The sequence below is a fragment of the Nakamurella multipartita DSM 44233 genome (genome assembly GCF_000024365.1).
Lineage (GTDB): Bacteria > Actinomycetota > Actinomycetes > Mycobacteriales > Nakamurellaceae > Nakamurella > Nakamurella multipartita.
Map to the genome: position 1 here is coordinate 1773343 of NC_013235.1, position 55530 is coordinate 1828872.

Genomic DNA, 55530 nt, shown 5'->3' on the forward strand with positions numbered 1-55530 from the left:
AGGTCGATCTGCCCCTCCGAGTAGGCCGCGGCCGGTTCGGGCAACGCCTCCACCGCCGCCTCGAGGGCCTCGATCGAGCCGTACGCGGTGATCAGAGCGGAGAGCGCGCCGGGGGCCGCGGCCGCGGCGCCGCCCGTCGCCACTCCGGTGAGCCCCTTGACCAGGACGTCCTTCATCCCGGCGTCGAAGCCCTGGGCCCACGTGGCGTCCCGCGTGGCGGCGTCGACCGCGCTGGAGATGCCCCCGCTGAGCGCGCCTTCCGTCATCTTCTTGCCGGTGCCCGCCGCGAACGCGCCGAACGACTTCGGCGCGGCCGCCCGGGCCAGTGCCGATGCCGTCTTCTCCATCGCCGCCTCGGCGGCCAGCGGGGCGACCGCGTTCAGCACGCCGTCGACCGCGCCGGAGATGAACGCCTGGGCCCCGTCCGCGCCGATGACGTCGAAACGATCGCCCTTGACCAGCTTGTTGGCCACCACCTTGGCGATCGCACTGGCCATGGCGGCGCGGGCGAGGCCGGCCAGCACGAGTTCGGGTGCGGCGGCTCCGCCGGAGGCCACGGTGGCCACCAGCGCCGCCACCATCTCCACGGCCTGGGTGACCAGCGCCTCCAGCTCGTCGCGGTACTTCACGAACGCCTGCAGGGCGGCTTCCGTCTTGCCGGCCAGCTTGTCGATCTCGGCCTGGTCCTCGGGCGAGGGGTTCTTGCCGGCCCGCTTGATCGCCGCCTGCAGCTCGCGGTTCTCGTCGGTCAGGGCGTCCGCGTTGGCGCTGAGTGATCCGGCGCCCGAGGCGGTTTCCCGTTTCACCGCGGCATCGAGCCAGACGGCCCGCTCGGTCGGGGTCATCGTGTCCGGCCGCAGCGCCAGCAGGATCTTGTTCTGCATCGCCGTCGACTGGTTGGTGAACCGGGTGCCGAACGCCGCGTCGCTGCCCAGCTTGCGCCGTTGTTGGCCGTCGGCGAACTCGTTGAGCAGGAAGAGCACGTACTCGTCGTTGCCGGGGTTGTCCATGGCGAAATTCAGCCGCGGCCCGAAATCGGCGAACACCATGCTGGCCAGCCATCCCTTTTCCGGTGGGCTGGTGTAGCGGTCCACGAAAGCCCGGAACTTGCTCCCGCTTTCGTGGTAGGCCGTGCGGAACCGGTCGTGGGCGGGACCGGTGCTCATCTTGAGCGTCAGGAACACCGACCCGTCCCCGGTTCCGCCGGCCCGCCGCAGCGCCACCACCGTGGGATCGCCGAGCTCGCCGGTGTTCTCGCCCGCGCCCACCAGGGCGTCGAAGCGGCTGGCGTCTTCCTTGGTGAGGCTGCCCAGGCCGCTGTAGAGGTTCTTGACCCGCGGATCCTTGGACGCGATGGCCACCTTGAGATACTCCAGCTGCTCGGCCGTGGCGTGCTGCACCGCGTCGAAGATGAAGTCGGCATCGGCCGTGGTGTACCCGGAGGTGGCGATCTCGACGGTCCTGACCAGCCGTTGGCGGGGCGTGACGGTCTCGTCCAGGAGCATGAGCGCGCGCTGCTCGGTGTGCAGGGAGGTCTTGTCGGTGATCCACTGGGCGAGGTCCCCGCCGGCCAGATGCGCGTAGGAGGACTTGAACTGCTCCTTGAGGAGCTTGGGTTCCTCGCTCTGCAACCCGTCGAACAGCAAGGGCGCGTTGGTGCTCGTCCGTGGCGCGGCGGCGATCACCACGTTGTCGATCGGCCGGACCTTCCCGAAGGCCAGGATCGCCGCGATCTTGTAACCGAGATCCTCGGACAGGCCGATGCGGGTGGCGAAGATGGCGGCCGCGATCGAACTGTCCTGGCCGTTGGGCAACTTGTGGACCACCGGTCCGAACTGCGAGCCGTAGGCCGTCTTGAACTCCTCCTCGGCATTCGCGTCCTCGGACCCGAGCCGGCGGACGTCGCCGACCACGCGCAGCACGGTCGCCTCGTCGGCCATCGGCTGCTTGACCGCGATGTAGATCTTGTCGGCGACCCGCAGCCGCCCGTACTCCAGGTACGCGCACGCCCGCGTGGCGTCGTCCCACGACAGCTTGGCCTTCAGATCGTTGGTCAGGTCCCGCTGGTGGCTCGACGTGTACTCGTCCTTCACTTGTTGCTGGTGGCCCTTGACCAGCAGTAACTGTTCCAGGACGACGGGGACATTGGCGTTGTTCTTCAGGACGAGGTTCTCGTGCAGTTCGGCGACGGCTTTGCCGACCACGGAGGCGATCTCGCCCGGCGGGTAACGTTGAACGGCGGCGGCCGCACCGGCCGTCAACCGCTGCATGACGGACGGTCCGGCGCCGCCGGCGAGTCCGGCCCGGGCGGACAGTCGCGCCACCAGGGCCGTGGCGGCCGCGTTGCCGGCGTGCCGTTGGATGCCGAGGAGGCCGAAATCAGGGCCGCTCCTGACCGCCGGGCGGGCACGGAGCGGTGGCTCGATGGGGAGGGGGTCGGCGCGAGCACGTTCGTCCACCGCGGACTCCTCTCGCCCGAACCGGCGACGCCGGGGCCATCCCGCACCTCGCCCGTCGACCGTCCGACACGATCGGATCGCGTGGCCCCGGCGCGGTCCGTCGCCCAGCGCACACGATCCGGATCAGTGTCACGGCCCGCCCCCGCGGCCGGTAGGCACTTTCGGGCAACTCTTCGGGCACAGCTTCGGCCGTGCAACCGGACCGCCCCGGCGTCCCGTCCTGTGGCCATGAGAACTCTTCGGGTGTGGTGGGTGACCGGCGTGGCGACGTTTGTCGTCCTGGTGCTGACCGCCTGCGGCCAGGCGGTGGCCGGGGTGCCGCAGGCCGGTGACGAGGGCTGCGTCCCGGCGGCCGACGATCCCTCGGGTCCCACGACGCCCACCGAGGCACCGGTCATCACCGTGGACGACCGGGTCAGCTTCGGGGTCCCGAACAGTCATACCGCACCGCTGGGGCTGACCGTCTATGCCGACGGCACGGTGATTCGGGCCGAGGGCAACGGCTCTCACGCCGAACCGCTGGCGGAGCTGACGATCGGGCTGGTCGACCGCTGCCGGGTGCAGCAGACGGTCGACGCCCTGGTCGCGCTCGCCGACGCCGACTTCGGGATGCCCGGGATCACCGACCAAGCCGTCACGACGGTCACGGTCACGCGGCCCGGGTCCGACCCGGTGATCCTGTCCGCCTACGCGTTGGGCACCGGCGACGAGTACGTCGACGCCAGGCAGGCCGCGGCCCGGACCGAGCTGACCTCCACCCTGCGCGCCCTCGAGGCAGCCAGGTCGGCCGAGCAACCGTGGACGCCGAATCGGTTGCAGCTCACTCGGTACGAGTACGAGGTGTCCGGCCCGGTGCAGACCTGGCCGCTGGCTCGCTCCATCGCCGACGTCCTGCACCAGCGGACCTACGGGGACCTGTCGTGCGGCGTCGTGGACGGGGCCGACGCCGCCGCGATCGCCACCGCCTTGGGCGATCACCCCGCCTTGTCACGGTGGACCGACGGTCAGGACACGACGGCTCTGGCCATTGGCGTGCTGGTCCCGGGCCAATCGGCCTGCGGCGGCTGACGCCGACTGCCCGATGTCGCCCAGGTTCACTCGTCTTCGTACCGGAGGAAGAACCAGCGCTCGCCCTCGCGATTGATCAGGTCCTGATCCATCGGGACGTACTCGGCGTGGAAGTCGACGTCGTAGTCGTCCGGCACATCGATGGCCAGGTAGAACTCACACAGGCTGACGAGTTCGTTCTCCAGCTCACCTGGCGGCTTCTCGTAGAGGAACCGGCCGGTCACGCCAGTCTCTCCGATCAGGAGCGCGACACCGCGCAGTTCCTTGGTGGGTATCTGCCACATCGCTCGAATCATCGGAAGCTCGACCCTGTCGAGCAGCGCCGCACGACGGTCGATCTCGTCGCTGTCACTCATCACGGGTCCCTCGTCTGCTGGGTCCCGGGACCCAGCACCGCCCGGTGGTCCGGGCCGGGGCCGCATCATTGCACCGGAACGGGGTCCTTCGCCTCTGCTTTCCGGGCATCTGAGTCCCTAGTAGTACTTTGTTAAGTTGGGTACTGAGCGTGGCATGTGGGGCAGACTCCGATCCAGTACGCGAGGAACCGCTGGAGTCTGTCCAGCAGGGCGTAGAGGGTCAGGCCTGCCCAGATGCTTTTGGGTTGGTCATTCGGAGCCGGGTCAGGAACACGTGCGCGGCGGTGACCAGGGTGGCGTGGTGGTGCCAGCCGGTCCAGCTTCGGCCTTCGAAATGGTCAAGGCCCACACCGGTTTTCAGTTCGCGGTAGTCGTGCTCGATCCGCCAGCGGATCTTGGCCAGACGGACCATGGTGGAGATCGGGGTGTCGGCGGGCAGGCTGGCGAGCCAGTAGTCGGTGGGCTCGGGCGCGCCCGCCGGCCATTCCGCGATGAGCCACTGTTCGGGCAGGGTGCCGTCGTCTGCGCGGGGGATGTCTCGGTTGGCCGGTCGGATCCGTAGAGCGGTGAACTCCGACCGCATCGCGGCGGTGCGGTTGGTCGGACCGGTCCTGGTTCCGCGCCGCCAGGTGACTTTGCGGCGGGCGCTGCGGCCAGCAGCCATGATCAGGTCCTTGCAGTTGCTGGGCGGGTCCGGGTAGGACGGTCCGGGTGGCCGGCCCCGCCCGGGCGTGCGGGCAGGGGTGACCGGTACGGCGTCGGCGGGATGGGCGCTGGTGGTGCCCTTGATCGCGAGGACGTAGTCCAGGTCCCGCTCGGTCAGGGCAAGCCGGAACGCGGTGGTGTCCCCGTAGCCGGCGTCCGCGACCACCACCGGGGGGCGGTGGCCCAGGGCCAGCAGGTCGTCGATCATCTCCAGCGCGAGCTGCCACTTCGGGCGGTGGTGCTGGGTGTCCGGGATCTGGCATCGACGCCGCCGGCGCCGCACCTCGGCGGCTGACTCTTCGGTCGATGCGGACCTATCGTCCCAGCTCACGGGCATGAACAGGCGCCAGTCCAGGGGCGCGGACGCCTTGTCGGTGACCGCGTGCACGCTGACCGCGACCTGGCAGTTCCCGATCTTGCCCAGGGTCCCCGAGTACTGCCGGGCCACGCACGCCGACTCGGTGCCCTCCTTGGCCTGACCGGTGTCGTCGACCACCCACGCCTGCGGCTCGATGGCCTGGATCGCCAGCCGGGCCAGCGTCCTGCGCACGGGAACCACGTCCCACGGCGAGTTCGTGATGAACTGCTGCAACCGCTGGTGGTCCACTCCCAGCCGCGCCGCCATCGGCTGCATCGACTTGCGTCGACCGTCCAGCATCAGCCCCCGCAGATACACCCCGGCGGTGGCCCGCTGATCCGATCGCAACAACGACGAGAACACCTGCCCGGCAAAGGCGTCCAGTTCCTCACCCACAGCAGCGAAACCAGCAGCATCCACACCCCAATTCTCTCCGAAAACCGGTGCAGCACAACGTAGACACGCCGACCTAACAAAGTACTACTAGGACGCTCCTGAATTATCCGTATGTCGGCCCCTGTTGATCTTGTGGGTTCGGGATGATCTTGGTGTGCAGGGTCGGTCGCGGGATCAGCGTGAGTTGTTGGATGCCGAGTCGGTAGTCGGTGGGCTGCTCAAGCCGGGCAGCGTGTTCGCGTTTCTGGCCGCGCACCGTCGGGAGGTGTTCCCGGACGGCATGTTCGCGGATCTGTTTCCGTCGGGTCGGGGCCGCCCGTCAGTGCCGGCCGACGTGATGGCGTCGGTGATTGTGCTGCAGGCTCTGCACGGCCTGTCCGACGCGGACACGGTGGACTCGGTGACGTTCGATCTGCGGTGGAAGGCAGCGTGCGGGTTACCGGTGACCGCTGCGGCGTTCCATGCCACGACATTGACGTACTGGCGGCGTCGGCTGGCCGCTTCGCAGTCGCCGAACCGGATCTTCGACGCGGTCCGCCAGGTCGTGGACCAGACCGGGGTGCTGGCTGGAAAGAGCAGGCGAGCGTTGGATTCCACGATCCTGGACGACGCGGTCGCCACCCAGGACACGGTCACCCAGTTGATCGCGGCGATCCGCCGGGTCCGCCGCGAGGTACCCGGCGCCGCCGAGGTCGTCGGCGAGCACTGCTCGGCTCACGACTATGACGACCCGGGCAAACCGGCGATCGCCTGGAACGATCAGCAGGCCCGCGAGGCCCTTGTCGATGCGCTGGTCACCGACGCGCATCGGGTGCTGGGACACCTGCCCGACCAGGAGCTCGGACCGAAGGCGGCGGACGCGGTCGCCCTCTTGGCGTTGGTCGCCGGGCAGGACGTGGAACCGGTCGAGGGCTCGGACGGCACCGACGGACGGTGGCGGATCGCGCAGCGGGTCGCCCCGGACCGGGTGATCTCCACCGTGGACCCGGAGGCGCGGCACGCCCACAAGACCGTCCACCGGCGGCAGGACGGGTTCAAGGCACACATCGCGGTCGAACCCGACACCGGTCTGGTCACCGCCTGCGCGGTGACCATGGCCAGCGGACGCGGCAACAGCGACGCCGAGGTTGGACCCACCTTGCTGGCACAGGAGACCGAAAAGCTGCACGTGCTGGCCGATTCGGCGTACGGATCGGGATCCGCGCGGGCCGAACTGGACCATGCCGGGCACATCGCGTTGATCAAGCCGTTCCCGCTGCGGTCGGCCGTGCCGGGCGGGTTCACCCTGGACGACTTCACCGTCGACCCCGAGGCCAGGACGGCCACCTGCCCGAACGGGGTGACCCGGTCGATCACCGCGCAATGGTCCGTCACCTTCGGAGCGGCTTGCCGCGGCTGCCCGCTCCGGGCCCAATGCACGACCAGCGACGCCGGTCGATCGCTGAAGCTGACCGAGTACGAAAGCCTGCTCAGGGCGGCCCGTCGACAAGCGGAAACCGAGGACTTCCAACAGGTCTACCGACGGCACCGGCCGATGGTCGAACGATCGATCTCCTGGCTGGTCCGCGGCAACCGCAAAGTCCGCTACCGCGGCGTCGCCAAGAACGACCACTGGTGGCACCACCGCGCCGCTGCGATCAACCTCAGGCGAATGCTCACCCTCGGGCTGACGCGGGTGAGCGGGACGTGGACCATTGCACCGGCCTGACCGGCCGGCACGAGACCTCACCGGGCCGTGAGCAACGGCCCGTCCCTCCGATCAGTCAGGAGAATCATCCAGGGCCGGGCGACGACTCAGGACCACCCCTGACAGCCCGATCACGCGCGAACGCTCCCACTGTCCCAAAGCGAACTCCCGAACCCACAAGTGACCGCTATTCAGGAGCGTCCTAGCCTCGATCTTTCTTCCGGTGGTCGGGCGGCCTCGTAGCCGTTCCTCATGATCATTTTTGTCCTCCTCTGTTGATCATGGGTTGGCTGCTGAACCCGTGGTCGCCTGGGTGGGCGCCGGGTTCCACTGCCCGGTTCGGGTCCTTGGTCGGAGATGGTGGTCGGGTCGGTGGGTCAGGTCAGTTGCGGCAGGTTCCGCAGCCGGGCCAGGCCGTGCAGGAGGAGGTCGCGGTGGGGTGCGTGCGCGGACAGGCGGAGCCAGGTACGGCGGGCTTTGCGGCCGATCCGGGCGGCGACGCTGAACAGTCGGTGCCGCAGCTTCTTGGGCTCCCAGGTCCGCGCCGGGGTGCCGGTGAAGGCGAGCATCTGCATCCATGCGGTCAGTTCGGTGGCCAGTTGCACGACCGCGATCCACACTTGATTCTGGGCAAAGTCGTTGAGGGGCAGGTTGTTCAGGCCGGTGTCCTTCGAGTTGCGGATCCGGTCCTCGCAGCGGGCGCGGCGCCGATGCCGCAGTTCCAGATCCGCGAGCTGTCCGCCTTTGGTGTTCGTGGCGAACGCGGTGAGCCGGTTGCCGTTCGAGTCGGTGAACTTCAGCTGGGCACCGGGATGGGGTCGTTCGGCGCGGACGATGACCCGCATGTCCTTGGGCCAGCCCTTGAGCTTGAGGACCCCGGTCAGTTCGGCCACCCAGGCCCCGTCCCGGGGCTCCTGGTCGGCGTTGTACGCGGGTGTCCACGCCGCCTCCGGCAGGGCGTCGACCTTGGCGGTGATGTCGGTGGTCAGGGTGAACCCGACCGAGTACTGGACCCGTTGCCGGGCCATCCAGTCCACGAACTCGTGGGTTCCGCCGGCCCCGTCGGTGCGGACCAGCACACCGCGGCCGGGCCGTCGGTCCGCCGTGGTGCAGGGCAGTTGCGCGAGCGCGGCCTTGACCACGCTGATGTGGTCGGCTGCGGTGTTGGAGCCGGCGTTGCCCGGCCTCAGCAGCATCGCCAGGGGTTCACCGGTGCCGTCCGGGCCGTGGTCGGCCCACGCGCCGATCGGGTGGAACCCGAAGCCCTTCTTGAATGTTGCTGCTGCCAGCTGCTTTTCGGAGTGCGCGGTGACCAGGGTGGCGTCCACGTCGACGACCAGCGGCGCCTTCGCCGACCGGTCATGGTTCGGTGCGGCGGGTCCGGCCAGCTTCCACGCCCGGGCGCGGGCTGCCGCCCGCGCGGTGTCGATCGCCTTCAGCGCTGCCGTCGCGTCCGAGGCGAGGGTGTCGATCAGCCGGGACACAGTCGGGTCGGACGCCACATGACCGAACACGGCGGGCTCGGCCCGCAGTTGGGCGATGTCGGCCAGGCAGTCACCGCCGATCGCCAGCGAGATCGCCAGGTCGAGCAGGATCTTGCCCGGGTCGTGCACCGCCATCGGCTTGCGCCACGGCCTCAACGCCGCCGACAACCCACGACCCAAACCGACCCTGTCCGCGGCCAAGGCCAGCAGCACCGACCCGCCGTGGGACACCACCCGCTTGCCGGTGGCATCGACTCGGAGCGACGGGTACAGCCCGGTAGACTTCCGCATCGGAAAGGTGCTCCTGGTTCTGGTTCGATTGGTCCCTCAGCAAGACCTATCTTCCCAGGTCAGAGCACCTTTCCTCATGATCAACACTCTGCCGATCAGAATTACGATGAAAGCGGCAGGCTAGGTTCACATCGGGCCGCAACCGTCGGGTTCTGCCTGCCGGCCGCGTGGGGGGACGGTCCTGCAGGCCACCACCGAGGAGAGGGGCTTTCATGACCGAGAGCACAGTCCAGTACGCCGCCCGGTTCGACGTCGACTACCCGGAGAAGCTGGACCGGGTCACCAGCGCATTTCGGTTCCTGTGGATCATCCCGATCGCGATCGTGGTGAGCGTGCTCTCGGGCACGGCCGTCTCGACCACCACCGTCGTCACCGCGACCGGCGAGGTGGTCAGCCAGGTTTCGCGATCGGCCGGCGGCATTGCCGGTGGGCTGTTCGGTGCCACCCTGCTGATGATCTTGTTCCGGCGCCGGTATCCACGTTGGTGGTTCGACTTCGCGTTGCAGTTCAACCGCTTCACCGCGCGGGTCGCGGCCTACGGCGCGTTGCTGACCGACCGCTATCCCTCCACCGTGGAGGAACAGGCCATTCACTTGGATCTGGACTACCCCGACGTCGAGAAGCAACTCAACCGGTGGCTACCGCTGGTCAAATGGTTCCTGGTGATCCCGCACCTGATCGTGCTGTTCTTCCTGTTCATCGGCGCCGCGTTCGCGGTGATCATCGCCTGGTTCGCCATCCTGTTCACCGGGCGGTATCCACGCGGCCTGTTCGATTTCGTCGTCGGCGTCGGGCGGTGGGCGCTGCGAGTCTCCGCCTACGCCACCTTGCTGCTCACCGACCGCTACCCGCCGTTCAGCCTGCACTGAGCCACGAGCGCTCAGCCGGTTCGCGCCAGGTAGGCGCCCAACGTGTCGAGCAGGCCCCGGCTGCCGGTCTCCCGGTTCGGCCCGTCGGCCCAGAACTGGTCGAAGAAGACCCCGTGTTCGACATGCGTGAACCGGGTGCCGCCCGCGATCGGCTCGAACTCGAACGAGGCCACTGAGGTCGACATGTGGATCCCGTCGATCCACATGTCGTAGGTGGTGACGATGCGGACGGGCTCGACGATGTCGGTATAGGTGGCCACGTACCGGGTGACCGGGCCCCGGTGGAACTTTCCCTCGGCCACGTCGCGGCCACCGACCCGGAAGTCGAACGACCACTCCCGGGGCTCGATGGCCGCGCCGCCACCGAACCACTGCAGTTTCTGGTCCTCCTGGGCGAAGGCGGTCCAGATCCGGTCGACGGCCACCGGATAGTCGCGGGTGAGGGTGAAACCGGAACGGGCCAGCCGCCGTTCGATCGTCATGGACAGGTCCTATCGGGTGAAGGTGACGTGGATGGTGCCGCTTTCGGCCACTTCCGAGCGCACCTGATGGGTGATTTCCAGGCCGCGCAGGTCGTCCCACAGCCGGGTGCCCCGGTCCAGCAGGATCGGCGCGATCGAGACGTGCAGGTCGTCGACCAGGCCCGCGAGCAGGAAGGCGCGAGCGGTGCCGACGCCGCCGCCGACCCGCACGTCCAGGCCGCCGGCCGCCGCCGTCGCCTCGGCGAGCACCTCCTCGATGGCGGCGGGGGAGCGGAAGTGGAAGGTCGTCCCACCCTGCATCGGCATGGACGGCCGCGGCGCGGTGTGGGTCAGCACGTAGACCGGGGCGTGGAACGGCGGCTCGTCCCCCCACCAACCCTTCCAGTCCGGGTCGTCGGGGAACGAATGCAGGCCGAACATAGCCGCCCCCATGATCTCCGCCCCGATACCCTCGAAGTACCCGGTGGCGTAGGCATCGTCGACCCCGGTGGTGCCGGCGCCGCTGGTGTCGCCCAGGACGCGCCGGCGGAACGTCCGGGTCGCGGTGTAGGCGCCGACCAGGCGGCCCCAGTCCTCGCCCATCGGATTCTCCGGGGTGGGGTTCGCCGAGGAGGCGTAGCCGTCCAGCGAGATGTTCAGATCGATGCGCACACGGGTCATCTCAGGTTTCCTTTCCGGTGGTGCGGGTCAGATGCAGGCCGAGCCGGTCGGCCTGGTGTTCGGCGGGGGTTCGCTGCTCGCCGAGCCACAGGTGCAGCACGTCCAGGGCGCCCGGCCGCAGGCTCACCGTGCGCACCCGCCCGTGTTTCTCGGACGTGATCAGTCCGGCGTTCTCCAGCACCCGCAGGTGCTGCAGGAGCGAGGGCAACGCCATCGAGAACGGCGCCGCCAGTTCGGACACGACGGCGGGGGACTTGGCCAACCGCTCCACGACGGCCCGGCGCGTCGGATCCGCGAGCGCGCGGAGCACGGCGTCCAGCTCGTCGTGATAGTTAGGCACATGCCTAACTATCACCGCCGGACGGCCGTTCGTCAAACCCGTCGGCGGGCTGGCGATGAATTCGGTGCGGCCACGCCGTCTGACCGGGGGAAGGCACCCACCGACCAAGGAGCACACCATGGGCAAGCTGATCGTCACCGAGTTCATGACGTTGGACGGCGTCGCGCAGGCCCCGGGCGGACCGGACGAGGACCGCGAGAGCAGCTTCGAGCACGGGGGCTGGCAATGGCCGGTCTCGGACCCGGAGTCCGGCGAGGTGATGTACCAGGAGGCCAGCAGCATGAAAGCGCTGCTGCTGGGCCGCAAGACCTACGACATCTTCGCCCAGTACTGGCCCCAGGCGCCGGCCGAGATGCCGTTCACCGCACTGCTGAACAGTGTTCCCAAGTACGTGGCCAGCCGCACCCTGGCCGAGCCGCTCAACTGGTCCGGATCGACCTTGCTCAGCGGTGATTTCGGCGAGAGCATCACCGCCCTGAAGCAGCGCTACGACGAGGTGCAGGTGATCGGCAGCCTGGACATGGTGCAGTCCCTGCTGCGGCTGGGCCTGGTCGACACGATGAATCTGTGGGTGTACCCGTTGGTCTTGGGCACCGGCAAGAAGGTCTTCGACGGCGGGACCGTGCCCACCGCGCTGCGTCTGACCGCCTCGCAGATCTACCCGGGCGGGGCCGCGCACCTGACGTACGAGACGGCCGGCGCACCCACCTACGCCACGATGCCCGACGAGTAGATCCGATGGATGCCCATCAGCCGGCGAGGAGGGTCACGGTGAAGATCGCCCAGTCGACGAGCAGGTGCGCTCCGAACGCGACCAGGATGTTCTTGGTCCGGATGTAGGCCAGGGTCAGCACAATCCGGGCCAACCGATGACCAGGAAGCACTGCAGCACGTTCCAGTCGTAGGTGGGCAGATGCGCGGCGCCGAACCAGATGGCGGTCACCACCCAGGCGATGAGCACCGAGGCGGTGCGGGACAGACCGGCCTTCGAATAGGCGAAGTACAGCACCGCCAGGAACGGGATGAGGCTGAACAATTCCTCACCGAAGAGCTGGATGAAGGTCCCGACATAGAAGAAGGCCAGGTCGCCAGCCGTCGTGAGGCCGTCGGCCGCCTGGTTCGCGACGAGATGACCGGGGTACAGGCCATTGATGACCGCCGCCACCAGGCCGGTGAGCGCCAGATTGATCAGCCAGAACGCGAGGATGGTCAGCAGGTCCCGGCCGTGCAGGGGCCGGAAGATGCAGCGCCACCACTTCCCGGTGAAGGCGATGAAGGCGGCCAACGGGATGGCGACGAACAGGATGCGAACGCCGAGCTGGGCGAGATTGCTTCCGGCCGGGATCAATGACAACGCCAGGAATCCGGCGGCGGCGGCCAGGATCATCACGATCCATTTCCACGCCGCGATCTCGATCGGTTGGCCGGCGTAGAACGGAAAGTCGGCGCCGTCGTCGCGTTCGAAGAACTTGCCGAGCCGGCGCTGGGCCGTGAACTCCGGGTTCGAAGTGGTCATGACGGGCTCACTCTCTGGTCGGCGGCTTGGAGCAGCGCGTACCCACGACCAGTGCCGGGTAATCACCGCAGCAGCGTCGCACCCGGGACCGTCGGCAGCGGGGTGGCGGTGGCGACGGCGGTGATCCAGGCCCCGATCAGCGCGGCGATGGCGGACCGGGCGGCGTCCGGGTCGGGCCCGCCGCCGCAGAGCCGGCGGCCCAGGTCACGGCCCCGGCCGTCGAGCAGGTCGGCGTGACCCAGGCCCGGCACCAGCATGTGCCGGGCGGCCGGCGTCGCCCGGGCGAACTGCCGGTGGTTGATCCCCTCGGGCGCGCACCGCCCGCCGACCCCGGCGCCGACGATGAGCGCGGGCACCGTGAAGGCCGCTTCCTGCGCAGTGGCGGTCGGGCCGCTCGGGCGCCGGCCCTGGCCGTCGACCGGGTCCAGCAGCACCACCGACGCCGGCCGATCGTCGTCGCGGAGCTGCCCGGCGGCCCGCCAGGCCGCCTGGCCGCCGCGGGAATGGCCACCCAGATGAATCCGGGCGCCCGGCCGGTCGGCCGCCACCGAACGCACGAGATCGGCCGCGGCGGCGGCCTCGGTGGCCACCGGCACCCGCCCGGTCAGCGCGCCGAGCCCGCGGCGGTAGAGCTGCGGGACGATCACCGTCGAGCCGGAGCCGGCCACCGCCTGGGCCAGCACCGTGTACGACGCCGCGGCGATCATGAAGCCGGGCAACAGGATCAGGACGTCGGGCCCCGACGCCGGGATGATGAGCAGCTGGTCTCCGCGAGTGGGCACCCGCCCAATCTAGGAGGGCCCCGGGGCCGGTTGCCTACGAGGCGCGAGAGGCCAGCCGCAGGGCCCACACCGGGCAGGCCGCGGCGGCCGCCTTGGCCCGCCGCACCAGATGGCGCGGCACCGGTCCGGACGGCAGGATCGGGTAGCCCCACTCGTCCAGCGTGATCGCCTCGGGCAGTTCGTCGGCGCACAGGCCGTGGGCCCGGCAGGCGATCGGGTCCACCGTGAGCGTGCGCGGGGCCGTCATGACCGCACCCCGCTCATCGCGCCCAGCGGCACGGTCGCGCTGGCCCGGCACGGCACCCCGGCCAGATGGCGTTGCAGGTGACCGGGTTCGTCGGCGTTCATCGACCCGAGCGCGCTGGCGGTCAGCGCGACCGTCCCGTCGGGATGACCGCAGGCGCCGCGACCGTCGATCACCGGCAGCCGGCGATGCAGCCGGGCCAGCGCGTCGTGATCGCCCGCGGCCAGCGCGGCCAGATCGGCGGCGATCGCCGGCAGGCCGAACATGCACGGCCCGCACTGCCGGGCACCGGCCTGCGCCTGGTGCGTGACGATCCGGGTCGTCTCCTGCAGCAGGCAGGCGCCGGGCGGCAGCACGGTGAGGGAGCCGACCCCGCGGGTCATCCCGATCTCCTTGAGCTCCGGGGTGCTCAGGCCGATCCCGGCGGACCGGTCCAGGTTCATCCAGCGTCCGGCCAGCCCGCCGATCAACGCCCAGCCGGTCGGGCGAGATCCGGCGCAGGCCAGCACATCCCGGACGGAGGCGCCGGTGGGCACCTCGATCACGCCGGGCCGGGGAACGGCGCCGCCGAGGGTGAGCAGCATCGTGCCCGGCTCGGCCGGGTGGCCGACGGCGCCGAACCAGCCGGCGCCGAAGCGGGCGATCAGCGCGAGATGGGCGAACGTCTCGGCATTGTCGACCAACGTCGGCCGGCCCTCGACGCCCTTCTCCCAGATCGGCAGCCGGCCCGCCGGGCGGGCATCCCCGGTGTCCAGGAACCGCAGCAGGGCCGTCGCCTCCGAGGCCAGGTAGCGCGCCGGCACGGCGACCACCTCGATGCGGACACGCTCGTCCGGTCGCTCGGTCAGCGCGACCGCAAGGGTCTGCCGGGCCGGCGAGCCGTGATGCACGGCCAGGACCACCCGGTCGGCCCGCACCGCGCGCGCGGCGGCCACGGCGCCGTCGATCACCAGGTGCGGCGACCGGTCGATCAGGACCCGGTCCTTGGCCGCGGTCGGGTCGCCCTCGCAGCAGTTGGCCACCACCACGGCGGGCCGACGCGTCTTGCCGACCGCGGCGGCGACCGCCGCGATCTTGCGGGCGGTGGGGAACCCGGCGCCGCCCCGGCCCTGCAGTCCGGCGGCGTCCACCATGGCCGCCAGTTCGGTCGCGGACCGGTGGGGGAGCGCGCCCACCCGGCGGTGGTGGACGGTCAGGCCGATGCCCGGTCGGGCCGGCAGCAACCGGTCGCCGGCGGTCGGGGGCAACAGCTCGCTCGGGTGCGTCATCACGGCAGTCACCGGTTGGCCTCCACTCGAGTCGGGGGGTGCACGACCGCGGCCGCCGCGCGGGCGACGCTGTCGGGGTGCCGGTCCGGCCGGAGCCGGAACGCGACGGCGGCGAGAACCGCGACGATGCAGACGATGTCGATGACGATCATCCACAGCTGGTGACCGTCCCCGCCGGAGACGCCCCAACCGTGGGCCAGCGCCAGCGGCCACATCGCATAGGCCGTCAGGTGAACCGCCCGCCAGATGCGCAGCGGCAACCTCCGCCGCAGCGCGCTGGTGATGCCGATCGCCAGCAGCAGATCGACCGCGACGGTGGCCAGCCCGATCCAGAACGGGTCGTACCCGGCGCCGAACGGCAGGATGACGTCCCAGTAGTCCAGATCGACGTAGCCGTCGGCGATCGCGGTCACGATGTGCACGGCCAGGAACGCGACCGAGACCATCGACAGTGTCCGGTGCAGCCGCTGCACCCCGGCCCGGGGGAGGGCGGCGAGTTCGGCTCGGCCCGCGGTGAGGATGCCCAGCACCATCACCGCGGTGAACAGCACCAGCGAGACGGCGCCGGTGGCGCGACTGGCGAACCAGAGAAGTTGGGTGTCCATCAGTGCTCCGCAGCTGCGGGCCAGCCCGCGACAGTGGTGATCCGGCCGTCGATGTCGACCAGCAGGGCCGGCAAGCCGCGCTCGGCCAGCCAGGTCGGGGCAGCGGCGCCGAGGATGATGGCCGCGGTCGCCGCGGCGTTGGCATCCACGCAGGTGGCGGCGGCGACCGACGCGGTTCGCCAGTACGGGTCCGGGTTGTCGCCGGTCCGCGGGTCGATGAGGTGGTGCCGCCAGCCCCGGGCGGTCGGCCACCGGCGCGTCATGATCGACGAGGTGGCCAGCCCGCCGGACTCGATCGCCACCGTCTGGTAGGCGGTGCCGGGAAGCCGGTGATCGTCGGCGACCGAGATGCGCCAACCGCCGACGGGAGCCGTTCCGGCCACGGCGATGTCGCCGCCCAGCCCGACCAGCACACCGCCGCCGACCCGGTTGGCGATGGCGGTGGCGGCCCGGTCGGCGGCGAACGCCTTGGCCGTCGCCCCGAGGTCGAGGCCGACGCCGGCCGGCACGATGACGGTGGCCGCGTGCTGGTCGTGGTGCACGCACCCGGCGCCGGGCGCGGCCGGGCCCAGGTCGCTGCCGAGCGGCAGGGTCCCGGTCAGCGCGCGGTCCAGCACATCGGCGATGTCCCGGTCGTACCCGACGGCGACGACGGCGGCGGCGACCGTGGGATCGACCAGGCCGCCGGTGGCCGAGGCGGCCCGCAGGGCGTGCCCGAGGGCGTCGTTCAGGGTGGGGGACAGGCCGACCGGGTGCCCGGGCCGCCGCAGCAGCCGGTTGATCTCCGAGTCGTCGCGAAACCGGCTGCAGGTGGCGTCGACCTCGGCCAGGACCTCGCGCAGCCGGGCGCCGGCGGTCGCCAGGGCGGCGGCGTCGGTGACCACCAGTGTCGCGGTGGTCGACCACACCTCGAAGTCCAGCCGGGCGGTGGTCTCCACCTCCAGATCGGCGGCGCTCATCACGAGCCTCCCGAGCTGGCGTGACCGTTGCCGGCCGCGCTGGTGGTGGGGGTCGGCGCGGCCACCGTCGAGGAACTGGTCGACGAGCTGGTGGTGGAACCGGCCGACGAGGAATTGGCCGAGGGAGTGGACGACGAGGGAGTGGACGTCCCGGCCGACGACGTGGAGGTCGGGGCGGCGGACGACGATGACGTGGTCGACCCGGTGGCCGTGGACGCGGCCGACGAGTCGGCGTCGGCGGCGTACTCCTGCGCGCTCTGCGCGTGCGCGATGCCGGCGGTGATGCCGGCGCTGGCGACCACGGCCGCGCCCACCACACCAAAGGTCAGCGCCCGGACGCGACGCCGCAGGCCGGCGCCCGTCGGTGCGGGTATCTGTGAGTTGTTCATCGGTGGTCTCGCCTCTCCGGGTCGGTCTGGACGATCGGCCCACCTTGACCATCGGGGCCCGACCTGTGGGCCTGCTGTATGCATTCCCGGCGGTATCTGAGAGTTCAAGAACCTCCGGACTGCGCGTGGGAGCGGCCCTGACTCTGGTTCGGCGACCGGGTGGGCGCGGCCGGGACCGTGGGCGCGGCCGTGGTCGGTGGCACGGTGAGGTGGGTCGGCGCACTGGCCGACGACGGGGCCGACGGTGCCGCCGAGGGGGCGGCGGATTGGGTCGAGGGCGCCGTGACCGTGGTGGGTGTCGTCGGATCGGCCTCGACGGTGCTCGTGGTCGCGACCGAGGCGGCACTGTGCGCGGCCTCGGCCAGGCTGACGGTCAGCACCGCCGACCCGACGCCGGCCACACCGGCCACCCACATGGTGATCCGGCGCACACGTCGCCGCAGGTACGGCCCGGTGGTGGGGTGGTCGAAGGAGTTCCGGGCAGCCACGATGTGCTCGCCTCCCTGGCTCGGGTGGTTCGGTCAGAGCCGAGCATGCGGGCGGCGAGTCAGAGTCTTCTCAGAATCACGGGTGCCGCGGCTGCGGTCACCCGCCCCGCTCACGGTCGCGCGGTGGCCGAGTGCCCGGCCGGCCGGCTCGTCCACGGGGAGGTGGACGGCACCAGCAGGGTGGCCGCAGCGACCCCGACCACCAGGGCGAGCACGATGCTCAGATAGCGCCAGCGCCGTCGCCGGGCGGCCGCGCCGGACAGCGAGGCCCGCAGCTCGCGCCAGGACACCACGATCGCGTCCCACAGATGCCCGAGCAGGTGCACGGCCAGGAACGCCACGAAGAACCAGAAGCTCGTCTGGTGGGCGGTGAGCAGCAGGCCGGAGCCGCTCGGCCCGACCAGGATGAGCGCGACGCCGGTCCCCAGCACGGCCAGGGCAGCCACGATGATCAGCGGTCCGAGCAAGCGCAACGGCAGCGGCGGTGGACCCTTGCGCCGGTAGGTGGGGGCGCCGGAGTAGTACCGGGTGAAGCGGTAGGCCGTGCTGGCCGACTTGAGCACCACCGGTCCGATGAGCAGGGCGCCGACGATCACGTGCAGGGTGAGCAACTGCCGCACGCTGAGCAGGGTGACGGCCTCCACGGCCAGCAGGGCGACCAGCACGATCCCGGTCGCCGCGGTCAACCGGGTGTTGCCCCGGGTCGGGTCGACGGGTTCCTCGGGCCGATCCAGGATGGCCAGATCGGCGGTCGATCGGGGCAATGACACCCATCCGGGGATCTTCACCGGGCGCTCCCTTCGCGCCGCCGAGCAGGGGCGGCGCGATCCAGCCTGCGGCGGCGGTCTCAGAAAGCTCTCAGAAAATCCATCGGTGTGACGCGCGCGGCTCACCCTGGTCGGTTGATGCTGTTGATGCAGGAGTGACCGATACTGATCGGGCGCCGGACCAGGCGCCCACTGCCATACCGAGAGGCTCATCGATGTTCAACGACAACGGGTCGTTCCTGCTTGCCCTGCTGGAATTCTTTCTCTTCTTCGCCTGGATCATGTGCTTGTTCTGGATCTTCGGCGACATTTTCCGCAGCCGGGACATCGGTGGGGTGGCCAAGACCTTCTGGGTGCTGTTCGTGATCCTCATCCCGTGGCTCGGCATCCTGGTCTACCTGCTGGCCCGCGGCAAGGGCATGCACGAGCGGCAGCTCGAGCAGATGAAGGCCGTGCAGGAAGCGCAGAACGAGTACATCAAGTCGGTGGCCGGAGCGAGCACCAACCCGGCCGACCAGATCGCCTCGGCCAAGTCCCTGCTGGACAGCGGCGCGATCAACCAGGCCGAGTTCGACAAGCTCAAGGCCAAGGCGCTCGCGGCCTGACCTGCTCCTTCTCTGGTGGCCGGCGCGCACCGTGGTGCGTGCCGGCCGTCAGAGGTCGGCGTTGCCGATGCCGTCGTCCAACGGCGGGCCGCCCCGCTCACCCTTCATCTTCATCGGGATGAACATGTTCGGCTTGATGTCCTGCATCTGGTAGGACGTGTCGACCACGCAGTCCACCGGGCCCCGAATCTGCAACTCCCCGACGTTGAAGAACGCCACCGCATCCCCGCGGGCGCGGCTCACCGTCGCCTTCACGATCACCCCGACCTGCTGGTCCGGGCTGTCCTCGTCGAATCCCGGCACGCTGTCCCACCCGGCCTGCTGGCCCGGATTGCTCGACCCCTGGCGCGAGATCGCGGCGACTCGGGCCTCGCCCTTGGCGTCGGCGAACGGTACGTACGCCGACGCGGCCGTCGTGAAATCCGGGGGTCCGTCTCCCATGGCCCGCACGGTGCCCTGGACCGCCTGCCGGTAGAACCGGTGCCAGATCGGGATGCCGCGGTAGGCGTCCAGGGTGGACGTCAGGAACCTGTTCAGCGACGGGATGATCGCCGGGTCGCGCACGGCCTTCTCATACAGCAGGACGTTGGCCCCGACGATCTCGGTGAACCCCAGTCCGTTGAGCACGACGTTGCGCAGCGTGAAGTCGGTGTTCTCCACCACCCAGGCCCGCACCGGATAGGCCTTGCGATAGGCCGAGATGTCCCGCAGTTCGACGTCGCGGCGAACGGCCCGCCCCTCGGCGCGCGACCCGGTGAGCAGCCCGGGCACGGGGACCGGAGCGACCAGGGCCGGGCGGACCGGTTCCTCGTCCGCCGCCGTCGGGCCTGATCGGCCGGGTCCGCTCCGGGTGCGCTGAGCCGGATGGGTTGCCACTGGCGCGGTCCGTCCCATCGACCCACTGTAGTCCGGCGATGGCTATCCGTCCCGGGTCCGTGACACCCTGACCGCGCCGCACCCGAGGCACGCGACCCACCCAGGGCAGAGGAGAACTTAGGTGACCGCACCGGTGAACGACTTCCGGCAACGACTGCAGCGCCGGGAGCAGCTGATCGGCATCTTCGCCACGCTGGGCTCGCCGGCGCTGACCGAACAACTGGCCGGGGCCGGCTTCGACTGGATCCTGCTGGACACCGAGCATTCGCCCAACGACGTGCCCGAGCTGATCACCCAGCTGCAGGTGCTGGCCGCGTTCGACGTGGCCGCCCTGGTCCGTCCGGCGTGGTCGGATCCGGTGTTGATCAAGCGGGTGCTCGACGCCGGCGCCCAGTCCCTGCTCATCCCTTACATCGAGACCGCCGAGGCGGCCGCCGACGCGGTACGGGCGACCCGCTACCCGCCGGCCGGCATCCGCGGGGTGTCCAGCGGCAGCCGGGCCGCCGGGTACGGCCAGCGGGCCGACTACCTGCGGACCGCCGACGACCAGATCTGCGTCCTCGTGCAGATCGAAACCCGGCTCGGCCTGGACAATCTGGAGGCGATCGCGGCCGTGCCTGGGGTGGACGGGGTGTTCATCGGACCCAACGACCTGGCCGCGTCCATGGGCCATCTGGGCCGGGCCACCCACCCGGACGTGCTCGCCGCGGTGGACGACGCGTTCGCCCGGCTGGCCGCGCTGGACGTGGCCAGCGGCTACCTGACCGCAGACCCCGACGAGGCGCGCCGGGTGGCGGCCAAGGGCGTGCACGTGATGGGGGTGGCCACCGACACCTCGATCGTGAACACCGGCGCGGCTGCGGTCCGCGCCGGTGTCCGACGACCCTGAATCAGGCCGTGAGAATCAGGCCGTGAGAATCAGGCCCTGAGAATCAGGCCGTGAGAATCAGGCCTTGGCCTGCATGGACTCCCGAGCCGGGTTGCCCTGCTTGGCCGCCTTGGGGTCCTTCTCGTCCTGCTTGGCCCGCACGCCCTGCTCGACGCGGTCGCCCAGGTTCTTGTCCACGTTGCGCCAGTACTCGAAGGCCCGGGCCAGGATCGGCTCGCTGACCCCGTTGAGCAGATGGCCGACGATGTTGTCCACCAACCGGCCCCGCGCCGCGTCGTCCAGGACCTCCCGGACCAGCGTGCCGGCCTGGCCCCAGTCGTCGTCCTCGGGGCGCAGCGTGTAGGCGGTGCGCACCATCTCGCCGTCGGCGTGCCAGCGGCCGCCGTCGTCGGTCAGCGACGGGTCCGCCGCCGGGCCGCCGTAGGAATTGGGCGCGTACACCGGGTCGGTCACCGGGGTGATCCGCATCCGGCCGTCCTTGGAGTAGGCGTGCACCGGCACCTTGGGCGCGTTGACCGGGATCTGCTTGTAGTTCACCCCGAGCCGGGCGCGGTGCGCGTCGGCGTAGGAGAACCCGCGGGCCAGCAGCATCTTGTCCGGGGACAGGCCGGTGCCGGCGACCAGGTTGTTCGGCTCGAACGCGGCCTGCTCGATCTCGGTGTGATAGTCGGTGACGTTCCGGTTCAGGGTGAGCCGGCCCACCTCGTGCAGCGGGTAGTCGCTGTGCGGCCACACCTTGGTCAGATCGAAGGGGTTGAACCGGTAGGTCTTGGCCTCCTCGAACGGCATGATCTGCATCTTGAGGGTCCAGCTGGGGAACTCGCCGGCCTCCAAGTGTTCCCACAGATCCCGCTGGTGGTAATCGGTGTCGACCGCGGCCATCTGGTCGGCCTCGTCCTGGGTGAAGCACTCGACACCCTGGTCGGTCTTGAAATGATATTTGACCCAGAACTTCTCGCCCGCGGCATTGATCCACAGGTAGGTGTGGCTGGAGTAGCCGTTCATGTGCCGCCAGGTGCGCGGGATGCCGCGGTCGCCCATCAGCCAGGTGACCTGATGCGCCGACTCGGGGGACAGGGTCCAGAAGTCCCACTGCATGTCGTGATCGCGCAGGTTGTTGCCCGAGCGCCGCTTCTGCGACCGGATGAAGTGCTGGAACTTCATCGGATCCCGGATGAAGAACACCGGGGTGTTGTTGCCGACGATGTCCAGGTTGCCTTCCGATGTGTAGAACTTGATCGAAAAGCCTCGGGGGTCACGCCAGGTGTCGGGTGAGCCGCGCTCCCCGGCCACGGTGGAGAACCTGATCAGCAGATCGGTTTTCGCGCCGGGCGCGAAGACCGCGGCCCGGGTGTAGGCACTCACGTCCTGGGTGACCTCGAACGTGCCGTAGGCGCCGCCGCCCTTGGCGTGCGGCTGGCGCTCCGGGATGCGCTCGCGGTTGAAGTTGGCCATCTGCTCGAGCAGGTAGTGATCCTGCAGCAGCAGCGGGCCGTCGGGCCCGATCGTCAGCGAGTGCTCGTCGCTGGCTACCGGAATACCGGCATCGGTGGTGGTCGCCGGGCGTGGTTCGGTCGCCGTCATGCGGTCCCCTCTCGTCAAGGTGAGCGGCCCGGGAACCGACCGGATCGGCGGTGGTCGGACGGGCCGGCACCAGTCGTGTTCCCCGCGGCGGCGACGGCAACCCATTGTCTGAATTCAGGTCTTGACAGGCAGCTCCGGTGGTTCCATCCTAAGAACCGAAACCGAATCTGTTTCGGTTTAACCATAGCCTCTCCACCAGCACCGACACGACCGCCGCCCCGTCCTACCCTGCTCAAGAAGGAGCAAGCCGGTGAGCCTGTCCGCCCCCAGCGCCACTGATCGATCCACCCCGGGAGGCCGTATGCCGACGTCCCCCGGGGCACCCCCGGAACACCTCAAGACCAACGCGCTGGGCGCCGGCGGGATCGCCTTCCTGGTGATCGCCGCGGCCGCCCCGCTGACCGTGATGGCCGGAGTGGCCCCGGTGGCGATCCTGGTCGGTGGCATCGGTGCCCCCGCCGGCTACCTGGCCGCCGGTGCGGTCCTCGCCCTGTTCGCGGTCGGCTTCATGGCGATGACCAGGCACACCGGCGGCGCCGGCGCGTTCTACAGCTACATCACGCTGGGCCTGGGCCGGACGATGGGCATGTCCTCCGGCGTGCTGGCCGTCGTTGCCTACAACGCCCTGCAGATCGGCGTGTACGGGCTGCTCGGCCAGCAGGTCGCCGACGCGATCGCCACCTTCACCGGACTCGACGTGCCCTGGTGGGCGGCCGCGCTCGTCGCCGTGGTGATCGTCTGGTTCGTCGGCCGCCGCGGCATCGATGTCGGCGCCAAGATCCTCGGGGTGCTGCTGGTCGCCGAGACGGCGATCCTGGCCCTGCTGGCCGGCGCGGTGATCGTGCAGGGCGGGGCCCCGGACACCAGTGCCCTGTCGGCCGCCTCGTTCAGCCCGGAAGCGATGTTCGCGCCGGGCATGATCGGCGTGCTCGCGTTCTGCTTCGCCGCGTTCATGGGCTTCGAGTCGACCGCCCTGTACCGCCCGGAGGCGCGCGATCCGCAGCGTTCGATCCCGCGCGCCACCTACGGCGCGGTGGTCTTCATGGGACTGTTCTACTGCCTGATCGTCTGGGCGATCATCCAGGCGTACGGGAACGAGGGCGTCCTGTCGGCGGCCGCCGCCGACCCGGCGTCGCTGTTCTTCGTGGCCATCGAGCAGTACGTGGGTCCCTGGGCCTCCGACGTGATGTACGTGCTGATCATGACCAGCGTGCTGGCCTCGCAGATCGCCTTCCACAATGCGATCAACCGCTACACGTTCAACCTGGCCCGGGACGGTCTGCTGCCGGCGAAACTGGCGCACACCCACCCCCGGTTCGGTTCGCCGTCGGTGGCCGGGGCGGTGCAGTCGATCCTGGCCGCGGTGGTGATCGCCGCGTTCGCCATCGCCGGCGCCGACCCCTACACGGACCTGCTGCTCAAGGTGAACACGCCGGGCGTCGTCGGCATCATCGCGCTGCAGGCGCTGACCTCGTTCGCGGTGGTCGCCTACTTCTGGCGCCGCCGGCACACCGTCTCGGCCCGGGTCGCCACCACCTGCGCCGCGCTGGCCGCGGTGCTGCTGACCGCCGCGGCAATCGCGCTGGCCCTGCACATCGACCTGCTGACCACCGCCGAGGGCGTGACGAACGTGCTGCTGGTCGGCATCGTGCCGGTCACCTTCGGGGCCGCCGCCCTCGCGGCCCGGGTGCTCAAGGCCCGCCGGCCGGCCGTGTACGCGGGCATCGGCGCCGTGCACGCCGAGGACAGGCACATCCCGGCCGCCGAACCGACCGACGAGGAGCTGGCCCCGTGAACCCCGACCTGATCGTCACCGCCGACACCGTGCACACCCTGGACCCGAGCCGCCCGGCCGCCACCGCGGTCGCGATCACCGGCGGGACCATCACCGCCGTCGGCGACCGCTCACAGGTCACCGCCTGGCGTGGCACCGGCACCCGGGTGATCGAGCTGGGCGCGGCCACCGTGACCCCGGGCCTCGTCGACGGCCACATCCATCCGGTTCTGGGGCTGGATCTGACCCGCGGCGCCGACCTGTCCGCCGTCCGCGACCTGGACGAGCTCACCGCCGCGCTGCGCCGGGCCCAGCGGGACGAGCCGGGGGAGTGGGTGCTGGGCTGGGGACTGAACCCGAACGCGTTCGGCCGCACCCCGCTCACCCACGAGCCGCTGGTCCGGGCGGTCGGCGACATCCCGGTGCTCGTCCTGATGTTCGACGCGCACGCGGCGATCGCCTCGCCGGCCGCGCTCAAGCGGGCCGGCATCGACGGTCCCCGCGAGTTCGCCGGCGGAGCGACCATCGTCTGCGACGAGCACGGTGTGCCCACCGGGCATCTCCTGGAGATCCCGGCCTACGAGCTGGTCCAGGCGGTGGTGCCGGAGCAGAGCCGGTCGGTGCGCCGGCAGCGGTTCCGGGATCTGCTGCAGCGGATGGCCGCGGCCGGTCTGACCGCCGGGAACGCGATGGACTTCGAGGCCGATTCGGCTGAGCTGGTCACCCATCTGGACGGCTCCGACAACGACGCGGGTGGCCTGCCGCTGCGTCTGCGGTTCGCCCCGTTCTGCATGCCCGGCGTCACCCGCGCGGAGTTGGACGAGCTGGTCGACCGGCAGCGCTCCGGCGGCGCGCGGTGGCGGGTGGACGGGGTCAAGTTCATGATCGACGGCACCGTCGACGGCGGCACCGCCTGGCTGTCCCACGCCGACACGCACGGCGAGAGCACCGCCCCGTTCTGGCCCGACCCGGCCGAATACGTCTGGGCGGCAAGATATCTGGCCGACCGCGGGGTGCCGGTCGTGACCCATGCGATCGGCGACGCCGGAGTGCGGTACGTGTTGGACGCGCTGTCGGGGACCCGCCGCGGGCGGGTGCCGCACCGGATCGAGCACATCGAGACGATCCCCACCGAGCTGGTCGGCCGGTTCCGGGCCCTGGATGTCACCGCCAGCATGCAACCCACCCACTGCACGCTGTACACCAGCGCCGATCAGAGTGACAACTGGTCGCAGCGGCTGGGTCCCGACCGGGCCCGGCGCGCGTTCCGGTGCCGCGACCTGGCCGACGCCGGGGCTCGACTGGCGCTCGGCTCGGACTGGCCGGTGGCCCCGTTCGACCCGCGCGGGGTGATCGCCGACGCCCAGCTGCGCCGCCCGCACGGGCGCGGCGACGCCGACCCGGTGCAGCCCGGGCAGGCGTTGACCGCCGCGCAGGCCCTGCGCGGCTACACCACGGCCGCGGCCGAGGCGGCCGGGCTGGGCCAGGTCAGCGGCCGGATTGCCGTCGGGCTGCGGGCCGACCTGTCCGCCTTCGGGCTGGACCCGCTGATCGCTGCCCCGGACGAGTTCGCGCAGGCGCCGGTGCCGCTCACCGTCGTCGACGGGACCGTCGTGCACCGGGCAGACTGAGCCGCGTGCCCCGCCCGTCCCAGCCCATCCTGTCCCGCGAGCTCATCTGCCGGACCGCGCTGAACCTGCTGGATCGCACCGGCCGGTTCACCGTGCCCGAGGTGGCCCAGAAGCTGGGGGTCAGCGTGTCCTCGCTGTACCACCATGTGGCTGGGCGAGCCCAGATCGTCGAGGGCATCCGCGGTCTGCTGGCCGGCCGGTTCGCGCCCATCGCCGGCGACACTCCGTGGCCGGAGGCCGTCGCGGCCTGGGCGCGCAGCTATCGCGACGCCTTCGCCGCCCACCCGGCGGCGATCCCGCCACTGGTCGCGCAGACCATCACCGACCCGGTGACGCTGCGGCAGTATGGCGCCCTGGCCGGCGTGTTGGCCCGCTCCGGCTTCGGGCCCGATTCGATCGTGCTGGCCATCACCATGCTGGACAACCTGTGCCTGGGCGCCGCTCTCGACGTCGGCGCGCCGTCGGTGATCTGGGACGACAACCCGGCGATCGATTCGCCGATGCAGACCGCGTTGGGCCGGGCGACGCTCGGAGCGGACCGGGCCGAACGTGGCTTCGAGCTCGGCCTGGCCCTGACCCTGCGCGGGCTGGCCGAGTTGCTGGCCGACCAGCCGGCTGAGGTCGGCTGAGGTCGACTGGGGCCGGCCGGGTCAGTCCGGCCGGCGGCCGACCGCGCACCAGGCCCGGGCGGTGAGCGTGAAGGGCTCGTCCGGCCGGTCGAACCGGGTCCGGCAGGCATCCTGCAGGGCGCGGCGCTGATCGTCGTCCAGGGCGCGGCAGTAGACGCCGGCCGGGCCGATGCCCAGGGTGAGCGGGTTCCACCAGTCCTCGAAGTTCGTGTACCGGGCGTGGGTGTCCAGGGTCAGCTCACGCACGTCGGTCAACCCGGCCTCGGTCAGCAGCGTGGGCAGATCGCCCTCCCGGCTGCCGGGGCGGGGGACCTCGCCGCGCGGCCCGTCGGCCAGTTCACTGACGCCGGCCCAGAACCGGCGCAGCATCTCCATGTGGGCCAGGTCCCAGAAGCAGGTGGCGACGACGCCGCCGGGCCGCGTCACCCGGGTCATCTCGGCCATCCCGGCCGCCGGATCGGTCATGAACCCGACGACCAGGCAGGACAGGGCGGCGTCGAACGTCCCGTCGCCGAACGGCAGGTGCTCGGCCACGCCGAGGCGGACGTCCACCCCGGGGTGGCGGTCCCGGCAGGCCTGCACGAACGGCTCCGACGGGTCGATGGCGGTGACGTTCCCGGCGCCGGTCCGGGCGACCAGTTCGGTGGTCAGGCCGCCGGGGCCGGCGCCGACGTCCAGCACGGTCTGGTCCGGACCGATGCCGGCCGCGTCGGCGAAGGCGGGGGCCAGGGTGGGCAGGTACCGGCCCATCAGCGCGTCGTACCCCGCGGCGGGAGCGTTGAATGAACCGGCGATGGCGGGGTCGGGCTGTGTCATCCTCTGAGCATGAGCCTTTTGCCCGGGTTTCGACACCGTTGGACTGATCCGGGTGCGGTGGAGGAGCGCCGATGAGAAGCCCTGTGTCAAGCCGCCCTTTTTTGATCTTGGTTGAGGAGGCGTTGCAGGGCCCGGTGTTCTGCCGGGTCGTAGCGCACGCCGTCCTGCCAGCAGTGCCAGATGACGGTCAGCCAGGCACGGGCCAGGACCCGGACGGCGTGGGGGTGGTCGTGACCTCGTGCTCTGGCTCTTCGGTAGAGATCGGCTGCCCAGGGGTTGGCCTTGATCGAGTCGCCGGCGAAGTCGCAGACGGCGTCGCGGAGTTGTTTGTCGCAGGCCCATCGGAACGCCACGACGCGGATCTTTCCGGATTGGCGGGTGGACGGGGCGACACCGGCCAGGCAGATCAACGCTTCCGGGGTGGGGAACTTGGCTCGGCAGTCGCCGATCTCGGCGAGCAGCCGGGCGGCCCGGACGCGGCCCGAGCGGGGCAGGCTGGTGAAGATGTGTTGGTCGGCGTGCGCGTCGAGCTGGGCGCTGATCTGGGCTTCCAGAGCCTTGATCTGGGTAACCATCGCGGTGAGCAGGGCAACGGAGGATGCGGTGATCGCGGTGTACGCCGTCTGGTCGCCGGCGGCGCCGCGGGGTGCGGCGGTCAGATGGGCGTGCAACGCGGCCGGGTCGGTGCGTCCGGAGTAGCCGACCGAGGACAGCCACCGGCCGAGTCTGGTCGGGGTGAGCCAGTCGGCTTTGTCCTGGGTCGGGAAACGGGTCAGGAACGCCAGAGTGATCAGCGAGTCGATCTGCCGGAACAGGCCGACCGCACCGGGGAAGACCAGGCGAAGGTGGGCGCGCAGTTGGTTGGCCAGGGCCACGCGGTGGGCGACCAGATCGCGGCGAGCGCGGACGATTCGGCGCAGCGCGACGGTTTCCGGTGCGTCGGGCACCAGTGGCCGCAGCCGGGACCGGTCGGTGCGCAGGGTGTCGGCGAGCACGTAGGCGTCGAACCGGTCGTCCTTGTTGCCGGCCGAGCCGTACCGGCCACGCAGGTTCTTGACCTGGTTCGGGCTGATCACGACCACGGTCACACCGGCGCCGAGAAGGGCGTCGACCACGGGCCCGTCGGGGCGTTCGATCGCGACCTCCTGGCAGCCGGCGCGGGTGAGCACGGCCACGAGTTCGATCAGTCCGGCGGCGGTGTGCTCGATGGTGTGCCGGGCAATCTCGCGGCCGCGGTCGTTGACGATCGACACGGCGTGGTCGTCGCGGGCCCAGTCCAGGCCTGCGGTCAGGTCTTGGGGTGCTTGGTCGGGCAGGGTGTTGCTGGCAGACTTCACGTCAGCCTCCTCGCTGCTAGTCCCAGTGGGGAGGCGCCCTCGTACGGTGCCGATGGTGCCGGGACGTGTCTGCCGGTTCGCTCACTGATCGGCGCTCGCGGCACGCAGCTTTGGCGCTCAGCCCTGTCGACGGTCGGCACGTCCCGGGGAACCGCCAGATCTCGCAGATCTCATCGTGGACATCAACCGTGTCCAGCGAGCTGGGCGATGACCGGGCGGCACCTCGGGCGCATCACCAACCCCTCGAGGATTGATGACCTAAGGATGGTGCACCAGTGAGCTTCGACGTGGCCGCCCAGGCGTACGGGGCGTTCATGGGCCGGTACTCCGAACCGCTGGCCGACCGGCTGGCCGACCTGCTCGAGCCGGTCCCCGGCGCGCGGGCGCTGGACGTGGGCTGCGGACCCGGCGCGCTGACCGCCCGGCTGGTCGAGCGGCTGGGCCCGGACCAGGTGTGCGCGATCGACCCGTCCGCGCCCTTCGTGGCCGCCGCCCGGGACCGGTTCCCCGGTCTGGACGTGCGATCGGGCCGGGCCGAGGAGCTGCCCTGGCCGGACGCGTCCTTCGACCTAGCCGCCGCGTCGCTGGTCGTGCACTTCATGCGGGATCCGGTGGCCGGCCTCGGGGAGATGGGCCGGGTCGTCCGGGCCGGCGGGACGGTCGCCGCCACTGTGTGGGACCACGCCGGCGAGCGGGGACCGATCTCCACCTTCTGGCGCGCGGTGCACGACCTGGATCCGGCCGGCCCGGACGAGTCCGGCCTGGCCGGCGCCCGGGCCGGGCACCTGGCGCAGCTGTTCACCGCCGCCGGCCTGAGGGTCGTGCGGGACACCGAGGTGACGGTGACGGTGCGCTACGACTCGGCGGACCAGTGGTGGGAGCCGTACACCCTGGGGGTCGGCCCGGCCGGGGCCTATCTGGTCGGGCTGCCCGATCAGCAGCGAGAAGCGTTGCGCCGACAGTGTGTCGAGCGGCTCCCGCCGGCCCCGTTCGCCGTCGAGGCCACCGCCTGGTGCGTGCTCGGCCGGGCCTGATCGGCCAGCGGGTTCGGCCCGCCTCCCCTACGGTGGGTCGGTGCCCGGAGCGGACCCCGGCACGGGAAAGGGGTGTCGGATGCCGGATCTGGGTCACGAGCTCGCATTCGGCCTGTTTCTGCCCAATCCCGCCTCGCAGGCGGCGACCGTGGTCCGGTTGGCCCAGGTCGCCGAGCAGCAGGGGCTCGATCTGATCGGCATCCAGGACCACCCGTACAACCCGGACCTGCTGGACACCTGGACCCTGCTCGCGCATCTGGCCGCCGCGACCACGACGATCCGGCTGTTCCCGGACGTCGCCTGCGTGCCGCTGCGGCCGCCGGCGGTCCTGGCCCGGTCCGTGGCCAGCCTGGACCTGCTCACCGACGGCCGGGTCGAGCTCGGGCTGGGCGCCGGCTATTTCCTGGACCCGATCGCTCGGCTGGGCGGCCCGGCCCTAACCAGGGGACAGGCGGTCACCGCGTTGGAGGAGGCGATCGGCGTCATCCGCGCGATGTGGACCGCCGCCGGCCCGGTCACCCGGCCCGGCCGGTTCCATGCGTTGGACGCGGCGACGCCCGGTCCGGCACCGGCCCACCCCGTCGAGATCTGGGTCGGGTCCTACCAGCCGCGGATGCTGTCGCTGACCGCCCGGCTGGCCGACGGTTGGGTGCCGTCCCAGGCCTACGCGGCGCCGGAGCGGACATCGGAACTGAACACCCGGATCGACCAGCTGGCCGAGCAGGCCGGCCGACGGCCCGCCGACATCCGGCGGATCTACAACGTCAACGGTCGATTCGCGGCCACCGCCGGCGGATTCCTGGACGGTCCGCCGGCGCACTGGGTCGACCAGCTCACCGATCTGGTGCTGGCGCAAGGATTTTCCTCGTTCCTGCTGGCCCCGTCCGGCGACATCATCTCCTCGATCGAGCGTTTCGCGCAGGAGGTGGTGCCGGACGTGCGGGAGCGGGTGGCCGCCGCCCGTCGCGGTGAGCCGGTGGCCGCGGAAAGCGCTGCGGCCGTGGAGCTGTCGCCCCCGACCCCGGTGCCCGACGGCCAGGAACGGGACGGTCACTGGGGCGATGCCGGCGGCCTGCGGGTGCAGGACCGGCCCCGGGCCCCGCGGGTGGCCGCGGCCCCGGCGGCCGGCGGCGCGGCCGGCCCGGACAACTTCCGCAACCTGGTCGCCATCCACGACCACCTGCGGGCCGAGCTGGAGCAGATCGCTCAGGCGGTGCAGCAGGTCGCCGACGGCGAGCTGACCCCGGTGGCCGCGCGCACCCTGATCAGCCGGATGACGGTGCGGCAGAACCACTGGACGCTGGGCTCGTTCTGCGCGTCGTACTGCCGGATCGTCACCATCCACCATGCGGTCGAGGACGCCCACATGTTCCCCGGGGTGCTCGCGGTGGCCCCGCAGGTCAAGGCGGTGGTGGACCGGCTGGAGGCCGAGCACCTGGTGATCGCCGGGGTGCTGGACCGCTTCGACCGGGCGCTGGTCGACCTGGTCCGGGAGGAGGGCCCGGAAGGCCCCGGCCCGGACGGCATCGCCGAGATCAGCGAGCTGGCCGCTCATCTGGGCGACGTGTTGCGCTCGCACCTGTGCTACGAGGAAGACGAGCTGGCCGGGGCGCTGGCCCTGATGCCGGGGTCGATCTGACCCCGAGTTCGCGCCCGTTCAGGCCGAGGCCGCCTCGGCCTCGGTCGAGCGGCGCCAGCGGATGCCGGCCTCGATGAAGTCGTCGATCTCGCCGTCGAACACCGCCGACGGGTTACCCACCTCGAAGTTCGTGCGCAGGTCCTTGACCATCTGGTACGGGTGCAGCACGTAGGAGCGCATCTGGTTGCCCCAAGAGTTGCCGGTGTCCTTGAGCGCGTCCATCACCGCGCGCTCCTCCTGCCGGCGCCGCTCGAGCAGCTTGGACTGCAGCACGGCCATGGCCGAGGCCTTGTTCTGGATCTGCGACCGCTCGTTCTGGCAGGACACCACGATGCCGGTGGGCAGGTGGGTGATCCGGACGGCCGAGTCGGTGGTGTTCACGCCCTGCCCGCCGGGGCCGGAGGAGCGGTACACATCCACCCGCAGGTCCTTCTCGTCGACGTCGACGTGATCGCTGGTCTCCACGACCGGGGCGACCTCGACGCCGGCGAAGCTGGTCTGCCGGCGGCCCTGGTTGTCGAACGGGGAGATCCGCACCAGCCGGTGCGTGCCCTGCTCGACCGACAGTGTCCCGTAGGCGTAGGGCGCCTTGACCTGGAAGGTTGTCGACTTGATGCCCGCCTCTTCGGCGTAGGAGGTGTCGTAGACCTCGGTGTTGTAGCCGTGACGCTCCGACCAGCGCAAATACATGCGCATCAGCATCTCGGCGAAGTCGGCGGCGTCGACCCCGCCGGCCTCGGACCGGATGGTGACCAGCGCCTCGCGCTCGTCGTACTCGCCGGAGAGCAGCGTGCGCACCTCCTGCGCGTCGATCTCCTTCTGCAATCCGAGCAGCTCCTGCTGGGCCTCCAGATACGTGTCCGGGTCCTCGTCCCCGAGCTCGAACAGCACCTCGAGGTCGTCCAGCCGCTGCCGCAGATCCTTGATCCGCTTGAGCTCGGCCTGCGCGTGGGAGAGCCGGCTGGTGACCTTCTGCGCGTTCTCCTGGTCGTTCCACAGGTCGGGCGCGCTGGCCGCTTCGGACAGCTCGTCGATGCTGCGCGCCAGCCGGTCGACGTCCATGACCTTTTCAATGCTGGTCAGGGTGGTGTCCAGGGCTTTGACCGCAGCTGCGTCGTCGAGATTCACAACATGCCAGCCTACGCGGGATTCGGGGACCTTCGGCCCTGCCGGTCGTGAGCCAGGCAAACCTAGCGTCGAAGGCACCGGGTCAAGGAGTGCTGGGATGAATGCTGGAATCGTGGTCGGGATCGAAGGAACCCCCGCGGGGCGGGCCGCCCTGGAGTGGGCGATGCGGGAGGGAATGCTGCGGGGGCGGCCGGTGACGGTCGTGCATGCCTGCGGCCAGCCGTTCGGGCGGGAGGTTCGGGCGATGTCGGACGTGGAGGCCCGGCGGGCGTCGGCCTGCATGCTGGACGCCGCGGTGGCCGAGGCCGAACGGGCGGTGGGCGGCAAGCCGGAGATCATCGAACGCAGCCGGCACGGGGCGGCGGCCAAGATCCTGCTGGAGGAGGCCCAGGACGCCGAGCTGCTGGTCCTGGGCCGTGGCCACCGGCTGAGCGTGGTCGACGTGGTCGGTCAGTCGGTCTCCGCCGAGTGCGTCCGGCACGCACCGTGCCCGGTGGTGATCATCCCCGGCAGCGCCGCGACCTCGCCCTGAGCTTTCGCGCCGGCTGACCGGTTCGCCCGTACTGTGTGCGGGTGCTCGGCCACGTGACGGTGCTGGTCAACCCGCTGGCCGGGCGCGGGCGGGCGCGTCGGGTCGCCGGTCGGGCGATCGCCGAGATGCGGCGCTGCGGCGTTGACGTGCAGGTGGTGGTCACCGGGTCGGCCGAGCACGGCACCCAGGCGGCCGCTGCGGCGGTGGCCGCCGCCCGGGACGCCGTGGTGGTCTGCGGCGGGGACGGCGCCATTGCCGCGGTGCTGCCGGTGCTGGCCGGGGGCACGGTCCCGCTGGGCGTGCTGGCCGGTGGCTCCGGCAACGATTTCGCCCGGGCGCTCGGGCTGCCGGTGCGAGACCCGGTCGCCGCCGCCCGGGTGGTCGCCCGCGGGGTGGCCGGGCGGGTGGATCTGGGCCGGATCGGCGAGCGGTGGTTCGGCACCGTGGTCGCCGCGGGCTTCGACGCCCGGGTGAACGAGCGGATGAACGCGATGACCTGGCCACGCGGTCGGCTGCGCTACCACGCCGCCCTGATCGCCGAGCTGGCCGCCTTCCGACCGCTGCCGTTCTCCATCGAGGTGGACGGGCAGCGGCTGGACGGTGACGCCATGCTCGTCGCCGTGGCCAATACCGGCAGCTACGGCGGCGGGATGCGGATCTGTCCCGACGCCCGGGTCGACGATGCCCTGCTGGACGTCACCGTGGTCACCTCCATCAGCCGGGTGAAGCTGGTGCGGCTGTTCCCGTCGGTCTATTCGGGCCGACACGTGCGCCGGCCGGAGGTGCTGACCCTGCGTGGCCGTTGCGTCCGGTTGTCCGCCCCCGGGGTCATCGCCTACGCCGACGGGGAACGAGTCGGGCCGCTGCCGGCCACGGTGACCGCGGTGCCCGGTTCCCTGGCCGTGCTCGGTGCCGGCGGGGCCGGTGGGTAGAGGAGGACTTCAGGCCGAGCATCACGGTCCGTTTCTCAGCTCGACCAAGCCGTCCAGATCGGCCGCGTGGCCCCGTCGGATGCCCCCGGGCCCGCGGCGAACACACCCGGCCCAGAATCGATGCCGTCGTGGCGACTCCCCGGAGCTTGCCGTAGTCCCATTTCGTGGTCAGTCTGTTGAGCTACGCGTTCGAAAACCGTGTCTGACCAGCGGATACAGTCTAGACTGTGGCCTGGTCATCGACTAGAATCGAACGTATGTCGAACCAGGAGCAGATCGCCGCGATGGTCGCGATGCTGGCGGCGATGGAGTCGGTGTCCGATGACGAGCGGATCGTGCTGGTGGGGGAGCTGGAGCAGCTGAAGGCGGTCGCGGCGGCGGCGCAGGCCCGGTTCACTGATGCGTTCGCGGTCTCGCAGCGGGCCCGGCTGCTCAAGGCGGGGTGCACGTCGAGGGAGGCGAGCCGGTCGATCACCGGACAGGTGGGGTTGGCCCGGCGGGACAGCTCACACAAGGGCAGCCGGCATGTGGGCCTGGCGGCGGCGCTGGTGCGGGAGATGCCCCGGGTGCTGGCGGTGCTGGGTCGGGGGCAGACCAGTGAGTGGCGGTGCACGGTGATCGCGCGGGAGACCGCGCACCTGTCGCCGGCGGATCGCGCGCGGATCGACGAGGCCATCGCGGGGGAGTTGCCGGGGTGGGGTGATGCCCGGACCGAGCGGGAGGTGCGGGCGTGGGTGCATCGGTTGGATGCGCAGGGCGCGGCGGCGCGGGCGGCGAAGGCGGCGGTGGATCGGCGGGTGAGTATCCGGCCGGCGCCGGACTGTATGGCGTATGTGACGGCGTTGCTGCCGATGCCACAGGGGGTGGCGGTGTTCGGGGCGTTGCATCGGTGACGACGCTCGTCGAAGATCCCCAGAGGTGCTCGTCGAAATTCCCCACCCTGTGGCGGGGTCAGCGTAGCGTGCCGGTGCGGGTGCCGGCGCGGATTTTGTCGGTTCGGGCGTGGTGATCGCGGAGTCTGTACGAATCCCCGGCGATGTCGAGGACGACCGATCTGTGCAAGAGGCGATCGAGTAGTGCGGCCGCGACCATGTTGTCGCCCAGGACTTCTCCCCAGGACGTCACCGGCCTATTTGTGGTCAGAATGATCGAGGTCTTGAGGTACCGCTGGGCCACGACCTGGAACAACGCGGACGCGGCCTCTGCCGGCAACGGCAAATAGCCCAGTTCGTCGATCGCGAGCAGGGTGGGGCCGGCGTAGAAGCGCATGGTGGTGGCCCACCGACCTTCGATCGCGGCCCGGTGGCAGCGGGCTGCGAGGTCGGCGGCGGTGGTGAAGTAGGTGCGGTAGCCGGCCTCGGCGGCTTTGCGGGCTAGGCCGGTGGCGAGCATGGTTTTGCCGACACCGGGCGGTCCGATCATCAGCACGTTGGTGGCGGACTCGAGGTAGCGGCACGACGCGAGGTCGTTGACCAGCCGGGGGTCGACGCCGGGTTGGGCGTCGTAGTCGAACTCCTCCAGGGTCGCGTCGGTGGGCAGGCAGGCGAACCGGAGCCGGCCGGCGAGCCGCCGGGCCTCGGTCGCAGTGACCTCGATCCGCAGCAGCCGTTCCAGAGCCGCGGTCATGGTGAGGTTCTCGGCGCGGGCCTGGTCCAGGACGGCCGGCAGGGCCGCGGCCGCGTCGAGCAGCTTCAGCGTGGTCAGGTGGGCGCGGAGCTGTTGGTAGCGGCTGTTCTCGGCCGGGGTGGCCGGCGGCGGCGCGTCGTCCGTGGTGGTGGTGGTCATGGCAGGTTCCTCCGGCGGGCGGCCGCGGCCGCGTAGACGGTCAGATCGACGACGGGGTCGGGTGTGGTGGTGGCGCCGCGCAACACCTGTGCGGCGTGCCGGGCGGCCGGGCCGGGTGGGATGCGCTGTTTGCGGCGGTGCGGTTTGGCGGTGGTGAACGCGGCCAGCGCGGCTTTGTTCAGTGCGGTGACGTGGTGCTCGCTGCGGATAGTGGCGCCGGTGCCGTCGCCGGCCCGGTGATGCAGGGCTACTGTCACGCCGCGGTCGGTGACGAACGCCAGCACCGGGGAGCCGAGGCGGTGGGTCACGGTGACCGGCCCGTTGGCCAGCTCGGGCGGCACGGAGTACCGGTTCCCGCGGAACGAGACCAACGCCTGCGCTGATACGACCCGCTCGACGGCCAGCTCGGCGGGGAACGCCGTGGCGGGTAGCGGGGCGAGCCGTTCCCGGGCGGCCAGGTCCGCGACGGTGCACCGGTTCCCGTCGACATCGACGCGGTCGCGGGTGTCGCCGACGGTGGCGCAGAACTGGTCGAGCCGGGCCTGCGCGTCGGCGACGGTGATGTCGTCGGGCAGGGTGCGCCACCATCGTTGCGCCGCGGTGTGGTTGGCCTTCTCGACCACACCCTTGCGGTTGCCCCGCCGCGGTGGGCACGGTTTGACCTGTACCCCATAGTGCTTGGCGACCGCGGCGTAAGAGGCGGTGACCTTGCCGGTGCCCGGGTGCACGACGGTGGCCATCCGGTCGAACCGCCAGACCCGGGTCAGCCCGCCGAGCCGGACCACGACCTGGTGCTGCGCGTCGATCAGCTGCGGCTGGTCCATCGCCTCGGCCAGCACCCCCCGCCACTTGCTCGAGTGGGCCAGCGCGCCGACCAGCAGGAACGCCTTGGCTCCGTAGCCGTCCCAACTCCTGGGTGGGTCGGGCAGCTCGAGCCAGTCCCATTGGGTTTCCTCGGCCGGCGGGTGGTCGATGACCGCTGCGGGGCGGCCGCCGGCCGGCCGGCAGGCGTGGCACACCGGCCGCAGCCCACGAGTGCGCAGGTTGTGCGTCAGCCGCGGGTAGGACCGGTCGTAACCCAGCTGCAGCAACTCGTCGTACAAGGCGGTCGCCCATAGGTGCGGGTCCTCGACCAGCCGTTCCCGGCAGTAGGTCACGAACGGTTCGAACACGTCCGGGCCGGCCGGTGAGCGGACTCCGGCGGTCCGCTCACCGTTCAAGTACGCCCTGATCGTTTTTCGGTCTTTGCCCAGGTGGCGGGCGATCGCGGAGATCGACCACCCCCTGCGGCGCAGGGCGTGCGCGTCCACGTCTTCCTCCTGTGTGAGCATGAAACGGGCTCCCTCGAACAGCTGGCCGGTGGTCAGAGACCGCCAGCGTCGAGGGAGCCCCGCCGTCTTCCGCGGAGCCACGCGCGTCAACCGCGCTTCGAAACGGCATGGCCGGAATCCGCGGCGCCCAGGTGGGCCAGGTGCGCAAGTGCGGCGTCCAACGCATTGGCCAACTCGTCCGCGGCGTCGCCGGCGCCGGCCAGATCGGCGCCCGCGGCCGCGACGATCCGGCCGGGCCCGGTGCCGGTGTCGGCCCGGATCCGGCCGTGGTCGTGTTCCGCGCGCAGCCACCGGTCGAGCTGGCCCAGCAGCTGCGGCAGCCCGCCGGCCAGCACGGCGAGCTCGCCGACTAACCGGTACATCTCGGCCGGAGCGGTGAACACGCGTGGGTCGCGGGTGCGGTGGTTGAGCTCTCGCACGTCCTCGGCCGCCCGCTCGGCCAACTCCAGGACGTGCCCGTCGCCCGTCATGCCGCGCTCACAGACCGCCGGCAGGAACGCAGGCACGAGCGATGCGATCGCGGCCGGGTGCCGCACGGCGGGCAGGCGCTGGCGGTCCGCCCGCCGTCCGAGTCTGCGCGGGGTCGCCGGTCGGTCGTCGCGAGGTGGCGGCCAGCCGCCGGGATCGACCAGCCACCCTGGGGTGATGCGGGTGCGTGCATTTCGTTCCTCCCATGTGAGCGATGAAGCGGGGTCACAGGGGTGGGGAGATTCAGCGAGCAGGTCTGGGGAGATTCAAACGAGCGTCATCATCGGGCGGCGCTGGCCGGGGCGGTCGACCCGGACGAGCATCGGAGCAAGGGTCAGATCATGGCTGATGAGCTGGTGCGGCGGGTGCTGACCCCGGGCGAGGGGGAACCGGACGTGCCGGGTATCGAACTGCATGTGGTGATGACCGACCGGACCCTGCTTGACGGTGATGAGGAGCCGGCGCAGGTCGTCGGATACGGGCCGGTGCCGGCGCCGGTGGCGCGGGACCTGGTCCGCGCCGACAGCAAGACCAAGGTGTGGGTGCGGCGGCTGTACACGAACCCGGAGACGGGGGAGTTGGCCGGGACCGACGCCCGCAAACGGGATTTCCCCGACGTGGTTCGTCAGTTTTTCTTGGTTCGGGATCAGGTGTGTCGGACGCCGTGGTGCGGGGCGCCGATCCGCCATGTTGATCATGCGGTGGCGGTCGCCAAGGGTGGGGTCACGGACTTGCGGAACGGGAACGGGCGGTGTGCCCGGTGCAATCTGACCAAGGATCTCCCGGGGTGGGTGAGTGTGCTGCGGGACGGGGCGATCGTCACCAGCACCCCGACCGGGCAGCAGTACGCCAGCCGACCACCCCGACCACCAAGATCGGACTCCTGGGAGTCCGCCGACGATCTACCGGCAACGACCGGGGGCTAGTTCCACCTGCGCCTATGAAGTAGCGGCGCGTCAGCCGCCTGGGCCATCGACGAGGACCGTGCGGTATTCACCGATCTCCAGTGCATCGTTGCTTGTCGCGGACAGAGTGGTCCCGCCCGTCACTCCGGTGTTGGACTGCCAGGTGACGGTCCAATTGGATGTGGCGGTGATGGGCCAGGTGCCGGTGCCGCTGGTGCGTTCCTTCGTGGAGCGCCAGCTATACATGTGCCCGCAGGGCGGCTCGGCTTTCCAGTCGTAATTGGCTGGCGGGGGCGTGCCTGTGCCTTGGCAGGTCAGCGTTACCGGCGGTCCATCGGCATAAGGACCGCCGGTCGCCGCCGGCTCGCCAAGGGACCATGTGACGGAGGACAAACTGGCTGTCGCAGTCACCGAGATCCCACCAGCAGCGGCAGTAGCCGTGAGAGGTCCGGGATCGTCAATCCAGAGCCAGGTCCACAGATTAACGGCCAGTTTCGACCGGTCGGGGCCGACGCTGATTGGCGGTGGGGGCACTGTCAGTTGTCGAATCGCACGTTGCGCAAGCACTGCGGGATCAGGTGGGGGTGGCGGTGCGATCACGCCATTCGGAAAGAACTGATAGACAACTGGTCGTCCTTCTAGGTTCCCGGGTGCCCCCGCAGTTCCAGGGCCGAGAATCGGGCAACTCTTCCAGCGAACCTCACCGTCAGCAGCCGAGTGCCCATCCCAAGCTGGATTATTGGGATCCAGCGGAGCGGCGAGACTCGCCCATCCGCACCACTGATCAGACTGATTTTGCCCGAGCCCTGTCATTGGATCAGCGGGCGATTCTTGCCCGCCTTGGCCATTGCTTGCCCGTACGCTGGAAGACGAGCTAGAAGCGTCCCCGGCCAGTTTTTCGAGCGCGTCTACAAACAGCGTGATGGTGTCGGCGGCACTCCCCCCGTTGCCCAAACCTGCGGTTGCCTTCGCGCCATCGTTAGTGCCGTCCTGATCGGTGTCGCCATCTGGAGCGTTGAATCCGGCAAGGTCGGAGCGGGCATGCCCGGCTGGCCCCTGAAGGCCAGGAATACTCAGCGCCAAGAGGGTGAGCGTAACTGCTATTCGTATCAACACGGAACGTTTTCCACATACTGAAGTGTTTGCACTCTCCACACTCCGTCTGGCCCGCGAACGAGTCCGGCTTGGGCGTGATTTCCGGCAATTCCAACCGTGCGCTTCTTGCCTGTCGCGACGTATAGTGAGCCAAACCCGGTCTGATCCTGACAGTCTTGGATTACCGCGGAGGCGCCATCGGCCGAGAATTCGATACTGTACGGGTCCAAGACGACGGAACCATAATTGTCGAGGCCCTGAGCTTCAAAGTCAGACGCGTCCTTTAGAACGCGACTTTTCAGTGGATCAACACTGACTGAGTCAAGTGCGGCGGCGCGATCCTGGCCAGGAGTTCGTACGATCTCTGCGTAAACTCTCCAGAATGCTGCCCACTGGGCTTCGATTGCGGCACGATCGGCAGCCTGTGGAGCAGCCGGGTCGGACGAGGTCGCGATAGGCGTCGACGGCTCAGCGACACTGGGCGTGGGGTTTGAGTCGCTGGATGATGGCAGCGCACTGCTGGGGTCGATCACTGACGCGCTTGCGGTAACTGACGTGCTGGGTGGGGAGGCCTGTCCGTCGGCTGAGTTGGAGGTGCATCCAGATGCGGCGAGCATGACAACCCCGACTACGCAGGCTGTCCGGAGAGATGCGGAGATTTTCATATTGCAAGACCTCTCTAGCAGACTTCGTCGGAAAGGTGGCCGAAGGTCTGAACACGCCAGATGTCGTCGTACCCTCGGATGAACTCGGCTTGAAGATTGTTATTCGATACTCCAATGGAGCGTCTTTGACCGGTGGCGACCCAGACGGACCCGTACCCGCTTTGGTCCTTGCAGTCGCGCATCACGGCGACCGATCCTTGACCTATGGGCTGGGTCCAGTAGGGATGCTGCACAACGGATCCGAAGTAGTCTATGCCTTCCTTGTCAAATTTCTCGGCCGCTCCAAGAATCTGCGATTTGATCGGCTCCACCGCTACTTCATCGAGACGGTCGCCTCTTTGCTCGCTTGGTGTTCGCACCATATTGTTGTAGACCTGCCAGAATCTCGCCCACTGTGCTTCGACGGCTGCACGGTCAGCAGATTCCTGCCGGGAAGTTGTGGAGGGTGCGGATGTCGATGGCGAAGGGTCGATCGCACTCGCCGGTAAGCTGGCTCGACCAGCTGAACCTGTTCGGGCAGACGATGGTCCTATTGCTGGTGAACTCACACCGACAGACTTCTCCGCGGACGACGACGGACCCTCGGCAGCGCTGGACGCGCATCCGGCGATGAGGACGAGAGTCCACGCGCAGACTCCGCCGGCGCGGACATGCCCACGGAGGGTCATATCAAGGTCCCTTCCGTCGGGGATGTGGTGCTTGGCGCTTCCATCGTCAAGGACGCACCAAGGCGTCGGATCGGTTGGCTGGTGGATGTCACGGTTCGGGTCAGGGTGGGTGAGCCGAAGAGGGCGCCGAAGGTGATGGGTGCTTGGTTGGTGCAGCGTGCGCTGATGGTGTTCTGGCCGACGGTGATCACGGCACCCACGTCGGGCCCGCGGACGCCGAGGTACTGATTGGCGGCGGCGATAGGGTCGGCCACCCGCACTCCGGCCGCTGACGATCGGGCGGGGTCGACGGCCCCGACCGCGGCCGCGACGGCACCGTCGCACAGGCGTTGCAGCCGCTGTCCGGACAGGAATGCCGACCCGGCCGCGGTCACGCCCGCGGTCAGGATCAACAGGCACACGAACATCCCGATCACCAACGGCGTGATCGACCCGCGATCCCGTTCCGCCTCGGCCTCCACGGGGAGCGGCGCCCCGCGCTCCGGCGTCATTGGCTCTCCCGGAAGTCGCCGACGTGCAGGGTGAAGACCCCGCTCACGGTGTTCCGGCTCCCGCTGATCGCGGTCGGCACCCCCGGCAACGACACCACGGCGACCACGCAGACGTCGTAGACGGCGCCGGCCTGCAGGGTCGGGGTGATCTCGGGCGAGTTCACGCAGTCCGCACCGACCGGCACGAACCGCAGGTCCATCCCTTCGGCGGAGACCTTCTGGTCCTGCAGCGCCAGCCGGGCGATCTCCTCGGCTCGGGCGACGCCGACGGCGGTGGTCGGCGCGAAGTCCATGATCCGGCCGGCGTCGCGCGCCCCCTGGGACACGGCGAACGTCGCCGACTGGATGCGCAGCACCGTGATCAGGATGTAGATCGTCGGGATCAGGATCAGCACGGCCAGGAAAATGACCTCGATCAGCGCGCGGCCCTCGTCGGCGGGCTCGTCGGGCCTGGCCAACCGGCCGCGCCACCGCCGCAGCCGCGTCATTCGACCGTCTCCTTGGCCGAATGGCCGGTGACCTCGATCGCCGGCATCACTCCGTTGAGCAGCCCCACGATCCCCGGTGCGTCCATCGTGCAGGTCACCGTCACCAGCAGGCCGTCGGCCCCGGACGTGCACCGCAGCGACGACCGGGTGCCGCCGACCACCCCGTCGCCGAGCTGGGCGGCGACCTGCTCGGTGGTCACCGCACCGGTCACGTCGTAGTTCGCCGCGGCCCGTGCCGCGTCGGCCGCGGCCGAGGTCAGCACCGTGCGGGCGTAGGCCCACAATCCGATCGAGAGCAGGGCCAGGAACAGCAGCAACAGCAGGACCAGCACCAGGGAGAACTCGGCGACCGACGATCCGCGGTCGCGGTCGCGGTCAGGGGTCAGCCGGCCCCGGTGACCGATTGGAACGCGTTCTGCACGGCGTTGATGACCTGCTCGCGGAAGACCGCCAGCAGCGCGATCACCACGATCGCGGTCATGACGGTGATCATCACCCAGCCGGGCACGTCCCCGCGGTCGCGGTCCTCGTCGTCCGGGGGGCTCAGCCGGGCCAGCATGGTCACGGTGAGCGCGGTCATCCATGCCGTCGCACGGCTGATGGGTGTCATGGGGGCCTCCAGGCTGATTCGGGTGGGTGGTCATGAACGTCACTGGGCCACCGTCGTGATGGCCAGCAGTCCGGGGTAGAGGGCGAAAAGAATGGTGATCGGCAGCACCAGGAAAACGACGGGCACCATCATGGCGATTTCTTTACGGCCGCCGGATTCGAGCAATTGCCGTTTCGACAGGGCGCGGACGTCGGCCGCCTGCGCGCGGAGCACGTCGGCCAGCGGGGTGCCGCGCTCGATGGCGACGGCCATCCCGTCCAGGAACCGGGCCAGCGGCTCGAGCCGGGTGCGGTCCCGCAGGTGGGTCAGGGCGGTCAGGAACGGGGTGCCGGCCCGGGTTTCGGCGAGGACGCCGCTGAGCTGGCTGACCAGGGGACCGTGCGCGAGCTTGGTGACCCGGTCCAACGCGCCGGTCGGGCTTTCGCCGGCGGTGACCGACAGCGCGAGCATCTCGGCGATCACCGGGAACTCGGCGATGATCTCCTCTTCCTGTTTGCTGACCGCCTGGGTGAGCCACCAGTCGCGGCCCAGGACGCCGGCGGCGGCCGAGACGACGATCAGCAGCAGCAGGATGAACGGGTTGGACTGGCCCAGGACGACGGCGAGCAGCCCGATGCCGGCGCCGGCGGCGGCGCCGAGGGAGCCCCACACGACCTGTTCGATCCGGAACTGGTCGACGGTCAGTGGCGAGCTGATGGCGGTGAGCCGTCGCTCCACCGAGCCGCGCCCGCCCATGATCTTGTCGACGAAGCGGACGGCGTCGCGCAGCAGCGGCGCGGCCAGCCGGCCGAGGGTGCTGCGCGGGCCGGGCGCGGACCCGGCGAGCAGGCGGGACTGGCCGCCGGCGTCGGCGACGTAGGGGGCGATGCGGTCGGACAGGGTCGGCCGGCGCAGCGGCGGGGTGGCCAGGATCGCCATCAGCAGGCCGGCCGCGGCCAGCGCGCCGAGGATCCCGCCGAGCAGCGCCGGGCTCATCGCAGCACCCGCCGATCCTCGGGCAGCCGGCCGATCCTGATCATCAGCCGGTAGGCGATGAAGGACAGGACGGCCCCGGCGATCAGGATCACCGTGCCGGTGGGGGTGTCGTAGGCCTGCAGCGTCTCGCGTTGGGTGGCCAGCAGGATCAGCACCAGCCACGGCGCCGCCACGGCCATCCGCGCCGCGTTCACCGACCAGGACTGACGGGCCAGCAGCTCCGCGCGGGTACGGGCGTCATCGCGCAGGAATCCGGACAGGGTGGACAGCAGCCGGCCCAGATCGGTGCCGCCGACCTCCCGGGCCACCCGCAGGGACTCGATCACCCGGTCACCGACCGGGTCGGCCAGGGTCGCCTTGAGCCGGTCCAGGGAATCGTTGAACCGTCCGGTCGTCCGGTAGTCGGCGCCGAACTGCTTGAACGGGTCGCGAAGCTGCTCGGGCCCGCGGTCGCCGATCGCGGCCAGCGCCTCCGGCAGGGACAGGCCGGCGCGCACCCCGGAGGTCAGGTTGTCGACCACCTCCGGCCAGAGCTCGCGCAGATCCGCCTGCCGTTTGTGCCGCAGCCGGGACACCATCAGCGCGGGCACCGCGGCCGCGAAGATCGCGAAGATCAACGAGACGCTGACCGACTGGGTCAGGGTCAGTCCCAGCAGGCCGACGAGCACCGCCGACAGCGCCTGCAGCCCGAATAGCTGAACCGGGGAGATGCCCGGCAGGCCGGCCTGAAGCAGGTGCTCGCGGGTGCGTTCGAACGGCACCTTTCGCGGTCGGGTCGATTCGGTCGCGGACAGGCCGTGCCAGATCAGCAACAGGCCGACGCCCAGCATCAAACCGAGAAACGCCCCCACGCACGTGCCTCCCCTCCGCGTTCTTGCGGCGCGATCGGGTGACGATACCTATCCGGGAGGGGTGGGCCGAAATTTACTTTGCGTGATGTGGATAACTCATGATCAATTGTCCGGAGAAGCGATCGGGAAGATCACGGGGGACCGCTCGGAGCGCACTCGCAACGAATTTGACCAGCCCCGACGGGTGTCGATCCGGGGTGGCCAATGGGTCGACCGGGTGAATCCGGGGGGCGGCGCAGGCCGTCGCTCGGTGACGGTGCGCCACGAACGGAGCTTTCCTCAGGCCGGGCCCCAGACGCTCAGCTTGGCCGCCAGCGATCCGGGGAAGACCTCCTTGCCCCAGACCTCACCGATCTTCTCGAACGGCACCAGGTTGTCGTGCACGTGGGCGCCCTTCCCGGAGCCGATGGCGACCGGGTCCAGCCCCATGCCGCCGCCCATGATCGAGCCGTATTCGGCCTGGTTGACGCCATAACAGACGCCGTCGCCAGCGCAGCGGACGTGTTGCAGTCCCATGGCGTGGCCGAATTCGTGGGCCGAGGTGATCTGCTGGCTGCTGACCTTGCTGTGGTCCGGGTGCTCCAGGCTGGTCGGCTTGAGGTCGTTGTCGCCCACCTGCAGGGCGCCCGATCGAGCGTTCGCACCCGGCTCCATTCGTTGGTTGACGTTCGAACGCACATTGGCGGTGGCCCCGTAGACCTTGAACGAGATGTGCTCACCGCTGTCCACGAGTTGCACCGAGACCTTGGTGGCGAAGGCCGGCACGGCGAGACCTTTGGTGACCGGTTTGACCGACCCGGTACCCGACCAGGCCGATTCGATGACCGATTTCATCTTCGGTCCGAACTGTTTGAAGGCGGGAATGTTGTTTTTCTCCCAATCCTTGGTGCCGACCGGGTCGCCGCTGTAAGTCTGGCCTTCGACCATTTCCACCTTGATCCGCATGATCAGGGTGATGGTGCCGGTGCTGGGGTCGACCAGGGCGTCGAACCGGTTGTCGAACTTGGTGCGGTCGAAGGTGCGGACGGTCGCCGGCGCGCCGACATAGCGCATCAGGTCGTCGATCTGGTCCAGCGGGAGGGCGACCAGCTCGGTGGCGTTGGCACTGGCGAACGCCGCCCAGTTCCCCTTGTTCTGCACCGCCCGGATGGCCAGGATCAGCCGTGGGCCACCGACGAACTGCGCCGCCGGCTCGTCCGCGCGGACCGGTGGCGGCAGCGCCGCCACCGATGGCAGCAGCGCGTACATGGCCTGCCCCTGGATGGCGGCCAACGCTTTCTCGTGGTCCTGGTCGCGTTGCACCACGGTTCGCTGCAGCGCGCGGGTCACCGAGGCGTTGCCGGCGAGCCGCTGCAGGCCGACCAGTTGCCGGGATCGGCTCCCCACGTCCCGACCCGCCGTGGCCACTACCGGCGGGAGGTCGGGGCGGTCGGCGCTCGGCCCCCGGATCGGCCCCGCTCGGGCCGGCGCGGGCTCCGCTCGGGTCGCCCGCACCGATTCCATCCTCGGAAATCTAGGCGCCGGCCGGCGCGGGGCCCAGGCCCCGCGGCCCGCCCGATGGGGACGCCCCGCTGCCCCTTCGGGCACCGGATTCACGGCCGCGGTGGTCCGGCCTCGATCCGCCGCCGGTGCCGGTCGACCGCGTCGGCACCCATCGACCAGTCGGACTCGACCCAGTAGGTGGCGCCGGCGTCCACCCATTCGCGGGCCGTCGCGTCCCCGGCCGCCCCGGGTTCGCTGACTCCCTCGGCGACCACCTGGTAGCCGTCCCAGGGCAGCCCGGCCTCGGCCCGCAGCGGCCGGACCGCGGCCACTACGTCGGCCAGGTCGGCCGGGCCGAACGGCGTCTCGGCCGCGTACCCGACCTTGGTGGCCAGCAGGCCGTCCCACCGCGCGGCCCGGCGCAACGACCTGGTCGCGGGGTATGCGCCGACGACCCAGACCGGCACTCGGGGCTGCTGGATCGGCGCCGGCGGCGGCATGAAGTCGGTGGGGTGGACCTGGTAGTGCGTGCCGGTGTACTCGAACGGCTGGCCGCGCATCAGCCCGTCGTAGACGGCCAGGCCCTCGTCGAGCTTTTCCGCCCGCACCTTGCGACCCTCGTCCCGTTCGAACGCCAACCAGCCCTCGTGCAACGCGCCCATCCCGACCGCCAGCTGGACCCGGCCGCCGGAGAGCGCATCGAGGGTGGCCGCCCGCCCGGCCAGGTCCCACGGCCGGATCCGGGGCAGCGGGGTGAGCATGGTGCCCAACCGGATCCGCTCGGTGACCATCGCCGCCGCGGTCAGCGTCACCCAGGCGTCCTGGCCCCACACGGCCTCCCAGGTGAAGATCGCGTCCCACCCGGCGGCCTCCGCCTCCACCGCCAGGTCGGCGAACTCCCGGGAGCTGGCCGCACTGATCACGATTCCTGTCTGCAGGTTCGTCATGGCCGGCAGGGTGTCACAAACCTCCGACAGTGCCCTGAAAAGCGGGCGCCGCACGGCGGCTCAGTCGGCCAGCTTGATCGCCAGTTCGGTGCGGTACCGGTTCGGGTCGGTCTCCAGGCGCGGGTCGGTCAGGTAGATCTCCAGCCGGGCGGTCCACCGCTCCAGACCGTCCTCGGTCTCCATGTCCAGGCGCAGCTCCTGCTCGCTCGCCCAGGCCAGCAGGCGCTCGGTGGCCGCGCGCAGACCGTCGAACGAGCCGACGTGGGTCAGGCCGGCGTACCGGCCGGCCGGCAGGTGCCCGGACTCGACCGTGAACGGCAGCACGTGCTCGGGCAGCTCGGCGCCGTCCGGCACGGGCACCCCGACCTGCAGTGTCATCGCATCCCCGCGCAGGTCCAGGTACCGGAAGAAGGGTGCGCCGGTCGGGGTGATCCCGCGGCTGATCAGCGCCCCGACGAGCTCCGGGATGCGGTCGGCGATCTGCGCGATGGTCGCTGTGCTCACGCCGGTGGTGGTGCCGACGAAGGGCACGGCGGGGCGGTCCTGCAGGTGTGGCTCGGCGCCGGTCTCGGAAGTGGTCATGGCTCATTGGACCGCAGCGCGCCGGACAACTCAGCGCCGAGCGAGGAATTCTCAGTCGGGCAGGATCGGCATGGCGGCCCGCTGCTCGCGGCCGACCAGCACGCCCCGGGTCAGCGAGGCGGCGCCGAAACGTTCCCGGATGCCGTCCATCGCCGTGTCCAGGGCGGCGTCCCGGACCGGGGCCGACCGGGCCCCGAACGGCAACTCCAGCTGACCGTCCTCGTCGTCCAGGTTGCCCACCGCGATGCCGAGCAAGGTGAGCCCGCCGCGGTCCCGGATCAGCGGCCGGGCCGTGGCCACCAGGTCCCGTACCGCCTCCAGGATCACCGGGGTCTGCGCCGTGGGCCGGGCCAAGGTGTGGGACCGGCTGGCCCGGGTGAAGTCGTCGAAGCGCAGGCGCAGCATGACCGTGCGGCCCTCGCGGCCGGCCTTGCGCATCCGGCCGCCGACCCGCTCGACCAGCGCGATGACGATCGCGTCGATCTCGGCCAGCGAGTGCTGGCCCCGGCCCATCGCGTGCTGCGAGCCGATCGACCCCCGCCGCTTGCCGACCTGGACGGCGCGCGGGTCGTGATTGTGCGCCAGCGCGTGCAGGTGCCGGCCCGACCCCTGACCCAGCGCGGTGAGCAGGGTGGCCTCGTCCAGCCCGGCGACCTGACCCACCGTGGTCACGCCCAGGGCGTGCAGCTTGGCCGTGGTCTTGGGGCCGACGCCCCACAACCGCTGCACCGGCAAGGGATGCAGGAACTCCAGCTCCCGGTCCGGTTCGACCACCAGCAGCCCGTCCGGCTTGGCCACCCCGCTGGCCACCTTGGCCAGGAACTTGGTGCGGGCGACGCCGACGGTGATCTTCAGGCCGACCCGCTCGAGCACGGCGGCCCGCAGCCGGGCGGCGATCTGCGCCGGCTCGCCGGAGACCCGGCGCAGCCCGCCGACGTCCAGGAACGCCTCGTCGATGGACAGGCCCTCGACCAGCGGCGTCGTGTCCCGGAACACCTCGAACACGTCGTGGCTGGCCCGGGTGTAGGCCTTGAACCGGGGCTCGACGACGACCGCGTCCGGACACAGGGCCAGGGCCTGCCGGCCGCCCATCGCGGTCCGTACCCCCATCGCCTTGGCCTCGTAACTGGCGGCGAGCACGACGCCGCCGCCGACGATGACCGGGCGACCCTGCAGCGTGGGGTTGTCGCGCTGCTCGACCGAGGCGAAGAAGGCGTCCAGGTCGGCGTGCAGGATCGACGCGTCCGTCCTGGTCCCGCTGATGCGCACGAACACATGTTCGCATGCCGGCGGCGCGCTGTCGAGGGCGGCGCGCCCGGCTCAGCCGCCCTGGGCGCCCGGGTAGCTGCCCACGCTCCAGGCGTTGCCCTCGGGATCGAGGAAGGCGAACTCGCGGCTGCCGTAGTCGGTCTCGGCCAGTTCGCGCAGCACCGTCCAGCCGGCCGCGGCGACCCGGGCGGCGACGCCGGCGACGTCGTCGGTGGACAGGTAGGCGGTGCCGGTGCCGGGACCGCCGGCCGATCCGGACCAGCGCGGCTCGGTCGGCTCGGAGCCGAACATGATGCCGCCGCCGTCCGGCCAGAGCAGTTCGGCGTGCGCGATCGGCCGGTCCGGACCGCCGGGGTGGACCACCGATTCGGTGAATCCGACCACCTCGGTCAGGTAGCGGACCGCGGCCTCGGCGTCGCGGTAGGACAGGGTGGGCCAGGCCCCGGGGCGGGTGGTGGTGGGTGCGTTCATGCCGCCGACTCTGCCAAGTCGGTCGCCCGCCGTCTTGGAGAAATGTGACCTGCCGACCGCCGGATGCCGGGCCGGACCCGGTGGGTCAGTGGTCGGCCAGCTCGGCGGCCATCCATTGCCGCGGGGTGCAGCCGGCGAACTCCCGCCACTCCGCGGTCAGGTGGGACTGGTCGGCGTAGCCACTGTCCTGCGCGATCCGGCCGAGCTCCCCGGCCCGACCGATCATCAGCCGGCGGGATCGCTGGAACCGGGCCAGCCGGGCGAGATCCTTGGCGCCGACGCCGATCTCCGCGCGCAGCCGCCGGGTCAGGTGGGCCCGCGACCAACCGACGTCGCGGGCGACGTCGCCGATCCGGGCCCGGCCGTCGCTGCCCACGATGAGCCGCCAGGCGCGGGCCAGCTCCCGCGGGGCGGGTGAGGCCGCGGCGGCCCGGGTGCGCTCGCGCAGCCACCCGTTGACCGCGGCCACCGCGTCCGGCCCGGTCGGATCCGCGGCCAGCCGCTCCGTCAGCCCGGCCAGCGGGCCGACGACGTCCCCGACCTCGAGCACCTCGTCGGTGAGCGCCGCGGCCGGCACCCCGAAGACGGCCCGGGCGGCGAGCGGATGCACGGCCAACTGGATGCCGCGTTGAGCGGAGGTCGGGGCGTGCGGGAGCCGGCGGGGCAACAGCACGGCCCGGGTGTGCAGGCCGCCCAACGGGATCCGGAACGCGCCCTCCCGCCGGCCCGCGGGGGACGGGACGTGGATCGGCAGCGGCCCGGACAGCGAGAACACCAGGGTCAGGTAGGGGCTGGGCAGGCCGCGATGCTCACCGGGCTCGGCGGCCATCCGGTAGCCGATCATCGTCCGGACCGCGCCGGCCGCCTCGGGCGGGGCGGCCAGCGCGACCAGCGCCTCATCGGCCATGGTCCTCGCCCCCTCAGCTGGTCACGGTCGCGCCTCCGGTAACCGTTACGGTATCCCTGTTCACCCGGCGTCTCCGGGTCGATGGAGCGCCGGGAAGCCTGGTCGGCAGAAGGGTTCCCCTATGCCGTCATCCGACGACACCTCGTTGTTCTCACCCGGCTCCTGGTCGGAGAACAGCCGGCTCGCGCAAGTCCTGCGCCGCGAAACGGTCGGCGGTGCGCTGCTGCTGGCGGCCGCCGTCATCGCGCTGGTCTGGGCCAATTCGCCCTGGTCCGCGGGCTACTACGCGATGCTGGACTTCGTCGCCGGGCCGGAGCTGCTGCACCTGAACCTGTCCCTGGAAACCTGGGCGGCGGACGGTCTGCTGGCCATCTTCTTCTTCGTCGCCGGGCTGGAGCTCAAACGCGAGTTCGTGGCCGGCGACCTGCGGGACCGGCGTCGCGCGGCCGTGCCGGTGTTCGCCGCGGTCGGCGGCATGGTCGTGCCGGCCATCGTCTACCTGGCCTTCGCGGCCGGCAGCGGACCTAAGGGTTGGGCGATCCCGACCGCCACCGACATCGCCTTCGCCCTGGCCGTGCTGGCGGTGATCTCGACCCACCTGCCGTCGACCCTGCGCACCTTCCTGCTCACCCTGGCCGTGGTCGACGACCTGCTGGCGATCATTGTGATCGCCGTCTTCTACACCGACGAGCTCAACCTGCTCTACTTCGGGCTGGCGTTGATCCCGCTGGCCGGGTTCGGGTTGCTGGTGCAGCGCCGGATCAGCCATTGGTACCTGCTGCTGCCGCTGGCCGTGGCCACCTGGACGCTGGTGCACGCCTCCGGCATCCACGCCACGGTGGCCGGCGTGCTGCTCGCCTTCACCGTGCCGGTGCGGCCCGGCCGGGCGGCCAAGGACCCGGACGGACCGGGGCTGGCCGAGCACTTCGAGCACCTGATGCGGCCGATCTCGGCCGGGATCGCGGTGCCGCTGTTCGCGTTGTTCTCGGCCGGGGTGAGTTTGGGTGGCTGGTCCGGCTTCACCTCGGCGCTGACCGACCCGATCGCCCTGGGCATCATCGCCGGCCTGGTGGTCGGCAAGCCGATCGGCATCGTCTCCGCCACCTTCCTGACCAGCAAGATCACCCGCACCCCGCTGCAGGCGGGGTTGACCTGGCCGGACGTGACCGGCGTGGCCATCCTGGGCGGCATCGGGTTCACCGTGTCCCTGCTGATCGGCGAGCTGGCATTCGCGGCCAATCCGGAGGCCGACGACCACGTCAAGATCGCGGTGCTCACCGGGTCGCTGGTGGCCGCGGTGCTGGCCGCGGTGGTGCTGCGGTTGCGCAACCGCCGCTACCGGCGGCTGTGGGAGGAGGAGAACCGGGACGACGACCAGGACGGGATCCCGGACATCTATCAGCACCGAGAGCGCGAGTAGCCTCGCGCAGCGTGACCACTGCACCCCGTCGAGCCCTCGTCCGTGCCCCCTCGCCCCGGTTGGCGCAGGGCCTGCTCACCCACCTGGACCGGGTACCGGTGGACGCCGAGCTGGCCGTGCGGCAGTGGTCGGACTACACCCGGGCGCTGACCGAGGCCGGCTGGGACACCGTCGAGGTGCCGGCCGCCCCCGAGTGCCCGGACGGGGTGTTCGTCGAGGACACGGTGGTGATGATCGGCGGGACCGCGGTGATCACCAGCCCCGGCGCCGACGAACGCAAGCCGGAGACGATGGGCACCTCGGTCACGGTGCGCGCCCTGGGCTACCCGACCGCGACGCTGGACGCGGGCACCCTGGACGGCGGGGACGTACTCAAGATCGGCCGCACCGTCTACGTCGGCCGGACGCTGCGCACCAGCGCGGAGGGCATCGCGTCGCTGCGGCGCATCTGCGAGCCGCTCGGCCACCGGGTGGTCGCCGTGCCCACCACCAAGGTGCTGCACCTGAAGTCCGCGGTGACCGCGCTGCCCGACGGCACCGTGATCGGCTACGAGCCGCTGGTCGACGACCCCGGGTTCTGGCCGCACTTCCGGCCGATGCCCGAGGAGGGAGGCTCGCACGTGGTCGACCTGGGGGAGGGGCGGCTGCTGATGGCCGCCTCCGCACCCCGCTCGGCCGAGCTGATCGCCGACCTGGGCTTCACCCCGATCCCGGTCGACATCTCCGAGTTCGAGAAGCTGGAGGGGTGCGTGACCTGCCTGTCGGTGCGGGTGCGGCACGCCCCGGACGGCGAGAGCTGACGCTGTGGTCGCCGGTGGTCGGCACACCGTCACCGCAGTGGCACGGGCCGGCTTCCCGGGGCAAGATGCGGCGGGGCAGAGTAGCCCCGTACTCGCACCGAGAGGATCCTCGTGAAGAAGATCATCAACGACCCGACCACCGTCGTCACCGAGGCCCTCAAGGGCGTCGCGCTGGCCCACGCCGATCTGGTCACCGTCCACCATGACCCCGACTTCATCACCCGGGCCGATGGCCCGATCCAGGGCAAGGTCGCCATCGTCTCCGGCGGCGGGAGCGGGCACGAGCCGCTGGCCGGCGGGTACGTGGGCCCGGGCGGCCTGGACGCCGCCGTCCCCGGCGCCGTGTTCACCTCGCCCACCCCGGACCAGATCCTGGCCGCGACCCAGGCCGCCGACGGCGGCGCCGGGGTGGTGCACCTGGTGCTCAACTACACCGGCGACATCCTGAACTTCGAGACCGCCGCCGAACTGGCCGACGCCGAGGACATCAACGTTCAGGCCGTGGTCATCGACGACGACGTCGCGGTCAAGGACTCCACCTGGACCGCCGGTCGCCGCGGCGTGGGCGGGGCCATCCCCTGGTACAAGATCACCTGTGCGGCGGCGGCCCGGGGCGACGACCTGGACGCCGTGGTCGCCATCTCCAAGCGCGTCGTGGCCAACGTCCGCACCATGGGCATGGCGCTGACCCCGTGCACCGTGCCGCACTCCGGCGAGCCGTCCTTCACGCTGGCCGAGGACGAGATGGAGATCGGCATCGGCGTGCACGGCGAGCCCGGCCGGGAGCGGACCAAGCTCACCTCGGCCAACGAGATCGTCGCCACCCTGCTGGGGTCGGTCGTCGAGGACCTGCCCTTCGAACGGGGCGACAACACCCTGCTGTTCGTCAACGGCATGGGCGGCACCCCCTCGATCGAGCTGTACCTGGCCTACAACGCGGCCCGGGAGTTCCTGGCCGAGCGGGGCATCGAGGTCACCCGCTCGCTGGTCGGGAACTACTTCACCTCGCTGGAGATGCAGGGCATGTCGATCTCCCTGCTCAAGCTGGACGACGAGCTGACCGAACTGTGGGATGCGCCCATCAACACGGCCGCCATGCGCCGGGGAGTGTGAGCCGATGAGTGAGGCCGACCGGACCAGCTGTGACGCGGCCGGGGTGGTGGCGGGGATCCGCGCCGTCGCCGCGACCATCGCCGAGCACAAGGTGGAACTGACCCGGCTGGACCGGGACATCGGCGATGGCGACCACGGCGAGAACATGGCCCGCGGGTTCACCGCGGTCCTGGCCAAGCTGGACGCCGGCGAGCCGGACACCCCCTCGGCCGTGCTCAAACTGGTGGCCTCGACGCTCATCTCGACCGTCGGCGGGGCGGCCGGACCGCTCTACGGGACCGCGTTCCTGCGGGCCTCGACCGCGGTCAAGGAGGCCACGACGCTGGACCCGCAGGCGATCGTCACCGCGCTGACCGCCGGCCGGGACGGCGTCGTCGCCCGGGGCAAGGCCGAGCTGGAGGACAAGACGATGGTCGACGCGCTCACCCCGGCGGTGAACGCGGCCCGCGCGGCGGCCGACGCCGGCGGCGACGTCGCCGCGGTGCTCCGGGCGGCGGCCAACGACGCGGCCATGGGGGCCGCGGCGACCATCCCGCTGCAGGCCCGCAAGGGTCGGGCCAGCTACCTGGGCGCGCGTTCGATCGGGCATCAGGACCCGGGGGCGACCAGCACCGCATACCTGCTCGAGGCGCTGGCCGCGGTCGCGGAGAAGGCGCCGTGACGGTCGGCATCGTGCTGGTCTCGCACAGCGCCCAGCTGGCCGCCGGGCTGGCCGAGGTCGCCGCGCAGATGGCCCCGAACGTGGCCATCTGCCCGGCCGGCGGGTTGGAGGACGGGGCGATCGGCACGTCGTTCGACCTGATCGCGGCCGCGATCGAGCGGGCCGACACGGGCGACGGGGCGATCCTGCTCTACGACCTGGGCAGCGGGTACCTCACCGCCGAGACGGCGGTGGAGTTCCTGGAGGACGAGCAGCGCGCGCGGGTGGTGATCGTGGACGCCCCGTTCGTGCTGGCGGCGGTGTCCGCCTCGATCGCCGCCAACGTCGGGTCGGACCTGCGAGGCGTGGTCGACGCGGCCCTGCAGGCCCGGACGGCCAACGGCCCGGGCGGGGTGCGGTCGGTCGACGAGCTGGTCTGACCGGCCCGCGGTGACGATCGGCCCGGGTGCGTTCGGCACCGCCGTCTGGTCCTCACCCGGGTGGCAGGCGGCCGCCCTGGCCTGGCTCGACGAGCGGCTGGCGGCGGCCGGCATCACCCGGACCGGTGCCGCCGAGCATCCGCACGTGCGGGCCTGGGCGACCGCGGTCCGGGTGCCGACCGATCACGGTGACTACTGGCTCAAGGCCTGCGGGCAGGACACCGCGTTCGAGGTACCGCTGTACCGGGTGCTGGCCGAGCTGGTCCCGGGTGACGTGCTCGCGCCGCTGGCCGCCGACCCGGCCCGCGGCTGGATCGTGCTGCCCGACGGCGGGCGGGTGCTCGGCGACCAGCTGGCCGGCGCCGACCTCGCCCGGGCCCTGGGTGCGGCGCTGGTCCAGTACGGGCGGCTGCAACGGGCGCTGATGCCCGGGGTGCCGCGGATGCTGGCCGCCGGCGTCACCGACATGCGGCCGCCGGCGATGCTCGACGCCTTCGACCGGGCCCTCGCCCTGACCCGGCGCGATCTCGACGCCGGCGAGCCGGACCGGGACCGCGAGCGCCGGCACGCTCAGATCGCCGCGGCCCGGGACGAGGTGGCCGGCTGGTGCGCCGCGCTGTCCCGCTCGGCGCTGCCGGCGAGCCTGGACCACAACGACCTGCACCCGCGCAACATGTTCTGGGATCCACGAGCCGGACGGGCCCGGTTCTTCGACTGGGGCGACGCGGTGATCGCGCACCCGTTCGCGGCCATGCTGGTGCCGCTGGCCATGGTGCGCGAGCTGCTCGGCGGGGTGCCCGCCGCCGCGCCTTTTCGGGCGATCCGCGACGCCTACCTGCAGGTGTTCGCCGACCTGGCCCCGACCGAGGACCTGCCGGCGACGCTGGAGACGGCCTGCCGGGTGGCCAACATCGCCCGGGCGCACACCTGGGACCGGGCCGTCGGTGCGGCCGCCCGGCAGGGCGACCCGATGGCCGCCCGGTTCCGGTTCGCCGCGCTGGACACCCTGAGTGCGGTGCTGGACGCGGACTACCTGACCGTGGGTTGATCGCGGTCAGGGCTGGTTGAGCAGCCGGGACAGGACCTGCTCGTCGTCGGGGGACAGCGCGCGGACGAAGCGGGCCAGCACGGCGGCGTGATCGTTGCCGGCCATCGCCCGGTGCATGGCCGCGGCCACCTGCGCGGCCGGATCGGTGACCGCGGCGTAGGCGTACCCGCGACCCTGCGGCGTGCGCACCGCGCCGCCCTTGTCGGCCAGCCGGGACAGCACCGTCATCACGGTCGTGTAGGCCAGGTCCTGGTCCAACCGGTTGCGGACCTCACCCGGCGTCAGCGGATCGGCGGATGCCGTCAGGATCTGCAGGATCTCCCGCTCCAGGCGTCCGGGACCGCGTCGCATCCTCTGTTCCCTCCCCGCCGCCGGTCGCCGCCGGCCGTGCGCGTCACATCGTACGAGGCCGGACGAGCGGGCCGAGCCGGTACGGACTACTACACGGCGTGTAGTACGGTCGGGCTGTTGCTCAGGCAACCCTTACCTAACTACCACCT

Annotated in this window: 60 protein-coding genes (1 of these 60 only partly in view); 21 read left to right on the forward strand and 39 right to left on the reverse strand. The window is 70.9% G+C overall.

Going from position 1 to position 55530, the window contains the following annotated elements; all coding sequences use genetic code 11:
* On the reverse strand, positions 1-2459 hold the 5' portion of the coding sequence (locus NAMU_RS08010; RefSeq protein ID WP_015746904.1) for a hypothetical protein. The gene continues 601 nt to the left of window position 1, outside the view; 2459 of the gene's 3060 nt are visible here — the first part of the coding sequence; its start codon is at positions 2457-2459; its stop codon lies beyond the left edge, outside the window.
* A 228-nt stretch (positions 2460-2687) separates the two neighbouring features.
* Here NAMU_RS08010 and NAMU_RS08015 point away from each other — a divergent pair, with 228 nt between their 5' ends.
* Entirely contained in the window at positions 2688-3527 is an 840-nt protein-coding gene (locus NAMU_RS08015) for a hypothetical protein (protein WP_015746905.1), read from the forward strand.
* Between the two features lie 26 nt (positions 3528-3553).
* On the opposite strand, the gene NAMU_RS08020 is transcribed toward NAMU_RS08015, so the two are convergent.
* Both NAMU_RS08020 and NAMU_RS08025 read right to left on the reverse strand, forming a co-directional pair.
* Positions 3554-3883: a hypothetical protein gene (locus tag NAMU_RS08020; RefSeq protein WP_015746906.1), complete on the reverse strand. Its 330-nt coding sequence runs from the start codon at positions 3881-3883 to the stop codon at positions 3554-3556.
* A gap of 220 nt (positions 3884-4103) precedes the next feature.
* Positions 4104-5366, reverse strand: a complete 1263-nt coding sequence (locus NAMU_RS08025; RefSeq protein WP_041368580.1) for an IS701 family transposase — start codon at positions 5364-5366, stop codon at positions 4104-4106.
* Between the two features lie 130 nt (positions 5367-5496).
* Here NAMU_RS08025 and NAMU_RS08030 point away from each other — a divergent pair, with 130 nt between their 5' ends.
* Positions 5497-7050 (forward strand): IS1182-like element ISNml3 family transposase, encoded by a 1554-nt coding sequence (locus NAMU_RS08030; RefSeq protein WP_012814020.1) that lies wholly within the window; start codon positions 5497-5499, stop codon positions 7048-7050.
* Between the two features lie 356 nt (positions 7051-7406).
* Here the strand turns inward: NAMU_RS08030 and NAMU_RS08035 are convergent, their stop codons facing one another.
* Positions 7407-8804 (reverse strand): IS1380-like element ISNml2 family transposase, encoded by a 1398-nt coding sequence (locus tag NAMU_RS08035; RefSeq protein WP_012814030.1) that lies wholly within the window; start codon positions 8802-8804, stop codon positions 7407-7409.
* Positions 8805-9016: 212 nt separating this feature from the next.
* Between NAMU_RS08035 and NAMU_RS08040 the strand changes: the two genes are divergently transcribed.
* The gene (locus tag NAMU_RS08040) at positions 9017-9673 is read left to right on the forward strand and encodes a DUF4389 domain-containing protein (RefSeq protein ID WP_015746908.1); all 657 of its coding nucleotides are present in this window, start codon (positions 9017-9019) and stop codon (positions 9671-9673) included.
* A gap of 11 nt (positions 9674-9684) precedes the next feature.
* Here the strand turns inward: NAMU_RS08040 and NAMU_RS08045 are convergent, their stop codons facing one another.
* Genes NAMU_RS08045 through NAMU_RS08055 form a run of 3 tightly spaced genes read right to left on the reverse strand, consistent with a single transcriptional unit; the run spans position 9685 to position 11155 of the window.
* Positions 9685-10155 carry an SRPBCC domain-containing protein gene (locus NAMU_RS08045; RefSeq protein WP_015746909.1) on the reverse strand — a complete coding sequence of 157 codons (471 nt, stop codon included), beginning with the start codon at positions 10153-10155 and terminating at the stop codon, positions 9685-9687.
* Between the two features lie 9 nt (positions 10156-10164).
* On the reverse strand, positions 10165-10815 hold the full coding sequence (locus NAMU_RS08050) for a dihydrofolate reductase family protein (protein ID WP_015746910.1): 651 nt from the start codon (positions 10813-10815) through the stop codon (positions 10165-10167).
* Between the two features lies 1 nt (position 10816).
* Positions 10817-11155, reverse strand: a complete 339-nt coding sequence (locus tag NAMU_RS08055) for an ArsR/SmtB family transcription factor (protein ID WP_015746911.1) — start codon at positions 11153-11155, stop codon at positions 10817-10819.
* A gap of 118 nt (positions 11156-11273) precedes the next feature.
* Between NAMU_RS08055 and NAMU_RS08060 the strand changes: the two genes are divergently transcribed.
* A complete protein-coding gene (locus tag NAMU_RS08060) occupies positions 11274-11888 on the forward strand; it encodes a dihydrofolate reductase family protein (protein ID WP_015746912.1) in 615 nt (204 codons plus the stop codon).
* A gap of 114 nt (positions 11889-12002) precedes the next feature.
* Here the strand turns inward: NAMU_RS08060 and NAMU_RS08065 are convergent, their stop codons facing one another.
* The 9 genes from NAMU_RS08065 to NAMU_RS08105 form a co-directional block, all read right to left on the reverse strand.
* Entirely contained in the window at positions 12003-12671 is a 669-nt protein-coding gene (locus NAMU_RS08065) for a hypothetical protein (protein WP_083785765.1), read from the reverse strand.
* Between the two features lie 62 nt (positions 12672-12733).
* A complete protein-coding gene (locus NAMU_RS08070; RefSeq protein WP_015746913.1) occupies positions 12734-13453 on the reverse strand; it encodes an alpha/beta hydrolase family protein in 720 nt (239 codons plus the stop codon).
* A 34-nt stretch (positions 13454-13487) separates the two neighbouring features.
* Positions 13488-13700 (reverse strand): ferredoxin, encoded by a 213-nt coding sequence (locus NAMU_RS08075; protein WP_015746914.1) that lies wholly within the window; start codon positions 13698-13700, stop codon positions 13488-13490.
* Positions 13697-14977, reverse strand: coding sequence for an NADH-ubiquinone oxidoreductase-F iron-sulfur binding region domain-containing protein (locus tag NAMU_RS08080; protein WP_015746915.1), 1281 nt, complete (start codon positions 14975-14977; stop codon positions 13697-13699). Before NAMU_RS08080 ends, NAMU_RS08075 begins: the two co-directional genes overlap by 4 nt.
* A complete protein-coding gene (locus NAMU_RS08085) occupies positions 14974-15570 on the reverse strand; it encodes a ferric reductase-like transmembrane domain-containing protein (RefSeq protein WP_015746916.1) in 597 nt (198 codons plus the stop codon). The genes NAMU_RS08080 and NAMU_RS08085 overlap by 4 nt, the downstream gene beginning before the upstream one ends.
* On the reverse strand, positions 15570-16529 hold the full coding sequence (locus tag NAMU_RS08090; protein ID WP_015746917.1) for an FAD:protein FMN transferase: 960 nt from the start codon (positions 16527-16529) through the stop codon (positions 15570-15572). The genes NAMU_RS08085 and NAMU_RS08090 overlap by 1 nt, the downstream gene beginning before the upstream one ends.
* Positions 16529-16918, reverse strand: coding sequence for a hypothetical protein (locus NAMU_RS29805; RefSeq protein WP_015746918.1), 390 nt, complete (start codon positions 16916-16918; stop codon positions 16529-16531). Before NAMU_RS29805 ends, NAMU_RS08090 begins: the two co-directional genes overlap by 1 nt.
* A gap of 104 nt (positions 16919-17022) precedes the next feature.
* Complete coding sequence (locus NAMU_RS29810) at positions 17023-17406, reverse strand: hypothetical protein (protein WP_015746919.1); 384 nt, start codon at positions 17404-17406, stop codon at positions 17023-17025.
* 110 nt (positions 17407-17516) lie between these two features.
* Positions 17517-18194, reverse strand: a complete 678-nt coding sequence (locus NAMU_RS08105; protein WP_015746920.1) for a hypothetical protein — start codon at positions 18192-18194, stop codon at positions 17517-17519.
* A gap of 194 nt (positions 18195-18388) precedes the next feature.
* Between NAMU_RS08105 and NAMU_RS08110 the strand changes: the two genes are divergently transcribed.
* Entirely contained in the window at positions 18389-18778 is a 390-nt protein-coding gene (locus tag NAMU_RS08110) for an SHOCT domain-containing protein (protein ID WP_015746921.1), read from the forward strand.
* A gap of 48 nt (positions 18779-18826) precedes the next feature.
* On the opposite strand, the gene NAMU_RS08115 is transcribed toward NAMU_RS08110, so the two are convergent.
* The gene (locus NAMU_RS08115) at positions 18827-19672 is read right to left on the reverse strand and encodes a hypothetical protein (protein ID WP_138180011.1); all 846 of its coding nucleotides are present in this window, start codon (positions 19670-19672) and stop codon (positions 18827-18829) included.
* A gap of 103 nt (positions 19673-19775) precedes the next feature.
* Here NAMU_RS08115 and NAMU_RS08120 point away from each other — a divergent pair, with 103 nt between their 5' ends.
* Positions 19776-20543 (forward strand): HpcH/HpaI aldolase family protein, encoded by a 768-nt coding sequence (locus NAMU_RS08120; RefSeq protein ID WP_015746923.1) that lies wholly within the window; start codon positions 19776-19778, stop codon positions 20541-20543.
* Positions 20544-20600: 57 nt separating this feature from the next.
* Here NAMU_RS08120 and NAMU_RS08125 read toward each other — a convergent pair whose 3' ends face one another.
* A complete protein-coding gene (locus NAMU_RS08125; protein ID WP_015746924.1) occupies positions 20601-22127 on the reverse strand; it encodes a catalase in 1527 nt (508 codons plus the stop codon).
* Positions 22128-22428: 301 nt separating this feature from the next.
* Between NAMU_RS08125 and NAMU_RS08130 the strand changes: the two genes are divergently transcribed.
* The 3 genes from NAMU_RS08130 to NAMU_RS29815 are packed head-to-tail and all read left to right on the forward strand — an operon-like array spanning position 22429 to position 26161.
* Positions 22429-23922, forward strand: coding sequence for an APC family permease (locus NAMU_RS08130; RefSeq protein ID WP_015746925.1), 1494 nt, complete (start codon positions 22429-22431; stop codon positions 23920-23922).
* Positions 23919-25532, forward strand: coding sequence for an amidohydrolase (locus tag NAMU_RS08135; protein WP_015746926.1), 1614 nt, complete (start codon positions 23919-23921; stop codon positions 25530-25532). The genes NAMU_RS08130 and NAMU_RS08135 overlap by 4 nt, the downstream gene beginning before the upstream one ends.
* 5 nt (positions 25533-25537) lie before the next feature.
* Positions 25538-26161: a TetR/AcrR family transcriptional regulator gene (locus NAMU_RS29815; protein ID WP_015746927.1), complete on the forward strand. Its 624-nt coding sequence runs from the start codon at positions 25538-25540 to the stop codon at positions 26159-26161.
* A gap of 21 nt (positions 26162-26182) precedes the next feature.
* On the opposite strand, the gene NAMU_RS08145 is transcribed toward NAMU_RS29815, so the two are convergent.
* Together NAMU_RS08145 and NAMU_RS08150 are read right to left on the reverse strand one after the other, a co-directional pair.
* Complete coding sequence (locus tag NAMU_RS08145) at positions 26183-26977, reverse strand: class I SAM-dependent methyltransferase (protein ID WP_015746928.1); 795 nt, start codon at positions 26975-26977, stop codon at positions 26183-26185.
* An 86-nt stretch (positions 26978-27063) separates the two neighbouring features.
* The gene (locus tag NAMU_RS08150; RefSeq protein WP_015746517.1) at positions 27064-28314 is read right to left on the reverse strand and encodes an IS110 family RNA-guided transposase; all 1251 of its coding nucleotides are present in this window, start codon (positions 28312-28314) and stop codon (positions 27064-27066) included.
* A gap of 275 nt (positions 28315-28589) precedes the next feature.
* Between NAMU_RS08150 and NAMU_RS08155 the strand changes: the two genes are divergently transcribed.
* Both NAMU_RS08155 and NAMU_RS08160 read left to right on the forward strand, forming a co-directional pair.
* A complete protein-coding gene (locus NAMU_RS08155) occupies positions 28590-29348 on the forward strand; it encodes a class I SAM-dependent methyltransferase (RefSeq protein WP_015746929.1) in 759 nt (252 codons plus the stop codon).
* Positions 29349-29427: 79 nt separating this feature from the next.
* A complete protein-coding gene (locus tag NAMU_RS08160; protein WP_015746930.1) occupies positions 29428-30987 on the forward strand; it encodes an LLM class flavin-dependent oxidoreductase in 1560 nt (519 codons plus the stop codon).
* An 18-nt stretch (positions 30988-31005) separates the two neighbouring features.
* Here NAMU_RS08160 and prfB read toward each other — a convergent pair whose 3' ends face one another.
* Positions 31006-32115, reverse strand: a complete 1110-nt coding sequence (gene prfB / locus NAMU_RS08165; protein ID WP_015746931.1) for a peptide chain release factor 2 — start codon at positions 32113-32115, stop codon at positions 31006-31008.
* Positions 32116-32212: 97 nt separating this feature from the next.
* On the opposite strand from prfB, the gene NAMU_RS27155 reads away from it, so the two are divergent.
* The 3 genes from NAMU_RS27155 to NAMU_RS08180 all read left to right on the forward strand — a co-directional run bounded on the left by NAMU_RS27155 (position 32213) and on the right by NAMU_RS08180 (position 34472).
* Complete coding sequence (locus NAMU_RS27155; RefSeq protein WP_015746932.1) at positions 32213-32647, forward strand: universal stress protein; 435 nt, start codon at positions 32213-32215, stop codon at positions 32645-32647.
* Positions 32648-32688: 41 nt separating this feature from the next.
* A complete protein-coding gene (locus NAMU_RS08175; protein WP_138180016.1) occupies positions 32689-33579 on the forward strand; it encodes a diacylglycerol kinase in 891 nt (296 codons plus the stop codon).
* Positions 33580-33836: 257 nt separating this feature from the next.
* Complete coding sequence (locus NAMU_RS08180) at positions 33837-34472, forward strand: DUF222 domain-containing protein (RefSeq protein WP_052307862.1); 636 nt, start codon at positions 33837-33839, stop codon at positions 34470-34472.
* Between the two features lie 58 nt (positions 34473-34530).
* Here NAMU_RS08180 and istB read toward each other — a convergent pair whose 3' ends face one another.
* The 3 genes from istB to NAMU_RS08195 all read right to left on the reverse strand — a co-directional run bounded on the left by istB (position 34531) and on the right by NAMU_RS08195 (position 37165).
* On the reverse strand, positions 34531-35364 hold the full coding sequence (gene istB, locus NAMU_RS08185) for an IS21-like element helper ATPase IstB (protein ID WP_015746934.1): 834 nt from the start codon (positions 35362-35364) through the stop codon (positions 34531-34533).
* On the reverse strand, positions 35361-36695 hold the full coding sequence (locus tag NAMU_RS08190) for a Mu transposase domain-containing protein (protein ID WP_015746935.1): 1335 nt from the start codon (positions 36693-36695) through the stop codon (positions 35361-35363). The genes istB and NAMU_RS08190 overlap by 4 nt, the downstream gene beginning before the upstream one ends.
* An 86-nt stretch (positions 36696-36781) precedes the next feature.
* The gene (locus NAMU_RS08195) at positions 36782-37165 is read right to left on the reverse strand and encodes a hypothetical protein (RefSeq protein WP_015746936.1); all 384 of its coding nucleotides are present in this window, start codon (positions 37163-37165) and stop codon (positions 36782-36784) included.
* Positions 37166-37396: 231 nt separating this feature from the next.
* Between NAMU_RS08195 and NAMU_RS08200 the strand changes: the two genes are divergently transcribed.
* Positions 37397-38089 (forward strand): HNH endonuclease, encoded by a 693-nt coding sequence (locus tag NAMU_RS08200; protein WP_052307863.1) that lies wholly within the window; start codon positions 37397-37399, stop codon positions 38087-38089.
* Positions 38090-38119: 30 nt separating this feature from the next.
* Here NAMU_RS08200 and NAMU_RS29135 read toward each other — a convergent pair whose 3' ends face one another.
* The 14 genes from NAMU_RS29135 to NAMU_RS08260 form a co-directional block, all read right to left on the reverse strand.
* Positions 38120-39151 (reverse strand): hypothetical protein, encoded by a 1032-nt coding sequence (locus NAMU_RS29135; RefSeq protein ID WP_138180018.1) that lies wholly within the window; start codon positions 39149-39151, stop codon positions 38120-38122.
* Between the two features lie 691 nt (positions 39152-39842).
* Positions 39843-40190 (reverse strand): hypothetical protein, encoded by a 348-nt coding sequence (locus NAMU_RS29140; protein ID WP_138180020.1) that lies wholly within the window; start codon positions 40188-40190, stop codon positions 39843-39845.
* 302 nt (positions 40191-40492) lie between these two features.
* Complete coding sequence (locus NAMU_RS08205) at positions 40493-40987, reverse strand: pilus assembly protein TadG-related protein (RefSeq protein ID WP_015746938.1); 495 nt, start codon at positions 40985-40987, stop codon at positions 40493-40495.
* A complete protein-coding gene (locus NAMU_RS08210; RefSeq protein ID WP_015746939.1) occupies positions 40984-41475 on the reverse strand; it encodes a hypothetical protein in 492 nt (163 codons plus the stop codon). Before NAMU_RS08210 ends, NAMU_RS08205 begins: the two co-directional genes overlap by 4 nt.
* Positions 41472-41879 carry a TadE/TadG family type IV pilus assembly protein gene (locus NAMU_RS29820; protein WP_281023809.1) on the reverse strand — a complete coding sequence of 136 codons (408 nt, stop codon included), beginning with the start codon at positions 41877-41879 and terminating at the stop codon, positions 41472-41474. The genes NAMU_RS08210 and NAMU_RS29820 overlap by 4 nt, the downstream gene beginning before the upstream one ends.
* Positions 41858-42085, reverse strand: coding sequence for a hypothetical protein (locus NAMU_RS29825; protein WP_015746941.1), 228 nt, complete (start codon positions 42083-42085; stop codon positions 41858-41860). The genes NAMU_RS29820 and NAMU_RS29825 overlap by 22 nt, the downstream gene beginning before the upstream one ends.
* A 39-nt stretch (positions 42086-42124) precedes the next feature.
* Complete coding sequence (locus NAMU_RS08225) at positions 42125-43060, reverse strand: type II secretion system F family protein (protein WP_015746942.1); 936 nt, start codon at positions 43058-43060, stop codon at positions 42125-42127.
* Positions 43057-43911 carry a type II secretion system F family protein gene (locus tag NAMU_RS08230; protein ID WP_015746943.1) on the reverse strand — a complete coding sequence of 285 codons (855 nt, stop codon included), beginning with the start codon at positions 43909-43911 and terminating at the stop codon, positions 43057-43059. The genes NAMU_RS08225 and NAMU_RS08230 overlap by 4 nt, the downstream gene beginning before the upstream one ends.
* A 279-nt stretch (positions 43912-44190) precedes the next feature.
* Complete coding sequence (locus NAMU_RS08235) at positions 44191-45297, reverse strand: zinc metalloprotease (RefSeq protein WP_138180022.1); 1107 nt, start codon at positions 45295-45297, stop codon at positions 44191-44193.
* Positions 45298-45503: 206 nt separating this feature from the next.
* The gene (locus NAMU_RS08240) at positions 45504-46340 is read right to left on the reverse strand and encodes an LLM class flavin-dependent oxidoreductase (RefSeq protein WP_041368594.1); all 837 of its coding nucleotides are present in this window, start codon (positions 46338-46340) and stop codon (positions 45504-45506) included.
* 60 nt (positions 46341-46400) lie between these two features.
* A complete protein-coding gene (locus NAMU_RS08245) occupies positions 46401-46922 on the reverse strand; it encodes a GyrI-like domain-containing protein (RefSeq protein WP_015746946.1) in 522 nt (173 codons plus the stop codon).
* A 51-nt stretch (positions 46923-46973) separates the two neighbouring features.
* Positions 46974-48197, reverse strand: a complete 1224-nt coding sequence (gene dinB, locus NAMU_RS08250; protein WP_015746947.1) for a DNA polymerase IV — start codon at positions 48195-48197, stop codon at positions 46974-46976.
* A 45-nt stretch (positions 48198-48242) separates the two neighbouring features.
* The gene (locus NAMU_RS08255) at positions 48243-48662 is read right to left on the reverse strand and encodes a VOC family protein (protein ID WP_015746948.1); all 420 of its coding nucleotides are present in this window, start codon (positions 48660-48662) and stop codon (positions 48243-48245) included.
* Positions 48663-48747: 85 nt separating this feature from the next.
* Positions 48748-49569: a helix-turn-helix domain-containing protein gene (locus NAMU_RS08260; protein ID WP_015746949.1), complete on the reverse strand. Its 822-nt coding sequence runs from the start codon at positions 49567-49569 to the stop codon at positions 48748-48750.
* A 121-nt stretch (positions 49570-49690) separates the two neighbouring features.
* Here NAMU_RS08260 and nhaA point away from each other — a divergent pair, with 121 nt between their 5' ends.
* The 6 genes from nhaA (at position 49691) to NAMU_RS08290 (ending at position 55030) form a co-directional block, all read left to right on the forward strand.
* Positions 49691-50989 (forward strand): Na+/H+ antiporter NhaA, encoded by a 1299-nt coding sequence (nhaA, locus tag NAMU_RS08265; RefSeq protein ID WP_015746950.1) that lies wholly within the window; start codon positions 49691-49693, stop codon positions 50987-50989.
* Positions 50990-51000: 11 nt separating this feature from the next.
* Positions 51001-51789: a dimethylargininase gene (ddaH, locus tag NAMU_RS08270; RefSeq protein WP_015746951.1), complete on the forward strand. Its 789-nt coding sequence runs from the start codon at positions 51001-51003 to the stop codon at positions 51787-51789.
* A 111-nt stretch (positions 51790-51900) separates the two neighbouring features.
* Positions 51901-52902: a dihydroxyacetone kinase subunit DhaK gene (gene dhaK, locus NAMU_RS08275; protein WP_015746952.1), complete on the forward strand. Its 1002-nt coding sequence runs from the start codon at positions 51901-51903 to the stop codon at positions 52900-52902.
* A 4-nt stretch (positions 52903-52906) separates the two neighbouring features.
* Entirely contained in the window at positions 52907-53563 is a 657-nt protein-coding gene (gene dhaL / locus NAMU_RS08280) for a dihydroxyacetone kinase subunit DhaL (protein ID WP_015746953.1), read from the forward strand.
* On the forward strand, positions 53560-53982 hold the full coding sequence (dhaM, locus tag NAMU_RS08285) for a dihydroxyacetone kinase phosphoryl donor subunit DhaM (RefSeq protein ID WP_015746954.1): 423 nt from the start codon (positions 53560-53562) through the stop codon (positions 53980-53982). Before dhaL ends, dhaM begins: the two co-directional genes overlap by 4 nt.
* Before the next feature lie 10 nt (positions 53983-53992).
* Positions 53993-55030, forward strand: coding sequence for an aminoglycoside phosphotransferase family protein (locus NAMU_RS08290; RefSeq protein ID WP_015746955.1), 1038 nt, complete (start codon positions 53993-53995; stop codon positions 55028-55030).
* Positions 55031-55036: 6 nt separating this feature from the next.
* Here NAMU_RS08290 and NAMU_RS08295 read toward each other — a convergent pair whose 3' ends face one another.
* Entirely contained in the window at positions 55037-55381 is a 345-nt protein-coding gene (locus NAMU_RS08295) for a BlaI/MecI/CopY family transcriptional regulator (protein ID WP_015746956.1), read from the reverse strand.
* Positions 55382-55530: the final 149 nt, after the last annotated feature.

Excerpts from the sequence above, each read along its gene's own strand:
- NAMU_RS08015 (WP_015746905.1), top strand. The coding sequence starts at position 2,688 with ATGAGAACTCTTCGGGTGTGGTGGGTGACCGGCGTGGCGACGTTTGTC.
- NAMU_RS08020 (WP_015746906.1), bottom strand. The coding sequence starts at position 3,883 with ATGAGTGACAGCGACGAGATCGACCGTCGTGCGGCGCTGCTCGACAGG.
- NAMU_RS08035 (WP_012814030.1), bottom strand. The coding sequence starts at position 8,804 with ATGCGGAAGTCTACCGGGCTGTACCCGTCGCTCCGAGTCGATGCCACC.
- NAMU_RS08040 (WP_015746908.1), top strand. The coding sequence starts at position 9,017 with ATGACCGAGAGCACAGTCCAGTACGCCGCCCGGTTCGACGTCGACTAC.
- NAMU_RS08045 (WP_015746909.1), bottom strand. The coding sequence starts at position 10,155 with ATGACGATCGAACGGCGGCTGGCCCGTTCCGGTTTCACCCTCACCCGC.
- NAMU_RS08050 (WP_015746910.1), bottom strand. The coding sequence starts at position 10,815 with ATGACCCGTGTGCGCATCGATCTGAACATCTCGCTGGACGGCTACGCC.
- NAMU_RS08060 (WP_015746912.1), top strand. The coding sequence starts at position 11,274 with ATGGGCAAGCTGATCGTCACCGAGTTCATGACGTTGGACGGCGTCGCG.
- NAMU_RS08065 (WP_083785765.1), bottom strand. The coding sequence starts at position 12,671 with ATGACCACTTCGAACCCGGAGTTCACGGCCCAGCGCCGGCTCGGCAAG.
- NAMU_RS08075 (WP_015746914.1), bottom strand. The coding sequence starts at position 13,700 with ATGACGGCCCCGCGCACGCTCACGGTGGACCCGATCGCCTGCCGGGCC.
- NAMU_RS08085 (WP_015746916.1), bottom strand. The coding sequence starts at position 15,570 with ATGGACACCCAACTTCTCTGGTTCGCCAGTCGCGCCACCGGCGCCGTC.
- NAMU_RS08090 (WP_015746917.1), bottom strand. The coding sequence starts at position 16,529 with ATGAGCGCCGCCGATCTGGAGGTGGAGACCACCGCCCGGCTGGACTTC.
- NAMU_RS29805 (WP_015746918.1), bottom strand. The coding sequence starts at position 16,918 with ATGAACAACTCACAGATACCCGCACCGACGGGCGCCGGCCTGCGGCGT.
- NAMU_RS08110 (WP_015746921.1), top strand. The coding sequence starts at position 18,389 with ATGTTCAACGACAACGGGTCGTTCCTGCTTGCCCTGCTGGAATTCTTT.
- NAMU_RS08115 (WP_138180011.1), bottom strand. The coding sequence starts at position 19,672 with ATGGGACGGACCGCGCCAGTGGCAACCCATCCGGCTCAGCGCACCCGG.
- NAMU_RS08125 (WP_015746924.1), bottom strand. The coding sequence starts at position 22,127 with ATGACGGCGACCGAACCACGCCCGGCGACCACCACCGATGCCGGTATT.
- NAMU_RS08130 (WP_015746925.1), top strand. The coding sequence starts at position 22,429 with ATGCCGACGTCCCCCGGGGCACCCCCGGAACACCTCAAGACCAACGCG.
- NAMU_RS08145 (WP_015746928.1), bottom strand. The coding sequence starts at position 26,977 with ATGACACAGCCCGACCCCGCCATCGCCGGTTCATTCAACGCTCCCGCC.
- NAMU_RS08160 (WP_015746930.1), top strand. The coding sequence starts at position 29,428 with ATGCCGGATCTGGGTCACGAGCTCGCATTCGGCCTGTTTCTGCCCAAT.
- NAMU_RS27155 (WP_015746932.1), top strand. The coding sequence starts at position 32,213 with ATGAATGCTGGAATCGTGGTCGGGATCGAAGGAACCCCCGCGGGGCGG.
- NAMU_RS08180 (WP_052307862.1), top strand. The coding sequence starts at position 33,837 with ATGTCGAACCAGGAGCAGATCGCCGCGATGGTCGCGATGCTGGCGGCG.
- istB (WP_015746934.1), bottom strand. The coding sequence starts at position 35,364 with ATGACCACCACCACCACGGACGACGCGCCGCCGCCGGCCACCCCGGCC.
- NAMU_RS08190 (WP_015746935.1), bottom strand. The coding sequence starts at position 36,695 with ATGCTCACACAGGAGGAAGACGTGGACGCGCACGCCCTGCGCCGCAGG.
- NAMU_RS08195 (WP_015746936.1), bottom strand. The coding sequence starts at position 37,165 with ATGACGGGCGACGGGCACGTCCTGGAGTTGGCCGAGCGGGCGGCCGAG.
- NAMU_RS29140 (WP_138180020.1), bottom strand. The coding sequence starts at position 40,190 with ATGGTGCGAACACCAAGCGAGCAAAGAGGCGACCGTCTCGATGAAGTA.
- NAMU_RS08205 (WP_015746938.1), bottom strand. The coding sequence starts at position 40,987 with ATGACGCCGGAGCGCGGGGCGCCGCTCCCCGTGGAGGCCGAGGCGGAA.
- NAMU_RS08210 (WP_015746939.1), bottom strand. The coding sequence starts at position 41,475 with ATGACGCGGCTGCGGCGGTGGCGCGGCCGGTTGGCCAGGCCCGACGAG.
- NAMU_RS29825 (WP_015746941.1), bottom strand. The coding sequence starts at position 42,085 with ATGACACCCATCAGCCGTGCGACGGCATGGATGACCGCGCTCACCGTG.
- NAMU_RS08225 (WP_015746942.1), bottom strand. The coding sequence starts at position 43,060 with ATGAGCCCGGCGCTGCTCGGCGGGATCCTCGGCGCGCTGGCCGCGGCC.
- NAMU_RS08240 (WP_041368594.1), bottom strand. The coding sequence starts at position 46,340 with ATGACGAACCTGCAGACAGGAATCGTGATCAGTGCGGCCAGCTCCCGG.
- NAMU_RS08245 (WP_015746946.1), bottom strand. The coding sequence starts at position 46,922 with ATGACCACTTCCGAGACCGGCGCCGAGCCACACCTGCAGGACCGCCCC.
- NAMU_RS08255 (WP_015746948.1), bottom strand. The coding sequence starts at position 48,662 with ATGAACGCACCCACCACCACCCGCCCCGGGGCCTGGCCCACCCTGTCC.
- NAMU_RS08260 (WP_015746949.1), bottom strand. The coding sequence starts at position 49,569 with ATGGCCGATGAGGCGCTGGTCGCGCTGGCCGCCCCGCCCGAGGCGGCC.
- nhaA (WP_015746950.1), top strand. The coding sequence starts at position 49,691 with ATGCCGTCATCCGACGACACCTCGTTGTTCTCACCCGGCTCCTGGTCG.
- dhaL (WP_015746953.1), top strand. The coding sequence starts at position 52,907 with ATGAGTGAGGCCGACCGGACCAGCTGTGACGCGGCCGGGGTGGTGGCG.
- NAMU_RS08295 (WP_015746956.1), bottom strand. The coding sequence starts at position 55,381 with ATGCGACGCGGTCCCGGACGCCTGGAGCGGGAGATCCTGCAGATCCTG.